47 protein-coding genes, 1 tRNA gene, 1 other RNA gene, 1 pseudogene and 1 riboswitch (1 of these 51 running past the window's edge) are annotated in these 57,671 nt (G+C 34.1%); of the genes and pseudogenes, 20 read left to right on the plus strand and 30 right to left on the minus strand.

The window, feature by feature from the left end; all coding sequences use genetic code 11:
- A partial coding sequence (locus A9G37_RS01545; protein ID WP_065574421.1) for a carbohydrate porin occupies positions 1 to 1,401 on the minus strand: 1,401 nt, incomplete at its 3' end.
- Positions 1,402 to 1,881: 480 nt separating this feature from the next.
- On the opposite strand from A9G37_RS01545, the pseudogene A9G37_RS01550 reads away from it, so the two are divergent.
- Positions 1,882 to 4,942 (plus strand): annotated as a pseudogene (locus tag A9G37_RS01550) (beta-galactosidase).
- 86 nt (positions 4,943 to 5,028) lie between these two features.
- On the opposite strand, the gene recB reads toward A9G37_RS01550, so the two are convergent.
- The 15 genes from recB to proQ form a co-directional block, all read right to left on the minus strand.
- Positions 5,029 to 8,505: an exodeoxyribonuclease V subunit beta gene (recB, locus tag A9G37_RS01555; RefSeq protein WP_065574422.1), complete on the minus strand. Its 3,477-nt coding sequence runs from the start codon at positions 8,503 to 8,505 to the stop codon at positions 5,029 to 5,031.
- Positions 8,484 to 8,942 carry a phosphohistidine phosphatase SixA gene (gene sixA / locus A9G37_RS01560; RefSeq protein ID WP_065574423.1) on the minus strand — a complete coding sequence of 153 codons (459 nt, stop codon included), beginning with the start codon at positions 8,940 to 8,942 and terminating at the stop codon, positions 8,484 to 8,486. The genes recB and sixA overlap by 22 nt, the downstream gene beginning before the upstream one ends.
- Before the next feature lie 10 nt (positions 8,943 to 8,952).
- A complete protein-coding gene (locus A9G37_RS01565) occupies positions 8,953 to 9,249 on the minus strand; it encodes a YfcZ/YiiS family protein (protein ID WP_065574424.1) in 297 nt (98 codons plus the stop codon).
- Positions 9,250 to 9,431: 182 nt separating this feature from the next.
- The gene (locus tag A9G37_RS01570) at positions 9,432 to 11,198 is read right to left on the minus strand and encodes a DEAD/DEAH family ATP-dependent RNA helicase (RefSeq protein WP_081297603.1); all 1,767 of its coding nucleotides are present in this window, start codon (positions 11,196 to 11,198) and stop codon (positions 9,432 to 9,434) included.
- A 340-nt stretch (positions 11,199 to 11,538) separates the two neighbouring features.
- Complete coding sequence (gene nlpI / locus A9G37_RS01575; RefSeq protein ID WP_034909673.1) at positions 11,539 to 12,399, minus strand: lipoprotein NlpI; 861 nt, start codon at positions 12,397 to 12,399, stop codon at positions 11,539 to 11,541.
- 25 nt (positions 12,400 to 12,424) lie between these two features.
- Positions 12,425 to 14,539, minus strand: a complete 2,115-nt coding sequence (gene pnp, locus A9G37_RS01580; protein WP_065574425.1) for a polyribonucleotide nucleotidyltransferase — start codon at positions 14,537 to 14,539, stop codon at positions 12,425 to 12,427.
- Positions 14,540 to 14,846: 307 nt separating this feature from the next.
- Positions 14,847 to 15,116 carry a 30S ribosomal protein S15 gene (gene rpsO / locus A9G37_RS01585; RefSeq protein WP_034909676.1) on the minus strand — a complete coding sequence of 90 codons (270 nt, stop codon included), beginning with the start codon at positions 15,114 to 15,116 and terminating at the stop codon, positions 14,847 to 14,849.
- Positions 15,117 to 15,265: 149 nt separating this feature from the next.
- Positions 15,266 to 16,189: a LysR family transcriptional regulator gene (locus A9G37_RS01590; protein ID WP_065574462.1), complete on the minus strand. Its 924-nt coding sequence runs from the start codon at positions 16,187 to 16,189 to the stop codon at positions 15,266 to 15,268.
- 241 nt (positions 16,190 to 16,430) lie between these two features.
- The gene (locus A9G37_RS01595) at positions 16,431 to 17,183 is read right to left on the minus strand and encodes a TSUP family transporter (RefSeq protein WP_065574426.1); all 753 of its coding nucleotides are present in this window, start codon (positions 17,181 to 17,183) and stop codon (positions 16,431 to 16,433) included.
- Positions 17,180 to 18,253 (minus strand): chorismate synthase, encoded by a 1,074-nt coding sequence (gene aroC, locus A9G37_RS01600; RefSeq protein ID WP_065574427.1) that lies wholly within the window; start codon positions 18,251 to 18,253, stop codon positions 17,180 to 17,182. The genes A9G37_RS01595 and aroC overlap by 4 nt, the downstream gene beginning before the upstream one ends.
- Positions 18,254 to 18,283: 30 nt before the next feature.
- Positions 18,284 to 19,177 (minus strand): 50S ribosomal protein L3 N(5)-glutamine methyltransferase, encoded by an 894-nt coding sequence (prmB, locus tag A9G37_RS01605; RefSeq protein ID WP_065574428.1) that lies wholly within the window; start codon positions 19,175 to 19,177, stop codon positions 18,284 to 18,286.
- Positions 19,178 to 19,318: 141 nt separating this feature from the next.
- A tRNA-Ser gene (locus tag A9G37_RS01610) sits at positions 19,319 to 19,406 on the minus strand.
- 68 nt (positions 19,407 to 19,474) lie between these two features.
- On the minus strand, positions 19,475 to 19,564 hold the full coding sequence (gene cydH / locus A9G37_RS12445) for a cytochrome bd-I oxidase subunit CydH (protein ID WP_141671006.1): 90 nt from the start codon (positions 19,562 to 19,564) through the stop codon (positions 19,475 to 19,477).
- Positions 19,565 to 19,578: 14 nt separating this feature from the next.
- Entirely contained in the window at positions 19,579 to 21,663 is a 2,085-nt protein-coding gene (gene prc / locus A9G37_RS01615) for a carboxy terminal-processing peptidase (protein WP_065574429.1), read from the minus strand.
- Positions 21,664 to 21,672: 9 nt separating this feature from the next.
- A complete protein-coding gene (proQ, locus tag A9G37_RS01620) occupies positions 21,673 to 22,221 on the minus strand; it encodes an RNA chaperone ProQ (RefSeq protein ID WP_065574430.1) in 549 nt (182 codons plus the stop codon).
- Between the two features lie 479 nt (positions 22,222 to 22,700).
- Between proQ and bamE the strand changes: the two genes are divergently transcribed.
- Positions 22,701 to 23,063 (plus strand): outer membrane protein assembly factor BamE domain-containing protein, encoded by a 363-nt coding sequence (gene bamE / locus A9G37_RS01625; RefSeq protein WP_065574431.1) that lies wholly within the window; start codon positions 22,701 to 22,703, stop codon positions 23,061 to 23,063.
- A gap of 162 nt (positions 23,064 to 23,225) precedes the next feature.
- An RNA gene (gene rnpB / locus A9G37_RS01630) (RNase P RNA component class A) lies at positions 23,226 to 23,608 on the plus strand.
- A gap of 1 nt (position 23,609) precedes the next feature.
- Here the strand turns inward: rnpB and A9G37_RS01635 are convergent.
- From A9G37_RS01635 to A9G37_RS01660, 6 genes are all read right to left on the minus strand, one after another.
- Entirely contained in the window at positions 23,610 to 24,305 is a 696-nt protein-coding gene (locus tag A9G37_RS01635; protein WP_034909688.1) for a DedA family protein, read from the minus strand.
- 30 nt (positions 24,306 to 24,335) lie between these two features.
- A complete protein-coding gene (gene tldD / locus A9G37_RS01640; RefSeq protein WP_065574432.1) occupies positions 24,336 to 25,793 on the minus strand; it encodes a metalloprotease TldD in 1,458 nt (485 codons plus the stop codon).
- Positions 25,794 to 25,931: 138 nt separating this feature from the next.
- Entirely contained in the window at positions 25,932 to 27,407 is a 1,476-nt protein-coding gene (gene rng, locus A9G37_RS01645) for a ribonuclease G (RefSeq protein WP_034909694.1), read from the minus strand.
- Between the two features lie 10 nt (positions 27,408 to 27,417).
- The gene (gene mreD, locus A9G37_RS01650; RefSeq protein WP_034909696.1) at positions 27,418 to 27,903 is read right to left on the minus strand and encodes a rod shape-determining protein MreD; all 486 of its coding nucleotides are present in this window, start codon (positions 27,901 to 27,903) and stop codon (positions 27,418 to 27,420) included.
- Positions 27,890 to 28,732, minus strand: a complete 843-nt coding sequence (mreC, locus tag A9G37_RS01655; protein ID WP_065574433.1) for a rod shape-determining protein MreC — start codon at positions 28,730 to 28,732, stop codon at positions 27,890 to 27,892. Before mreC ends, mreD begins: the two co-directional genes overlap by 14 nt.
- A 139-nt stretch (positions 28,733 to 28,871) precedes the next feature.
- A complete protein-coding gene (locus A9G37_RS01660) occupies positions 28,872 to 29,918 on the minus strand; it encodes a rod shape-determining protein (protein ID WP_065574434.1) in 1,047 nt (348 codons plus the stop codon).
- Between the two features lie 368 nt (positions 29,919 to 30,286).
- On the opposite strand from A9G37_RS01660, the gene accB reads away from it, so the two are divergent.
- The 3 genes from accB to A9G37_RS01675 all read left to right on the plus strand — a co-directional run bounded on the left by accB (position 30,287) and on the right by A9G37_RS01675 (position 32,835).
- A complete protein-coding gene (accB, locus tag A9G37_RS01665; RefSeq protein WP_065574435.1) occupies positions 30,287 to 30,742 on the plus strand; it encodes an acetyl-CoA carboxylase biotin carboxyl carrier protein in 456 nt (151 codons plus the stop codon).
- Between the two features lie 39 nt (positions 30,743 to 30,781).
- Positions 30,782 to 32,128 (plus strand): acetyl-CoA carboxylase biotin carboxylase subunit, encoded by a 1,347-nt coding sequence (gene accC, locus A9G37_RS01670; RefSeq protein WP_034909703.1) that lies wholly within the window; start codon positions 30,782 to 30,784, stop codon positions 32,126 to 32,128.
- Between the two features lie 68 nt (positions 32,129 to 32,196).
- Positions 32,197 to 32,835: a bifunctional 4-hydroxy-2-oxoglutarate aldolase/2-dehydro-3-deoxy-phosphogluconate aldolase gene (locus A9G37_RS01675; protein ID WP_034909704.1), complete on the plus strand. Its 639-nt coding sequence runs from the start codon at positions 32,197 to 32,199 to the stop codon at positions 32,833 to 32,835.
- Positions 32,836 to 32,892: 57 nt separating this feature from the next.
- Here the strand turns inward: A9G37_RS01675 and A9G37_RS01680 are convergent, their stop codons facing one another.
- On the minus strand, positions 32,893 to 33,663 hold the full coding sequence (locus A9G37_RS01680) for an ABC transporter permease (RefSeq protein WP_034909705.1): 771 nt from the start codon (positions 33,661 to 33,663) through the stop codon (positions 32,893 to 32,895).
- Complete coding sequence (locus tag A9G37_RS01685; RefSeq protein ID WP_065574436.1) at positions 33,656 to 34,600, minus strand: ABC transporter ATP-binding protein; 945 nt, start codon at positions 34,598 to 34,600, stop codon at positions 33,656 to 33,658. The genes A9G37_RS01680 and A9G37_RS01685 overlap by 8 nt, the downstream gene beginning before the upstream one ends.
- A gap of 226 nt (positions 34,601 to 34,826) precedes the next feature.
- Between A9G37_RS01685 and mog the strand changes: the two genes are divergently transcribed.
- The 5 genes from mog to cysS all read left to right on the plus strand — a co-directional run bounded on the left by mog (position 34,827) and on the right by cysS (position 39,916).
- Positions 34,827 to 35,405, plus strand: a complete 579-nt coding sequence (gene mog, locus A9G37_RS01690; protein ID WP_065574437.1) for a molybdopterin adenylyltransferase — start codon at positions 34,827 to 34,829, stop codon at positions 35,403 to 35,405.
- Between the two features lie 162 nt (positions 35,406 to 35,567).
- Entirely contained in the window at positions 35,568 to 36,026 is a 459-nt protein-coding gene (gene argR / locus A9G37_RS01695; protein ID WP_065560627.1) for a transcriptional regulator ArgR, read from the plus strand.
- Between the two features lie 108 nt (positions 36,027 to 36,134).
- A riboswitch (Lysine riboswitch) is annotated at positions 36,135 to 36,308 on the plus strand.
- 74 nt (positions 36,309 to 36,382) lie between these two features.
- Positions 36,383 to 37,747, plus strand: coding sequence for a lysine-sensitive aspartokinase 3 (lysC, locus tag A9G37_RS01700; protein ID WP_034909713.1), 1,365 nt, complete (start codon positions 36,383 to 36,385; stop codon positions 37,745 to 37,747).
- A 305-nt stretch (positions 37,748 to 38,052) separates the two neighbouring features.
- Positions 38,053 to 38,298: a GlsB/YeaQ/YmgE family stress response membrane protein gene (locus A9G37_RS01705; RefSeq protein WP_065574438.1), complete on the plus strand. Its 246-nt coding sequence runs from the start codon at positions 38,053 to 38,055 to the stop codon at positions 38,296 to 38,298.
- 220 nt (positions 38,299 to 38,518) lie between these two features.
- The gene (gene cysS / locus A9G37_RS01710) at positions 38,519 to 39,916 is read left to right on the plus strand and encodes a cysteine--tRNA ligase (RefSeq protein WP_065574439.1); all 1,398 of its coding nucleotides are present in this window, start codon (positions 38,519 to 38,521) and stop codon (positions 39,914 to 39,916) included.
- 101 nt (positions 39,917 to 40,017) lie between these two features.
- Here the strand turns inward: cysS and trmJ are convergent, their stop codons facing one another.
- Positions 40,018 to 40,707, minus strand: coding sequence for a tRNA (cytosine(32)/uridine(32)-2'-O)-methyltransferase TrmJ (gene trmJ / locus A9G37_RS01715; RefSeq protein WP_051634114.1), 690 nt, complete (start codon positions 40,705 to 40,707; stop codon positions 40,018 to 40,020).
- A 314-nt stretch (positions 40,708 to 41,021) separates the two neighbouring features.
- Between trmJ and raiA the strand changes: the two genes are divergently transcribed.
- From raiA to mutY, 3 genes are all read left to right on the plus strand, one after another.
- Entirely contained in the window at positions 41,022 to 41,354 is a 333-nt protein-coding gene (gene raiA, locus A9G37_RS01720) for a ribosome-associated translation inhibitor RaiA (protein WP_034909721.1), read from the plus strand.
- 101 nt (positions 41,355 to 41,455) lie between these two features.
- Positions 41,456 to 42,607, plus strand: coding sequence for a bifunctional chorismate mutase/prephenate dehydratase (gene pheA, locus A9G37_RS01725; protein ID WP_065574440.1), 1,152 nt, complete (start codon positions 41,456 to 41,458; stop codon positions 42,605 to 42,607).
- Positions 42,608 to 42,612: 5 nt separating this feature from the next.
- Entirely contained in the window at positions 42,613 to 43,653 is a 1,041-nt protein-coding gene (mutY, locus tag A9G37_RS01730) for an A/G-specific adenine glycosylase (RefSeq protein ID WP_065574441.1), read from the plus strand.
- Between the two features lie 246 nt (positions 43,654 to 43,899).
- Here mutY and A9G37_RS01735 read toward each other — a convergent pair whose 3' ends face one another.
- Positions 43,900 to 45,084 (minus strand): FAD-dependent monooxygenase, encoded by a 1,185-nt coding sequence (locus tag A9G37_RS01735; protein WP_065574463.1) that lies wholly within the window; start codon positions 45,082 to 45,084, stop codon positions 43,900 to 43,902.
- Positions 45,085 to 45,099: 15 nt separating this feature from the next.
- The gene (locus A9G37_RS01740; RefSeq protein WP_065574442.1) at positions 45,100 to 45,279 is read right to left on the minus strand and encodes a Sec-independent protein translocase subunit TatA; all 180 of its coding nucleotides are present in this window, start codon (positions 45,277 to 45,279) and stop codon (positions 45,100 to 45,102) included.
- A gap of 564 nt (positions 45,280 to 45,843) precedes the next feature.
- Between A9G37_RS01740 and A9G37_RS01745 the strand changes: the two genes are divergently transcribed.
- Together A9G37_RS01745 and A9G37_RS01750 are read left to right on the plus strand one after the other, a co-directional pair.
- Positions 45,844 to 46,533 (plus strand): LexA family transcriptional regulator, encoded by a 690-nt coding sequence (locus A9G37_RS01745; RefSeq protein WP_065574443.1) that lies wholly within the window; start codon positions 45,844 to 45,846, stop codon positions 46,531 to 46,533.
- Between the two features lie 240 nt (positions 46,534 to 46,773).
- Complete coding sequence (locus tag A9G37_RS01750) at positions 46,774 to 48,609, plus strand: ABC transporter ATP-binding protein (protein WP_065574444.1); 1,836 nt, start codon at positions 46,774 to 46,776, stop codon at positions 48,607 to 48,609.
- Between the two features lie 54 nt (positions 48,610 to 48,663).
- On the opposite strand, the gene dacB is transcribed toward A9G37_RS01750, so the two are convergent.
- Positions 48,664 to 50,100: a serine-type D-Ala-D-Ala carboxypeptidase gene (gene dacB / locus A9G37_RS01755; protein WP_034909731.1), complete on the minus strand. Its 1,437-nt coding sequence runs from the start codon at positions 50,098 to 50,100 to the stop codon at positions 48,664 to 48,666.
- 178 nt (positions 50,101 to 50,278) lie between these two features.
- Between dacB and A9G37_RS01760 the strand changes: the two genes are divergently transcribed.
- Entirely contained in the window at positions 50,279 to 51,292 is a 1,014-nt protein-coding gene (locus A9G37_RS01760) for a TerC/Alx family metal homeostasis membrane protein (RefSeq protein WP_034909732.1), read from the plus strand.
- A gap of 60 nt (positions 51,293 to 51,352) precedes the next feature.
- Here A9G37_RS01760 and cycA read toward each other — a convergent pair whose 3' ends face one another.
- A complete protein-coding gene (gene cycA / locus A9G37_RS01765; RefSeq protein WP_034909734.1) occupies positions 51,353 to 52,726 on the minus strand; it encodes a D-serine/D-alanine/glycine transporter in 1,374 nt (457 codons plus the stop codon).
- Positions 52,727 to 52,923: 197 nt separating this feature from the next.
- Between cycA and mltA the strand changes: the two genes are divergently transcribed.
- The 3 genes from mltA to asmA all read left to right on the plus strand — a co-directional run bounded on the left by mltA (position 52,924) and on the right by asmA (position 56,580).
- A complete protein-coding gene (gene mltA, locus A9G37_RS01770) occupies positions 52,924 to 54,015 on the plus strand; it encodes a murein transglycosylase A (RefSeq protein ID WP_051634111.1) in 1,092 nt (363 codons plus the stop codon).
- Positions 54,016 to 54,085: 70 nt separating this feature from the next.
- Positions 54,086 to 54,667, plus strand: a complete 582-nt coding sequence (dcd, locus tag A9G37_RS01775; RefSeq protein WP_034909736.1) for a dCTP deaminase — start codon at positions 54,086 to 54,088, stop codon at positions 54,665 to 54,667.
- Positions 54,668 to 54,699: 32 nt separating this feature from the next.
- Positions 54,700 to 56,580 carry an outer membrane assembly protein AsmA gene (asmA, locus tag A9G37_RS01780; protein WP_065574445.1) on the plus strand — a complete coding sequence of 627 codons (1,881 nt, stop codon included), beginning with the start codon at positions 54,700 to 54,702 and terminating at the stop codon, positions 56,578 to 56,580.
- 64 nt (positions 56,581 to 56,644) lie between these two features.
- On the opposite strand, the gene hslU is transcribed toward asmA, so the two are convergent.
- Positions 56,645 to 57,671, minus strand: the 3' portion of a protein-coding gene (hslU, locus tag A9G37_RS01785) for an HslU--HslV peptidase ATPase subunit (RefSeq protein ID WP_065574446.1). Its footprint extends 299 nt past the window's final position; only the last 1,027 of its 1,326 coding nucleotides appear in the window; its start codon lies off the right edge, out of view; it ends in the stop codon at positions 56,645 to 56,647.

Below are 57,671 nucleotides of genomic sequence, written 5' to 3' on the forward strand. Positions count from 1 at the left end.
GATATAAGCTGGTCTTATTGCTGATTTAAAACTTGTAAAATCGGTATGTGGAAGATTAAGATCATAAGAATAAACATCATTTCCTGAAGTTAAAGCCAAAGCATGGGCAACAATGATATTATCGCTTAAATAAGCTTCACCTTCCGATACAAAACGATAAGCTTTACCACCAGTATGTGTACCTATATAGTCATTATCCGAATTACTGGCAAACTCTGGGTTATTAGTATTAATGTTAGCCAACTGTGATGCAACAGAATTGGTTGCTGTCTGTAATGTAAACTGATTAAATCCGCCAAAAAATTCATTTTGACGCAAAACAAGGCTACCAAGCCAAGCATTTTTAACAGATATACTATTTTGAATTTTAGATTTATTTGGTGCTGAATAACGAGCATTTAAACCAAGCGTTGCATTTTGCCATAATGGGATATCACGATAGCGAATTTCTAGTTCGTTTAAATCAACTTCTTCCTTTTTGTATTGGTCAATTTTATTTACTTTACTATCATCAGTACTAATTATTTCTTTTTTATTTTTCACATTTACATCTGCTCTAACTAATGATAAATCAAGAGCACCGACACCGACTTTAAGATTTTCAATACCAATACCTCCACCTGCTGGCGTTTTTTGTGTTTTCCAATCAAGCATTTGTATTTCATTATAAGGCAAAGAATGTTTACCCACCCATAATTTCGCATCAGGGAAACGTGGCACAAATCCTTTTGTTTCTAAATATATATCTGAAAATTGCATAATATTGTCATCTTGCGTATTAAATAAACCCGCAGCTTTATTTGTTGCCACGTTTCCATCAATCATAACAATTGCATCAACTCGCCTTCCATCTTGATCATAGACTTTTTGCTTAAAGATAAGATCATACCAACCACCATATTCATTACCAAATCGACCTAATGCACCTTCAGCATAATTTTTAGGTTTACCATTGCTTGAAGTTGACCAACCACCACGGAAGTAACCATTATAAGAAAATCCTATTTCTTCTTTAATATAATCTTTAAATTCAGCTAAAGTAAATGAAGTCTTTTCTGGATGATTGCTGTCTTGCATAGTATCGGTTTTTGGTGTACTAACTAGTAAAATTTGATTATTATTTGCTTGTACAGGATTAACTGGAGGCTGTTGCTTTGTAATTGCTACATTTTGACTATTTTTAAGCGCTTTTTTCTGATTATTTATAATAATTTGTTGTTTTTGAAGATTATTATTTAATTTAGCAAATTGCTTATTAGAATCAATTACTTGCTTTTTCAAATCATTAGACTCTTGACTAAGAACTAATAACTTTTGCTCTAATAACGCAATTCTTGCTTCTAGCTCATCTTGAGTCGCTGCCATCGCATTGGGTAAATAACACAAACCTAGCATAGTCATTAAAACAACTCGTTTTGGTTTGATTTTATATACTATTTTTTTGAAAATTTCATTTCTTTTCCCCCCCTTAAACTTATTATTAAAAAATAATTAAAAATCTTTTAAATTTCAGACAAAAAAAAACCTAAAAAATAGTCATAACTATTTTTTAGGTTTTGCCCGCTATAAATCGGTAACAATCCAATACCTTTTACTAGGTAGTTTAAATATAACCAATAAAAGCGACTATTCAAAAACTAAACACTAATATTGTGATAGATATCACATTAAAAATTATCATTTTATATACAGCATTAGTAAATATATTTCCTCTCGACTCACAATTTTTAATTAACAAAAATCGATAAAACTAGATTTAATATTTTATGTATACGATTACATAAATGTTAACAAGATCACCGTATTTAATTACAGGCTCCCTATAATAATTAGTAAATAAATCGGTGATAGTAACAATAATCAGAGTAAAATGGAGAACATATGAATCCTTCTTTCAATGAAATTATAAGCCGGCACGATTGGAATAATTTATCTGTTTTAAGTATTAATAAACTCGATACCCCTCCAAAATTTCATAGTTGGCGAAATAAACAACAAGCTAAAAATAATAGTGATTCAGATTCTATAATATAGTTAATATGGTAATTGGTTTTTTAGTTATTTTACAAGTCCCAAGCAAGTTCCAGAGTTATGGTTACAAAAGGAACTTGATGCAACTACAATTGAGGTACCATCTAACTGGCTGTTGAAGGATATGATGTGCCAGTTTATACTAATATACGTTATCCTTTTCCATATAACCCGCCTTATGTACCAGATGAAAATCCAACAGGATGTTATTCACGATATTTTTCTGTGACTAAAGGTGATACACGGATTATATTTGATGGGGTTAGCTCTGCATTTCATCTTTGGTGTAATGGACAATGGGTTGATTATTCGCAAGATAGTAGAATTTCAGCAGAATTTGATCTAACGCCTTTTTTGAAAGTCGGTAAAAACCGCATAGCAGTATTAGTCTTAAAATGGTGTGATGGCAATTATCTTGAAGATCAAGATATGTGGCGATTGAGTGGTATTTTCCGAAATGTTTCCCTACTGAATAAACCTAAATCCCACTTAAGTGATATTCATATTGATACTTTACTTGACGATTGTTATCAAAATGCAACTTTATCTCTGCAGGCCGATATTCAGCATGATGGAAACATAGATTTATTGGATGTAGGTATTGAACTATGGCAACAAAATAAGTTAGTTGTCGAGCATATGCAATCAATCGGCTTACCTTTTGTTGACGAAAAAGGAGGATACACTGACCGTTTACGTTTTCAAATACCAGTTACTAAACCACAGTTATGGAGTGCTGAAACCCCAAACCTTTATCGAATTGTTGTTAGTTTATATCACAAAAAAACAGGATTAATTGAATCAGAAGCTTATAACGTTGGATTTAGGACTATTGAAATTAAACATGGACAACTATGCTTAAATGGTAAACCACTATTAATTAAAGGCACAAATCGCCATGAGTTCTATCCTGATTTGGGATATGCATTGACCGAAGAAGCAATGTTGCATGATATCAAATTGATTAAACAACATAATTTTAATGCTGTGAGGTGTAGTCATTATCCTAATGATCCTCGTTGGTATGATCTTTGTGATCTATATGGACTATATTTAGTTGATGAAGCCAATATCGAATCACATGGTATGTTTCCTATGTCTCGTTTGTCGGCCGATCCTAGATGGCTTGCAGCTTATAGTGAACGTGTAACGCGAATGGTTCAGCGCGATCGTAATCACCCTTCTATTATTATTTGGTCGTTAAGAAATGAATCGGGACATGGGTCGAACCATGATGCACTTTATGCTTGGATTAAAAGTAACGATCCAACTCGTCCTGTGCAATATGAAGGCGGTGGCGCAAACACTACTGCCACTGACATTATTTGTCCTATGTATGCCCGCGTTGAGCAAGATCAACCACACCCTAACGTTGCCAAATGGGCAATAAAAAAATGGATTTCATTACCAAATGAAAATCGCCCACTTATTTTGTGTGAATATGCCCATGCAATGGGTAATAGCCTAGGTGCATTTTATAAATACTGGCAAGCGTTCAGACAATATCCTAGGCTACAAGGTGGGTTTATTTGGGAATGGGCTGATCATGGGATACGCTGTTCTACACCTTCTGGCGATAATTATTGGGCTTTTGGTGAGGCTTATCATGATAGGCAATTTTGCTTGGATGGATTAGTCTTTCCTGATAGAACTTCTCACCCAAGTTTGATTGAAGCCAAAAAGGTACAACAGCCATTCCAATTTAAGCTAATTAGTCAAAGACCGTTGGTTATTGATATTACAAGCGAATATCTATTTCACCATGCAAATAATGAAACTTTATATTGGGAATTATTATTTAATGGAAAAAAATATCAAAAAGGAAAAATTAAGCTTAATATTAAACCCAATAGTTCATTACAAATAACTTTACTTAACGATATAGCAAATGATTTAAATTGTGAAGACTTACATTTATCAGTTCGTGTTATTCAAAACAAGGCTACACCATGGTCACAAGCTGGTTATATTGTTGCATGGGAACAATGGAAATTAGCTAATTCTTATATTCCTTCATTAGCTTTTTGCCAAGCAAAAAATAAACTAAAATGGACCGAAACTAAATATGATTACATTATTAATTACAAAAACCAAAGTTGGCTATTTAATAAAAAAACAGGGCTGCTTTACCAATGGACAAAAGGTAATAAACCATTATTAGCTTCACCTTTTGCTGATCAGTTTGTTCGTGCACCTATTGATAATGATATTGGTATTAGTGGCGATTTTGATAGTAATAATAATCCATTCGCTTGGGTTGAGCAGTGGAAAGCCTCTGGTTATTACGATCTAACCCACTAATGTTTAGGTATGCATCTTACACAATCAACAGATAAGATTGTGATCGAAGCACTGCATGGATATTTGTTCAAAAACAAAAAAGTAATTCAAACTAAATGGCAATACGAGTTCGATCAAGAAGGCAAATTCACTTTATCTGTGCAAGTTGATATTGCTAACGATATGCCCGCACCCGCGAGAGTCGGTTTATGTTATCATAATGAAACAGATTCCTAAAAAAGTAAAATGGCTTGGCTTAGGACCTCATGAAAATTATCCTGATCGAAAAACATCAGCTATTTTTGGTGATTGGTCGTTACCTTTTGCAGAACTTTATACACCTTATATTTATCCATGTGAAAATGGATTGCGTTGCGAGGTTAAAAGATTGCAACTTAATGAGATGATCATAACTGGACATCAGTTTAAATTTAACGTTAATCAATATGGGACAGAGCAATTAATAGAAAAAACTCATCGTCATTTATTAGAACCTAGGTCATGCGCTTATATAAGTATTGATGCTTATCATATGGGAATTGGTGGAGATGATTATTGGACACCAAATGTACATCATGAATTCTTACTGACAGATAAACACTATAGCTATCAGCTTATGTTTAAATGTTAAATAAGCCATCTAAAAATATGGCACCGTTTTGGGTGCCTTATTTTTATTCAATTGTATTTTTCGATATGGTTATTTCTTAATAATTGTTATATTCCATTTAACATTTCACCATCAAACAGCTTATCAAGTTCTTCGATAAATTCTTGCAGAGGTAGGTGATAAAAAATGCCTTGCTCGGGCATTCCTCGTAAAAAGAGATAGTATACCCCTCCAAAATGCGTTTGGTATTGGTAATTAGACAAACGTCCTTTTAAAAAACGATGCAATGCTAAACAGTAAAGTTGATATTGTAGGTCATAGCGATGATCGCACATCACTTTTTCAAGTGCTTCTTGGCTATAAGCATCAACACATTCACCTAACCAATTAGATTTATAATCAACCACATAATATTTCCCTTCAAATTTGAAGACTAAATCGATAAAGCCTCTTAGCATACCTTGTACCGACTCAAAATCTAATTCGGGACATAATCTTGATAAATGATCATATTGTTTACACAAACTATCTAATTGCTGACTAGTGACTGTTTTGCGTATAGGGAGATAGAATTGCAATTCGTTAATATGTTGCCCCATTAACACTTGCGATAATATTAAATTTGGATCATGCAGTTTTGTAGTCAATATCTGTTGCATCCAATTTGTTACTACGCTATTCCACTCTGTTTCTAAATTGAGCTTTTTTACCATCTGATTACATAATTCAACAAGATTATCTGATGTGATATCTTCCATAATGCTGTGCATTAATGTACCGACATATGCTCCTTTAGGAAAATGGTGGATATCATATTGTGTGTCGTTTGATTGTACTTTATCGGATTCGTATGGGGATTCGTCCCAGTCATTAATAAGATCAGGCTTATAAGCCAATACATTATGATTATGCTTTTGTAATTCAGTATAACTTGTGACCCGCCAACTGTCTGAGATATTACGCGAAAATACGTTAGCCGATAATGATTGATTTGGCAAAATTGGCGGAATATACTGTTCGCTCTCTATTGGTAATTGGATATCAATTAAATTAGCTATATTGGCAATTGATCTTAATTCACTTTTTAATAAATGATTAATAGCCGATTGGCTTTTTTTCAATGAAGCAAGTCCAATACTACAATGATAAACCGAGCGAGTCATTGCAACATATAATAGCCGCAAATCTTCAGCAAGTCGCTCTTTTTCTATCTGCTCTTTAATCTCATCAGACTGTAACCATGCATAAGTTGGCTGATAGTCATTATTTTTATCATGATAAAATTGGCTATCGGATGCACGATATATTGAAATAAATGGTAACCAAACAATCGGAAACTCTAATCCCTTTGATTTATGAATAGTAATAATCTTGACAAGGTTTTCATCACTTTCAAGGCGTTGCTGATGATTTTCTAAATTTGGATCTGGGTTAACAATTTGTTTTGTCAACCACCGAATTAAGGCGTGTGGACCATCTAACTCATTTGATGTTTCTTGAAGTAATTCACCTAAATGCATTAAGTTAGTTAATGTTCGTTCACCATCTTGGCGAACTAAGATGTTTTCAGCTAGATGCCGTTTTTTCATCATTCGGCGTAACATAACCAATACACCATAATATTGCCAAATTGCTTGATATTGTTTGAATTCTTCGATCAAACTTTCCCATTTATCTTGATCGTCAGTGATTTGTTCAAGGTCTGTCATGGTTTGACCTAATAGCGATGTCATTAATGCTAGCTTGAGCATTGTTTCGTTTTCTGGCATTAAAACAGCTTGCAATAGGCTCAATACATCTTTTGCTTCATTTGAAGAAAACACACTACTATTGTTTGACAAGTAGACACTTTTAACACCGCAATGAGTCAATTTTTGTTGGATAACTTCGGCTTCACACCCATTACGCACTAAGATTGCAATGTCAGCTGTAGTCACTGGACGTTGTTCGTTTTCGCTATCAATTAACATTGACGAATTAGACAGTAAAGTCACTATTTGGGTAGCACAACAACTAGCCATGTGTTCTTGATAATCAGAATTGGTTGCAATATCATCAGGCAGTAAGTAAGCAGCTAATGCCGATACTTTTTGGTTGTTAACTTGCAAAGACTTTTGCTGATTCCGTTTTGCCGCTTCCATGGGTAAAAAAGGAATATCATTAAATATAAATGGATTATCGCAATTAGAAAATAATTGGTTAACAGCTTTGACCATCGAAGCAGATGAACGATGGTTTACATCCATGGTAAAAGAATTTTCCCCTGTCGATTGTTTAGCTTTTAAGTAAGTGAATATATCTGCACCTCGAAAGCTGTAAATTGCTTGTTTTGGATCACCAATAAATAATAGACCTCGATCTAACTTTTTCCTGTCATAAATACGATCAAAAATTTGATACTGAGCAGGATCGGTATCCTGGAATTCATCAATTAAAGCAACACAATATTTTGAGGCTATACTTTGCGCCAATCGATCTCCTGCTTTTGCTTTTAGTGCACGATTTAGTTGCCAAATAAGATCGTCAAAGCTCATCTCGCCATTTTTGATTTTTTCGTTATAGAGCCATTTTTGAATTACACTGACGATATCCATTAAGATTTGGCTTCGTAGATCAAAAGGTTGTTTATATAGATCGTCAATTTGTTCAAAAAACGAATGATATGGAACACTTTTTCCTTCTTTCGTCTTTTCGATTAAAACTGATTGCTTAAATTTTTCAAGTTCGTTAGGTAATTCAAACGTTCGAGTTTCGCTGTTAGCCCATGCCGATACTTTAATTACCCAATTGGGTAGATTTCGACTACTATATGATTGTTTTCTGACACCTGATTGTATAATGATTTCAACTAATTTTTCAGACAAAGTTAACCAAGATTTTTTAATATTTTCAATTTTTTCATAACTTTGTTGGTAAAAAAACTTTATTGTTGTACTTATATCTAGGTTTACCTTGCCAGCATTGTTGAAATCTAACCCTAAATAAGGGGTGATGTCTTTTAGCAGTGCCGTTGGATCTTGCCATGTAGCAAGCACTAAATAAGCAAGTGGTTTATCAAGTGGTGTAAAATAGTGACGCCAAAAATCTTGGGTTACTCTTAATTTTAATTCATATTCATCAGAAATTAGCTTTTGCTCAAATAAAACACCCGATTCAAATGCATGGCTAGTTAGTATTCGTTGGCAAAAACTATGTATAGTATAAATAGCCGCATCATCCATTGACTGTTGAGCAATAGTAAGTTGCTGTACTGCAAATTTTCTATCATCAATTAATTCAATGAGTTGTTGATAAATAGGATCTTTATGATGTCCTTGTAATAGGCCTATTCGCAGTCCTTGAATATTTTGCCTTATCCTCGATCGAAGTTCTTTAGTTGCCGCTTTGGTAAAAGTCACAACCAGAATTTCGTTAACATTTAAAGGCCTTGGGTAACTATTTTGACCAATGCCCAATAATAATCTTAAGTAAATAAAGGCAAGAGAATAAGTTTTACCAGTTCCAGCCGATGCTTCAATTAAAGTTCGACCAGTTAGAGGTAAATCAAAAAGATTAAGTTTTTTTACTCCGCTTGATGATACCATTCAAAATTTCCTGCAGAGTTTGGTAATAAACTAATACAAGCTATTGAGGCAGTAGAAAACATAGGAGGAGCAACTTGCGGACATAGTTCATTAACTAAATATCCCACCAATGGCAAATGAGATACAATAATCACATTTTCAATCCCATCATTTAACAATATTGCTAATACGTCAGCAATATGAGATGGGCTACCACCAGGCACTAAAAATTGATTAGTTTCAACTTTTGCAACACTAACGTGTGATGATAATTCTGTTAATGTTTGTTGAGCTCGCAAATAAGGGCTAACCAAACCAATTTCAAATTGAAAATTTTGCTGTTTAAGCCATTTGCCAGCTTGATTTGACTGATTAATGCCATAATTTGTTAATGTTCTACTGGAATCCGATGAAGCAGAAAACCCTGCTTCACCATGTCTCATAATACAAACTTTCATCAATATTCAATTAACGTAATTTTAATTGGAAAATCATGCATTCTGCACCACAACAAAAGGTAAATTTTGCTGATAATTTAAAGCCATCGCTTATTTTATCAATATTGCTATTAATTTCACACGGATCTGTTGCGACATCATTTGCAGCTTGAGTCAAAGATGCTAACTTAGCTTGAGCTTCTGATTCTGTCGCAAAGATGTGTTCATATTCAGCGCTACAGTCTTCATTATCAATTATTGTACCAACATCCACACAACAACATGCTGGAGTTTCGTTTGCTTTGCATTTGTTTAAAGAATCTGCCATGCTTACCTCTAATTAACTGTTAATATTTGTAATAGTATACTCTTAATCATAACTTAGGGCAAAGCGCTAACTCTATTTTGTTATCTAGCTGAATATGATGCTGTATGTGACTACTAAACTATGTTGTTAGTTGAGATAAAAGGGATTAAAGATACCTCTGCCATTTGGCAGAGGTCAATACATTAGAATTTAGGCGCTGTTGGGCGACTACGCTTTTTTGAAAACGGTTTATCAGATGTATCTGATTTACTGTTTTTACGAGCTCGTTTAGTATCAGACGCTGCTCCACTGATTAAGCTCATTTTCATTGGTTGATTAAGTACTCTTACTTTTTCAAAATGTTTTAGTATGTCTTTTGGCATACCTTTTGGTAATTCAACTGTCGAATAAGTATCATAAAGCTTGATATTACCAATGTAACGACTGCTAATATCAGCTTCATTAGCAATTGCCCCCACAATATGACGAACTTCAATACCGTTCTCTTTACCAACTTCAATACGATACATATCCATATCACCAATATCCCGTCGTTCTCGACGTTTTGGGGATTCACGATTATCACCTCGTAAACGGCGTTCACCGCCACGATTATCCCGATCTCGCATTTCACGCGATGGTTGAAACACTGGATCTGGTGGCAAAATTAAAGGGCGTTCCCCTTGTGCTAATTTTAATAAAGCGGTTGCAATCGTTTCAAGATCGGCTCCACTATCAGCTTGTATTTGTGCTAATAACTTTTGGTACTCATCTAAATCACTACTCTCAAGCTGTTTCTGGACCTGCTCAGTAAATTTAGCTAAACGACGCTGTTCAAGTAGCTCTTTTGATGGCAACCCAACTTCTGGAATTGTTTTTTTGATAGTTTGCTCTATATTCTTAAGTAAACGACGTTCACGGCTATCAACAAATAAAATAGCACGACCAGCACGACCAGCGCGACCCGTTCGTCCAATACGATGAACATAAGATTCAGAATCTAACGTGATATCATAATTGATAACTAAGCTAATACGCTCAACATCCAAACCACGAGCAGCAACATCGGTTGCGATTAATATATCTAAACGACCATTACGTAAACGATCTAATGTTTGTTCACGCAATTGTTGTGTCATATCACCATTTAATGCAGCACAACTATAACCGTGCTTTTCAAGCACTTCCGCCACATCTAAAGTAGCTGATTTTGTTCGAACAAAAATAATAGCCGCATCAAAATCTTCTGCTTCTAGAAAGCGAACGATAGCTTCGTTTTTACGCATACCTCTAACAAGCCAATAACTTTGGTCAATATCAGGGGCAGTTTGATTGGTACCTTTGATCTGAACTTCTTTAGGATTTTGCATAAATCGTTTAGTAATACGACGAATTGGTGCTGGCATTGTTGCCGAAAATAAAGCTGTTTGATGATCATCTGGAATCGTTGTCATAATGCTTTCAACATCATCAATAAAGCCCATTCTTAACATTTCATCTGCTTCATCAAGTACTAATCCCTTAAGATTAGAGAGATCTAAGGTTTTACGATTTAAGTGATCAAGCAAACGTCCTGGTGTACCAACTACAATTTGAGGACCTTGTTTTAAAGCACGTAATTGAACGTCATAGCGTTGTCCACCATATAAAGCGAGTACTTTAACCCCTTTCATATATTTTGAATATTCAGAGCAAGCATCAGCAACTTGTATAGCCAATTCACGTGTAGGAGCTAATACTAAAAGTTGTGGTGCTTTTAAGTTTGCGTCAATATTCATTAAGAAAGGGATTGAAAACGCAGCAGTTTTGCCGCTACCTGTCTGTGCCATACCCAATACATCATTCCCCTCTAATAATAGAGGAATACATTCAGATTGGATTGGTGATGGTTTGCTAAAACCAAGATCATTTAATGCGTTAAGAATATCCTCGGATAAACCAAGATCAATAAAAGAAACTTCTTTTGTCATGTAAACTCGCTTATAAATTTTGAATATATAAATTCACTTATTTAGTAAAAATCCTGATAATTATTAACTAATATCATATAAGTTTTATCTTATTTTTTTAAACCAAATAAAGAAAGCAGATATAAATTTATGCCAGCTCACTAAATTGAAAATTTACAACTCACCCCAATAACTAACTGCCTATGTTAACTCAACAAATCGAATCTAAAAAATACACTAAGATTAATTAATATATCTAAGATAAAGCTAACCATATTATCTAATGTTGAGAACATATTATTTGGCAAATCAGAACTACGCTATAACAATATTTTCACTTTTAAAACTGGCATGACCCTTGTTACTCTTCTTTTTCTTCAAGTAACTTCATTTCATAAAGTGCCTGTTGATGTTCAACATAGTTATAAATATTATTGGCTAAAGCATATTTAAATAACATTTTGGCACGTTCGTTGTCACCTTTACTTTGATAATATTTACCTAAGTAAAAGTAGGCTTCACAAAGACGTTCGGCTAATTGTCGATTATTCTCTACACCTTGTTGAAGGTTCTGCATTAATTTAGATTCGTTAATTTTACCTAAATAAAATGCAATTATATTGCCACTATAACTCGTTTTATCATTAATCAGATCATAACGTTTTTGTAGCTCAATTTTGGCGGCTTTATTATCATTTTCTTTTTCAATCAAATAAAGCCATAGAATTCTAATAGGTTCATTCACATCATACTGATAAAATCGTAATGCATCACGCTCTGCGGCTTGATAATGGCCTGTACGATACAACGTAATAGCACGATTCAAATACGCATAAGTATAAGCGGGATCAAGCTCTAATGTAGTATTAAATGACATCAAAGCTGTATCAAAATCACCATCTCTTAATGCATAAGTTCCTAGAAAGTTGTAAATGTCAGGAACTTCAGGATTTAAGCTCAACAAATAGGAAAAATCGCTTTGAGCAAAGGCTTTAAAACCCAATGAATCATAGGCAATACCTCGCTCAAATATGAGTTGCATTCGCGTTCCAGTATCAAGGCCTTTTTGTGATAGCTGTTGGCTGAGCTGAGCAATTTTTAACTCATCATCATATGAAACTTGCTCAGGAACAGCTAACAAAGGTTGAGAATTAGAACAACCTGACAAAAGAATAACAGCTAGCAAAATGCAGCATACAGTTCTCAGGTTGAATAATCCCATTTTTATCCCCTAATGAATAATAATTTTATTCTGCTGTTGAAGTAACGTCTGCTGTAGGTTCGACAGCATCTTTCATACTCAAACGGATTCTACCTTGGCGATCAATTTCTAGTACTTTAACATTTACTTCTTGACCTACTTTTAGATAATCAGCCACTTTTTCTACTCGATGATCGGCAATTTGAGATACATGAACAAGTCCTTCTTTACCACCAATAACCGATACGAAAGCACCAAAATCAACGATTCTTGTCACTTTACCTGTATAAATTTTACCAATTTCGACATCAGCAACTAAGTTAGTAATACGTGCCATGGCATCTTTGGCTTTATTACCATCTGAAGCTGCAATCTTAACGGTACCATCATCAGTAATTTCAATAGTTGTTCCTGTTTCTTCAGTTAAAGCCCGAATTGTTGCGCCACCTTTACCGATAATATCGCGAATTTTGTCAGGATTTACATTCATTGTATAAATACGTGGTGCAAATTCTGAAATTTCTTGGCGAGGCTTATTAATTGCTTGTTCCATTACACTTAAAATATGTAAACGAGCACCTTTAGCTTGATTAAGTGCTACTTGCATAATTTCTTTGGTGATACCTTCAATTTTGATATCCATTTGCAATGCACTTACACCTTCGCGTGTACCTGCTACTTTAAAGTCCATATCACCAAGGTGGTCTTCGTCACCAAGAATATCTGACAATACGACAAACTGATCACCTTCTTTTACTAATCCCATTGCAATACCTGCAACTGATGATTTGATTGGTACTCCTGCATCCATAAGAGCAAGTGAAGCACCACAAACAGAAGCCATTGAAGATGAACCATTTGACTCAGTAATTTCAGACACAACTCGGACAGTATAGGGAAATTCTTCACGACTTGGCATTACCGCCGCAACACCTCGTTTAGCTAGGCGACCATGACCAATTTCTCGGCGTTTTGGTGAGCCAACCATGCCTGTTTCGCCAACAGAGTATGGAGGAAAATTGTAATGAAGTAAGAACCGTTCAGTATATTCACCAGTTAACTCATCAATGATTTGTGCGTCTCGCTCTGTACCTAATGTTGCAGTAACTAGTGCCTGAGTTTCACCACGTGTAAACAATGCACTACCATGAGTTCTTGGTAAGACATTAGTACGGATATCAAGTGCACGAATCATATCTTTTTCACGACCATCAATACGCGGTTCACCAGCAATAACACGCTTACGAACAATTTGACTTTCCAACTCAACAATAATATTAATCACTTCGTTTTCATCGAGTTCGTCATTTTGCTCTTTTAGTACAGCTAAAACTTCTTCTTTAATTAAATCAATTTGAGCATAACGTGCTTGTTTTTCAGTAATACGATAAGCTTCGCCCAAACGATCTTTAGCTAATTCAACAATGGCGTTATATAGCACTTCATTTTTAGCCGGTGCTACCCAATCCCATTTTTCACAATTGGCTTTTTCTACAAATTCGTTAATATTATTAATAACAACTTGTTGTTGTTCATGGCCAAATACCACCGCTGCTAACATTTGATCTTCAGTGAGTAAATCAGCTTCAGATTCAACCATTAATACTGCACTTTTTGTGCCCGCAACAACTAAGTCTAGACGACTGGCTGTAAGCTCTTTTACTGATGGATTTAATACAAATTCATTATTAATAAAGCCAACACGTGCAGCACCAATAGGGCCGTGGAATGGAACACCTGATAAGCAAAGTGCAGCAGAAGCACCAATCATTGCAACTAGGTCAGGACTCACTTCGGGATTAACTGAAACAACGGTTGCAATAATTTGGATTTCATTAACAAATCCTTCAGGAAATAATGGACGAAGCGGACGATCGATTAAACGTGCAATTAGAGTTTCACCTTCACTTGGACGACCTTCACGTTTAAAGAATCCACCAGGAATACGCCCTGCAGCATAAGTACGTTCTTGGTAATTAACTGTTAATGGGAAGAAATCTTGACCTTCTTTTACTTTTTTATTTGCAACAACCGTGACAAATACAGCGGTATCATCCATATTAACCATAACAGCTGCGGTTGCTTGACGAGCCATAATACCAGTTTCTAAAGTCACAGTATGACGACCATATTGAAATTTTTGACATGTCGGATTAAACAAAATAATGTCCTCTTGTTATCTGTTATGTTGAAGTTTGATATTTCGACAGGACGCAACATTACGCTACGCTTATTGATACTCTCTTCAACAATGTGGGGATATATACAACAAAAAGATTATTTCACTGTCACGACTAATGACAAATCTATAAATTATAGAGCTCTCATTAGTCGCGCGAAACATGAGATATAATCTTTACTTTGTTGGCTTACTTAAAATAATAACTTTTAATGCTCAATATTATATCAGAGCATCGATTTTTCACAACGAAAAAGAGGCCTAAGCCTCTTTTCAAGTAGATTGTCAATTAGCGACGTAAACCTAGTTTTTTAATCAATTGGTTATAACGTTCAATATCTTTACGACGTAAATAATCTAATAATTTACGACGGCTAGACACCATACGTAATAGACCGCGACGGCTATGGTGATCTTTTTTATGCTCAGAAAAATGACCTTGTAAATCATTAATACGTGCAGTTAAAAGAGCAACTTGAACCTCTGTTGAACCAGTGTCGTTAGTGCCACGACCATATTCGGCAACGATTTTCGCTTTAGCTTCTACAGTTAGAGACATAATAAACCTCTTAAAATAAATATAAAAAATGGAATGACCGATCTCTAATTCAGACATTCCTCGGTATCCATATAGTGAACATATGAGTTATGTAATTATACTTAAATTTATAAAAATAGCAATTTGATTTATTTAGTTAACAGCAGTATTTACTTAAGCTCAAAACCATACTCTTCTTGAATTAGTTTTTTTAGTGCCTCAATATAATTTTGAGCTGATAAGCTTAGTTGAGCCTTTTGTGATGTAATCCAACCTATTAGAATTTTTTCTTCTACATCTAACGGTATTGATAAAATATCAGATCCGTTTAAGTCTGCACTTAAAACCCCTGTGCTAATGGTATAACCATTAAGTCCATGCAATAAGTTAAATAAGGTTGCTCTATCACTGACGTGTATACTCTTTTTATGATAAACCGTACTTAAAATTTCTTCGGAAAAATAAAATGAGTTATATTCGCCCTGCTCAAAAGAGAGATAAGGGTAATCCTCTAAATCATCTAAAGTTAATAACTTCATGGATGATAATGGATGATGAGTACTAATAAATACATGAGGATTAGCTTCAAAAAGTGGATTAAAGGTTAATCTATGTTCTTTCAGTAACCGTAAAATCACTTTTTGATTAAAATCATTCAAATACAAGATACCAACTTCACTACGTAAATTAGCAACATCGGTGATGATATCATGTGTTTTAGTTTCCCGAAGCGTAAACTCATACTCATCTGTTTGATTATTTTTAATTAAATTAACAAAAGCATTAACTGCAAAAGCGTAATGCTGAGTAGATATACTACATAACTGCTTAGAGGGTTCTTTTTTTGAGTAGTGCTGTTCCAATAGCTCAGCTTGATCTAGAACTTGTTTGGCATAACCTAAAAACTCAACGCCATCAGGTGAAAGTGAAACTCCTTTAGAACTGCGCACAAAAATCTCAATACCAAATTCAGCTTCTAGATCTTTCACCGATGTTGATAAGCTTGGCTGAGTAATATATAAATTCTTAGCGGCTTCATTTATTGAGCCAGAACGTGCTATTTCTAAAATATAGCGTAATTGTTGAAGTTTCATAATATTTGGACGTGTTAACACAAACTATCTTATATAACACAAATATATACTAAATAATATTTAAGTGAAATAAATACTTGTTGCTATTTTATACTCAAACATATAGTTACCTGAAAGTTTTTGACAAAAAATTTAATATAAATGAATTATGAAAAGTACAAATGAGAAGCAGTAGGATTGATAATAAAATTACTTTAGATATTTTAGGTAAAAAAATGTGAATTATTTGGCTTATAAGTATCTAAAAAAAGTTTTCGTAAATTAATTTTATACTCATAAGGGTCGAAACAGTAATTAACATTGGTCGAATTAATTGACGACCTTTGGCGATGACCATTTTAGCTCCAAGCCTTGCTCCTATAAATTGACCAACTAGCATAACCAATCCAATTGACCATATTACTTCTCCTCCTATAATAAAAAACAACAAACCGGCCAAATTTGAGGTGAAGTTTAGAACTTTGGTATGTGCAGTCGCTTTGGTTAAATTAAAACCAGCTAACGTGATATAAGCTAATGCATAAAGTGAACCAGCACCAGGGCCAAAAAAGCCATCATAAAAACCTATACCAAAGGCGGGAATTAATGCAAATTGAATAAGTGAAAAGCGACTGTTACGGTCGTTTTCTCCAATAGTTGGAGAAAGTAAAAAATAGAGTCCAACACTAATAGTTAAAATAGGTAATAATAATTTTAAAAAATCAGCTTGGATACACATCACAGATAATGTACCAATTGCTGAACCAGCAAAAGCAAAAGCGATTGCCCATTTCTGTTGTTTCAAATCCACCATATGCTGTCGAATAAAATATAGGCTAGCAGAAAACGAACCACCGCAACTTTGCAATTTATTGGTTGCCAATGCACTAGCTGGTGGTAGTCCAACAGCAAGCAATGCAGGGACAGTCAATAAACCACCTCCGCCAGCAATGGAGTCAATAAAACCAGCCAAAGCAGCAATCAGAAAAAGTAAAATAAGCAGATCATAACTCATAATTTATTGACATCACCACATTGAGCCCGATAACGAAGGTAGTGATCCATCAGCACAATAGCAACCATTGCTTCAGCAATTGGTACAGCTCGAATGCCAACACATGGATCATGTCGACCATGTGTAGATACTTCAACGCTTTCACCCAAAATATTAACTGATTGACCAGGAATTTCTATACTAGGTGTGGGTTTAAGTGCTATGCTGGCTGATATGGTTTGTCCTGAACTAATACCACCTAAAATCCCACCAGCATGATTGGATAAAAAGCCCTTAGGTGTTATTTCATCACGATTTTCGCTACCACGTTTATTAACCACAGCAAAACCATCACCAATTTCTACACCTTTCACAGCATTAATACTCATTAGTGCATGCGCAAGATCAGCATCTAGTTTATCAAATACAGGTTCGCCAAGTCCTACTGGAATATTCTCAGCAACAATGCAAACTTTCGCACCTATTGAGTCACTCTCTTTTTTTAGTGACCGAAGCAACTGTTCAAGTGCATCTAATTTACTTTCATCTGCACAAAAAAATGGATTGCGTTCAACTTGTTGCCAGTCTTTCAATTCACAATTTACATCGCCCATTTGAGCTAAATAACCACGAATAGTAATGCCAAGCTTTTCATGTAGATATTTTTTTGCAATAGCGCCGGCAGCAACTCTCATAGCCGTTTCACGAGCAGAGGAGCGACCGCCACCACGATAATCTCGTATACCATATTTATTTTGATAAGTGTAATCTGCATGGCTTGGTCTGAAGATATCTTTAATTTTACTATAATCTTGAGAACGTTGATCGGTATTTTCAATAAGTAAACCAATACTCGTCCCTGTTGTAACTCCTTCAAATACGCCTGACAAAATTTTAACTTGATCAACTTCTCGGCGTTGAGTTGTATAACGAGATGAGCCAGGTCTACGACGATCAAGATCAATTTGCATGTCTGATTCTGTTAACGCAAGTCCAGGAGGAACACCATCGACAACACACCCTAATGCTACACCGTGTGATTCACCAAATGTGGTTACTTTGAATAATTTTCCGATTGAGTTTCCAGCCATAATAAATTTATTCCAATGATTAAAAACAGCTTATTTAAAACAATAATGATATTGGATCAATTCTTCACGTGTGATAGAAAACACACCCAACCCACCACGTTCAAATTCTATCCAATTAAAAGGGACATCGAAATATTGTTGTTGTAAGCTAACCCAACTATTACCAACTTCACAAACTAATACTCCTTCTGGTGTTAAATAATTTATCGCATCTCGTAAAATTTTTTTTACCAGATCTAAACCATCAAAGCCTGCTTCTAATGCTAATTTAGGTTCATATAAAAACTCGTCTGGCAAATCACTCATATCTTCACTATCAACATAAGGCGGATTAGTGACAATCAGATCGTATTGTTTTTCTGGCACATCATCAAATAGATCTGACAAAATAGGAGTAACTTGAAAATCCATTTCGTGCATTTCAATATTTGTTTTGGCGATATCTAATGCTTCTAAGGAAATATCAGTTATATCAACTTGAGCATCAGCAAACTCATAAGCACAAGCAATCCCTATACAGCCACTACCAGTACATAGATCTAAAATATTTTTAGGTTCAGTTAATATTATTTGCTCAAAATGGTTATCAATTAGTTCACCAATAGGAGAACGAGGAATTAATACACGTTCATCAACATAAAAAGCATGTCCACAAAACCAAGCTTGGTTAGTTAAATAAGGGGTTGGTACACGATCTTTTATTCGCTTTTGAATAATATCAATAATTTGATTTTTTTCATCATTAGTTAGATTTGCGGAATAAAATTCTTCAGGAATAAACAACGATAATCCTAACGTTTCTAAAACTAATTGTTTAGACTCATCAATAGGATTATCTGTACCATGACCTAAAAAGACATCTGATAGACTAAGTTGTGATGCTGTCCAGCGTATAAAGTCTTGAACTGTGCGTAAGTTTTCCATAATAACTCCAAATGATTTAGGAGAGGAAGGTATTGTTTGTCATTTTAAATAACAACTATAAATTACGAACTATTAAAATAATCTAGATAGCTAGTTTTATAGCGTTATGAACTAATGGTCCCATCTTTTAATGACTCAATATGGCGGTGAGGAAGGGATTCGAACCCTTGATACGTTGCCGTATACACACTTTCCAGGCGTGCTCCTTCAACCACTCGGACACCTCACCTCATTAGAACCCACTTTCCAAAAGTAGGTTGCATACTATAATGATCACCAACTAATTAATCAAGCTTTTTAATTCACACAAACAATAAAACCAAATGTTGCCAAAACAGCTAACACAGCAATAGTTGTGATTAAAGCATATTTTAAATTTGAATCCATTATGTTATCTCCAATTATTTATTAGCTTTCTCGATTGGTAAATCAAACGTAATAACCTCTTTAATAGGGTTATTGCCTTTGATTTTGGGATAATTAGGTGCAAAATCAAGAAGTATCTCGATAGATTCATCTAAGTAAGCATCAGGTTTTTTATAATTTTTTGGTAAATTATCTAATTTAGTAATTGATGGTAAACCTACCTTATTTAAACGTGCATTAGTTCTTTTTAAATCACGTTCCTCATTATTTTTTTGTTCTGATTCTCGTTTTTTCTTATTAAGTGAAACAATGTATTGACGATCTTTTTTATCATTAAATCGTTTAATATCTTCATCAATATACATAAATTCAGGATTATGTGAAATTCTAGACAAATGTTGTGATTCTAAGTCAGGCAACAATGGCTTAATATTGGCAAGAGTCAAATAATCGGCGGACGGTATTTTATCCCACGGTAATGCGTTATCTAAAAAACGCTCTCCCGTTTCATCAACATACTTAACTTTATTCATTTCAATATCTGGCTCAACGCCTTTTAATTGTGTGCTACCACCATTGATACGATAAAACTTCTGAATAGTATATTGAGCTCCGCCAAGTTCAGGCCAACTTGGATGTAGTCTTGCATCAACTGGATAAGAGATGTTACGAGAAGTTTGTACTGTTCCCTTACCATAAGTGGTTTCACCAACTATTAATGCTCGCCCATAATCTTGCATAGCCGCAGAAAATATTTCTGATGCGGATGCACTATAACGATTAATCATAACAACAAGTGGCCCGGTGTATTCGATACCTTTATTCTTATCATTGTAAGTGATGACTTTTTGTAAATTATCACGTACCTGAACAACTGGTCCAGTATCAATGAATAAGCCAGTTAAATTGATAACTTCGGTTAATGAACCACCACCATTATCACGTAAATCAATAACTAAACCTTGCAAATTTTCTTTATTTGCTTTTGATAAGAGTCCTTCAACTTTTTCCGTTAATCCCATATAGAAACTTGGTATTTCAATAACGCCAACTTTACCACGTGGATTATCAATAATATTTAATTTCGCTTCTCTATCTTCAAAATGAATCTTATCACGAGTGAGCTCAATTACTTTTGCCTTACTATTATTACCAGCAGGTAAAATTTCCAATCTTACAACAGTACCTTTAGGTCCACGAATTTTATCGACAATATCATCCAAGCGCCACCCAATAACATCTTCAATTCCAGAATTACTTTGACCTACTCCAATAATCCTATCCCCGATGGTAAGTAACTTACTCTTTTCAGCAGGTCCGCCTGTTACAAAAGACATAATCACAGTATAGTCATCTTGCTGGCTTAATGTTGCACCAATGCCTTCAAATGATAAACTCATTTCGGAATCAAAATCTCGTTTTTTACGTGGTGCCAAATAACTAGTGTGAGGATCAATTTCTCTGGCAAATGCATTCATAAATACTTGAAAGGCATCTTCATTATTTGATTGCATTATCGTTTTCAAAACGCGATTGTAACGTTTACTTAAAACTTTACGGATCTCTTTTTCATTTTTTCCTGATAAGGATAAACTCAATTCATCATATTTAACACGCTTATCCCAATAAACATTAAGTTCGTTTTCTGATGTCGGCCAAGCAATTTCTTCACGATTAAAATCAATTTCATCATTGGCAGAAAAATCCATAGGCCGTTGTAAAACTTCAAGAGCATATTGATAACGGTCATAACGTTTTTTCAAAAAAAGATTGTAAATATCATAAGCCGTCTTTAAATTACCATCGATTAATTCTTGACCTAAAGACTCTTGTCTATTTCGAAAACCATCAACATCACTTTGAATAAAAATGGATTTACTGCCATCCAATAATTTGAAATAGCGATCAAAAATCTGAGCTGAAAAAGCACCATCCAAGGAAAAATTACGATAATGTGATTGAGTAAAAAAACTCGTTACACGCTTAGCAACAACTTGGTGGATATCATCTTGCTTTAGAACTGGTATTTGTTCATTAGCTTGCGGTTTTGCCTGAACATTTTGGCTAAAAATACCAAAAATAAGGCTAAGTGTAATAATACCATTGAGTAATTTATTCATTCAAACTCTCTACCTATTGATAATATGTTCAGGTTTGACCGTTAACTCCATACCTGCACCAACCTTTACCTTAATATGCTCTTTTTCAATATTAATGACTTGTACTTTTATAGGTTTATTACCTACTATGACTTTAACAAAATCACCAATTTTTAAAGCCTTAGCTTTTTTAGGAAGCATCCGAGTAGCTTTACGTTTTTCTTTTTCACGTTCTTTAAAACGCTCTTTAGCTTTTTCTTTGCTCTCTTTCAACTGTTGTTGCGCATGATCTATCTGTTCTTGGCTAATAACCTCAGTAGGATTACCATCTAAATCAACACGATTGGCTCCTTCTTTTATAGTATATAAGTAACGCCAACTCATTGTGTATGAGCGCAGTGCGGCACGAAGTTTAGTTTTACTAAGTTCGTCATTACCATATAAACGAGAAATAATATCTTGAAAAATTCCAATCTTTAATGGCTTTGCCTCACCTTCAAGGGTAAAACAATTTGGGAATTGTTGAGCTAAATAAGCAATAATCTCTTTACTATTTGTTAATTGAAACTGTTTTTCCATTGGTTATTCCATAGCAACTAAATTTTACTAGCGTTAAAGTATATCGCAGCTTATATAATAACACTAACTATCTTTTTCGGTTTATTAATAAATTGTTATAAAATCTTTAATATCTGTATGTATTTGGCATAAAAGCCAAACAGCTTATTCATTAGTTGATAGTTAATTAAATGCTACCACTCAAAATCGATTAAAATAAATACTAAAAACGAATTAAACTATCAAATTCTCTCTTGTATTGGGTAGAAAAGAATAACATAGATACTTATGGTTATAAACTAAGATAAGTTAAAAAAAGGAAATAAAATTTAGTGAATGGTATAGAGAAGATGTAACTATCTCCTAAAAAAGTACAGCACTAAAGAATTAAATTTTTTAATTATACCTTCAGTTGCCCTATCTTGAACGTTATAAAACATATGCTATTATCAATTCACATTTCATATAAACTACAAATTAACACAATAGGCAACTATATCATGAAAAATATTAAGAAATTTCTGCTCATCCTTTGTTCTATACTTGCTTTATCAGCATGTACACAAAAAAATCTTGTTGAGCAAGGCACACCGCTTAATAACGCAAAAGTAAGCAAAATTGTTGAAGGGTCATCAACTGAAGCTCAGATTTTGTCCTTATTTGGTGAGCCAACAACAAAAACCACTATCAATAGCAACGAAACACAGTGGACATATCAATACACTAAAAAGAGCTCAACAAGTCATATGTTAATTGGCGAAACGCAATACAATATTATTGAAGGAAAGCTTGATATTATTATGTCTAAAGGGGTAGTAACATGGTTCAATTATAATGAAAACCAACGACAGAAAAAATGGTAATAAATTATCTTGTTTTATAGCACATCACCAAGATGTGCTAAGAATTTGTTATTTAAATCCTTTGGAATTACATTACTTTACTCATGTTTAAATTTCAGGCATCTATTTCCTAAAGAAAAGACATCTCTGGACAATATTGCGCTTTAGGTTATACTCATCAACGAAATTAACCAGACAATCGCTGCTTTGTTGTTTTTATAAAGAAATAAACAAAGGGGAGGAAAGTCCGGGCTCCATAGGGCAGAGTGCCAGGTAACGCCTGGGGGATTTTTGCGAGAGTGAAAATTCACGACAAGTGCAACAGAGAGTAAACCGCCGATGGCTTATTTTATAAGATCAGGTAAGGGTGAAAGGGTGTGGTAAGAGCACACCGCGCAACTGGTAACAGTTGTGGCACGGTAAACTCCACTCGGAGCAAGGTCAAATAGGGATTCATTGGCGTGGCCCGCGTTGAATCCGGGTAGACTGCTTGAGCTAATGCGTGAGTATTAGCCTAGAGGAATGATTGTCCACGACAGAACCCGGCTTATCGGTTAATTTCACCTTCTACTTCTTGTTATCATTTAATCCAATTTTAGATTGCTTTTTATTGCTTAAAGAGCGCTTAACAGCAAGAAAAATTGAAAAAATTAACCCTAACACCAATAACAAAACAGGTATTAGCATTAATAAAGACATGATCTGCTTTTCATACTCTTTGAAAACTGGTGATAATCCAAATAGGTAACCTAATGTCACAATCAAGAAAATCCATAATGTAGCACTGATTATATTATAAATATGGAATTTTCGACTATGTAGTCCTGATAATCCAGCCATCATCGGTAATAATGTACGTACAAAAGCAATAAATCGCCCAATAAATAGCGCTTGTAATCCATACTTATGGAATAATACTTCAGATTTATGATGATATTTTTCAGGTATATGTGCCATCCAACCTTGGACAAGCTTAGTATTGCCAAGCCAAAGTCCTTGAGCATAACCTAACCAAGTACCTAAAGCAGCGCCAGCAATTAAAATAAAATTAATTAAACCAAAATGGAATACATTTTGGCTAATTAACACACCAGTTAAGAATAATAGACTGTCTCCAGGTAAAAAAGCCGCTGGTAAAACGCCATTTTCTAAAAGAATAATGACAAACAACATCCCATATAGTGTCCATAGCACATTAGGGTTTGAAAGCGTTGCAATATCCAAATTAACAAACGCATGATAAAGTGTAATTATTGTTTCCATCTATTTTTAAATCCCATTGATGTATTATTATTAGTGGTTAATGGTACCACCAACGGTTAAATTATCCACTTTTAAAGTGGGTTGCCCAACCCCAACAGGTACGCTCTGCCCTGCTTTACCACAAACACCCACACCAGAATCTAATGCTAAATCATTACCTACCATAGATATTTGCTGCATAGTTTCTATACCTGAACCAATTAATGTTGCACCTTTAACTGGAGTTGTTATTTTTCCCTTTTCAATCAAGTAAGCTTCTGAAGTTGAAAACACAAACTTACCAGAGGTGATATCTACTTGTCCACCAGCAAAATTAGGGGCATAAAGACCATAATCAACGCTACTAATAATATCGTCAAAAGAAGACTTTCCTGCCAACATATAGGTATTAGTCATTCTTGGCATAGGTAAGTAAGCATATCCTTCGCGACGACCATTACCAGTTGAACATGTATTCATCAATTTTGCGTTGAGCTTATCAAACATATAACCTTTTAAAATACCATTTTCAATAAGCACTGTTTTTTGGCTTGGAGTACCTTCGTCATCAATAGATAGTGAGCCTCGACGGTTTTCAATTGTACCATCATCAACAATAGTGCAAACTTCTGAGGTGACTTGTTCACCAATTTTCCCAGAAAAAACTGAACTATTTTTACGATTGAAATCGCCTTCTAAGCCATGGCCTACAGCCTCATGTAACAAAACCCCAGGCCAACCAGCACCTAAAACAACAGGCATTGTTCCTGCTGGCGCAGCTTTAGCAGAAAGAGAAACGAGTGCTTGACGCACGGCTTCTCGGGCATAGCTGTCAGCATAACTTTCTGATGTTTTTGGGTTGATTGTTAAAAAATATTCATACCCAAATCGACCACCGCCTCCACTACTTCCTCGCTCACGTCTACCCTCTTTTTCAACCAAAACTGAAACGGATAAACGCACCAAAGGACGGATGTCAGCTTTTAATGTACCATCAGTTGCGGCTATTAAAATATCTTCATAACTTCCAGTCAAACTAGCTGAAACTTCAATAACTCTAGGATCGATTGAACGTGCTAAGTAATCAATTTGTTGCAACAATTCAATTTTCTGTTCTTTAGAAAAAGAATTGATCGGGTTGATTGACGAGTATATAGATACTGTTTGAGCAGATTTAAATGGCGTCACTTTGATAGGTGTTTGTATTTTAGTGATTGAATTTGCTGCGAATATACTTTGTTCTAACCGTGCTAATGAAAGCTGATCAGTATAAGCAAACCCTGTTTTTTCGCCAACAACGGCTCTAACACCAACTCCTTGGTCACGATGAAATGAGGCATTTTTTATAATACCATCTTCAAGTAACCAGTTTTCATAATAACCAGATAGAAAATACAAATCACCAAAATCAATTTTCCTTGAGCTCAACATATCAAGCAAATGCGAAAGATCTTGTTGGTTTAGATTATTTGGGTTGAGCAGTCGTTCACTCACTTGAGTTACTATCATAAATTCCTTAAATTCTAATTGTTAACAGAAGTTTTTTGATAATCGATTATAACTAGTTGATCATAATAATTATTTAACTTTCATCATTTTTATACTGAAACGTATAGTTACCTGAAACTTTTTTACAAGATATTGCTTCTACATTAATACAACATCATATTGTTCTTGAATATAAAGTGGTTCAACTTTTACTTCAACACGTTTACCCACAAACACCTCAACTTCAGCTAAAGCATGGGACTCATCATTAGTTAAAGCATTAGCCACCGCAGCCGAAGCATAGACCAAAAAGTATTCTGAATGATGCGCTTTATAAACACGAACTATATCACGTAAAATTTCGTTACAAACAGTTTCCACCGATTTGACCATACCACGACCTTTACATGCTGGACATTCTTCACACAGAATATGCCCTATACTTTCACGTGTTCGCTTACGGGTCATTTCGACTAAACCTAAACTCGAAAATAAATTAACAGTTGTTCTAGCTCTATCTTTAGATAAAGAATCATGGAGCGATTGTAACACCCGTTCACGATGCAAATCTTCTTGCATATCAATAAAATCAATAATAATAATGCCCCCCAAATTACGCAAACGTAATTGACGGGCAATCGCTATTGTTGCCTCAATATTAGTATTAAAAATCGTTTCTTCTAAATTTCGATGACCTACAAATGCACCAGTATTGATATCAATAGTAGTCATGGCTTCGGTTTGATCAATAATTAAATACCCACCAGACTTTAATTTAACTTTACGATCTAATGCCCTTTGAATCTCATTTTCGGTATCATAAAGATCGAAAATAGGAATATTACCACGATAAAGAGATAATTTATTGGTTACTTCAGGCATAAATTCTTTTGTAAATTCAACCAATAAATCATAAGTTAATTTTGAATCTACTAAAATTCGTTCAATTGGATCACCAACAAAATCGCGCAATACACGTTGGGATAATGCCAATTCCCCATAAACTAGATTCTTACTTACTGGGCGAGCCATGCGTTCTTGAATTTTAGTCCAAAGTCGTTTTAAAAAATTGGCATCTTGTTCTAACTCATGCGCACTTGCCCCTTCTGCGGCCGTTCTAACAATGAAACCAGCTTCTGTTGTCACATATTGCTCAACAATGTTTTTTAACCTTTCACGTTCTTGTTCACTTTCTATGCGTTGTGATGTGGCTACATGTGCAGAATTTGAGCCAGGCATTAATACCAAATAACGTGATGGCAAAGTAATATCGGTTGTAAGCCTAGCTCCTTTAGTTCCCAATGGATCTTTAACCACTTGTACCATTAAGTCCTGTCCTTGGCGAACAAGTTCAGAGATATCTTTTACTTGAAATTGTTCTTGCTCTGTATCTGATACGCACTCAGTATGAGGCATAATATCTGATGCATGCAAAAAAGCAGCTTTATCAAGACCAATATCGACAAAAGCGGCTTGCATGCCAGGCAAAATACGAATTATCTTACCTTTATAAATATTTCCAACAATACCGCGTCTAGACTCACGATCAACATGGATTTCTTGCAATACACCATCTTCGATATAAGCAACTCGAGTTTCAGATGGCGTTACATTCATTAATAATTCAACAGACATAGATTTCCTTTTAATTGATAGCAAAGCTTCGTCTTATTAGTCGTAAAAATAAATAGATACCAATCCATAATAGACTATCTATACAGCTTGATATAAAAATCAATGGCGATATTGTTATAGTATGATAAATACAGACTTGAAATAAAAATACCAGTAAATTATAACATATCGATATCCCAAAGATGATAAACGACTGTTGCCATAACGCTAAATTACGTATCAATTGGAATTTAAAAACAAATAAATAAGCAATAAATGAATAAATAAAGGCATGGATTCCTAAAATAGAACCAGTACATAGATCCATTATAGTTCCAAAAACAAAAGCAGTACCAATCCCAACTCGATGAGGAAGCGCTATCAACCAATAAGCAAAAATTAAGATCAGTATATGTGGTTTAAATATACTATATGATGGAGACCATGGAATGATTTGTAAACATAAGCCTATTAATAGCGTTATCCAAATAATTATTATTCGATTACGACCCCTCATGTTTTACTCCTTGATTTCCCCACAATAACAATAAATAACGTAAACGCTTCAAATCCGCTGTCGGTGTTGCTGAAATAATTGGGGTTGAATCTGTAATATCAAGTTTTACTGAACTAACTACGGCTACCGGATATCCTTCAGGAAAACGACCATCAAGCCCTGAAGTAACTAAAATATCACCGACTTTTATATCAACGTTATTAGGCATAAATTCTAATGTTAAATCATTACTACACCCGTTTCCCACAGCAACCATGCCAATATCGTTTCTTAATACTTGTACTGGTATCGCATGTTGATAATCGCACAATAAAATTGCACGACTAGTTGATTGAGCTGTTTCATAAATTTGCCCTACAATCCCTTTTTCATCAACGACAGGTTGCCCAACATAAACACCATCTTGTTTACCTTTATTTACAACAAATTGATAAACATAAGGATCAGTGTCTATAAGCAATACTTGTGCTGCCATCTTCTGTTCATCATGCCTTAAAGGAGAACCTAACAATTCACGAAGTCTATCATTTTCATGTTTTAAATGCTCAAGTAACAATAAATCATTTTTGTGTTGTAATAAGTCTGCATGCAAATTTGCATTTTCATTTATTAATGTTTCTCGTGTTTTGGACATCTCGTAAAGAGAATCAAACGACGACTTTGGTGCATTGGAAACATAATATAGAGGAGAAATAAGGGTATCTAAATAATAACGAATTTCTTTAAATGGATGATAATTGATATCTAATACAATTAGAACCAAGGCTAACGCCAGAGAAGTAAATAATTGTACACTAAGAGGGGAGCGTTTAGAAAAAAGTAATTTCATTGCCGGTACTTACCTGTTTAAAGCTCAAGATCTAATTATTTCAAAATATGACTCCGCCGACACGATTGTCGGCGGGGAAAATATGATATGCATGCTTATTGTCTTATCAAAATAAAACTAATCAACAATAACTTATTAATTACTCTTCACTAAATAGATCACCACCATGCATATCAACCATATCTAACGCCTTACCGCCACCTCTGGCAACGCACGTTAATGGATCTTCAGCCACTACTACATGAATACCTGTTTCAGCCGATAATAACTTATCAATATTACGTAATAGAGCACCACCACCGGTTAAAACCATACCATGTTCTGAAATATCAGAAGCAAGCTCAGGAGGGCACTGCTCTAATGCAACTTTTACCGCACTAACAATACCGCTTAATGGCTCTTGTAATGCTTCTAAAATTTCATTAGAGTTTAAAGTAAAGCTACGCGGCACACCTTCAGCAAGATTTCGTCCACGCACTTCAATTTCGAGAACTTCATCACCAGGATAAGCACTACCAATAAAATGTTTGATTTTTTCGGCTGTTGCCTCGCCAATTAAAGCGCCATAATTGCGACGAACGTAGTTAATAATCGCTTCATCAAATCGGTCACCACCAATACGAGCAGATGCAGAATAAACAACACCATTTAGTGAAATGACAGCTACTTCGGTAGTTCCACCACCAATATCAACAACCATTGAACCAGTAGGCGCAGATACAGGTAAATCAGCACCTATAGCAGCTGCCATTGGCTCTTCAATTAAATACACTTCACGAGCACCTGCGCCTAAGGCTGACTCTCGGATAGCTCGACGTTCAACTTGTGTAGCACCTACAGGAACACAAACAAGTACGCGAGGACTTGGTCTTAAAAAACTATGGCTATGAACTTGACGGATAAAGTGCTGCAACATTTCTTCAGTAACAGAAAAATCAGCAATAACGCCATCTTTCATCGGTCTAATGGCTGCTATATTACCTGGTGTTCGCCCTAACATTAGTTTCGCAGCATGCCCAACAGCAGCAACACTTTTTCGAGTACCTGTGCGATGATCTTGGCGAATCGCTACAACAGAAGGTTCGTTTAATACTATACCTTGCCCTTTTACATAAATAAGTGTATTTGCTGTACCTAAATCGATTGATAAATCATTTGAAAACAAGCCACGAACTTTTTTGAACATAATAAAAACTCTTCCTAGAATTAATCTTGTTTAAGTATATTTCAGTATTAAAAACCACCATGGAATCAAAAAATAAATATTTCAAATTTATCAAGGCTAAATGGAGTATTATTTAATCCTTTCAAACCATAGCAAATCTCAATAGTAATTAACGGTCGATATTGTATCGCAATTATAAAATAATACCTAGAAAATAGTATAACAAGTGATTGTAAAGGAGATATATAATGACAAAATCTGTTTTACAGTGTATTCTTCCGCGTTAATGTTGAGTTACAACTTTATTACCGACTAAAAAACAGCTTTAGTCGATAATAAGGATGCATTTAAATAATTGTTACTTATATCAAATAAACACGGTGTAATTCATGGATATACGCAAAATTAAAAAGTTAATTGAATTAGTTGAAGAGTCAGGTATTTCAGAGCTTGAAATTTCTGAAGGTGAGGAATCAGTTCGAATTAGTCGAGCAGCTCCTACTACAAACTATTCTGCGCCAGTACAAAATATTCAAATTCCTCAACCAGCTCCTGTTGTAGTTGCTCCAACCGTTCAAACAGAAGTTGTAACTGATAATATGGTAACTGATGGTACAACAATTAAATCCCCAATGGTTGGAACTTTTTATCGTACACCTAGCCCAGAATCAAAAGCTTTTGTTGAAATTGGCCAAACAGTAAATGTTGGCGATGTGCTTTGCATCGTTGAAGCGATGAAAATGATGAACCAAATTGAATCAGAAAAAGCTGGTACAATAAAAGCCATATTGGTTGAAAATGGTCAACCAGTTGAATTTGATCAGCCACTATTCATTATTGAATAATCTGAATTTATTATTGACAATACGATTAAGAGATTGAATATGCTTGATAAAATTCTTATTGCGAATCGTGGAGAAATAGCTCTACGTATCTTACGAGCATGTAAAGAACTTGGAATAAAAACTGTCGCCGTTCACTCTACGGCAGATAAAGACTTAAAACATGTATTACTTGCAGATGAAACCGTCTGTATTGGCTCAGCAGCTTCGGTAAAAAGTTACCTTAATGTTCCTGCATTAATTTCAGCTGCGGAAGTAACCGGATCAGCTGCTATTCATCCAGGTTATGGTTTCTTATCTGAAAATGCAGATTTTGCTGAGCAAGTTGAACGATCTGGATTTATTTTTGTTGGTCCTAAACCTGATACTATTCGCCTTATGGGAGATAAAGTATCAGCAATTCACGCCATGAAAAAAGCAGGGGTTCCTTGTGTACCTGGTTCAGATGGCCCTCTAAGTAGTGATATTGAAATTAATAAACAAATTGCCAAGCAAATCGGCTATCCTGTTATTATTAAAGCTTCTGGTGGCGGTGGCGGACGAGGCATGCGTATTGTTCGTGAAGAAAATGATCTTGAACAATCTATCAAAATGACCAAGTTAGAGGCCAAAACTGCTTTCAACAATGATATGGTTTACATGGAAAAATTCCTTGAAAATCCACGTCATATTGAAATCCAAGTACTTTCTGATGGTCAAGGAAATGCAGTTTATTTAGGTGAACGAGACTGCTCAATGCAAAGACGACATCAGAAAGTTGTTGAAGAAGCACCTGCTGTTGGTATTACACCTAAAATGCGTAAATTCATCGGTGAGCGTTGCGTTAATGCATGTATCGAGATTGGCTACCGAGGAGCTGGCACATTCGAATTTTTATTTGAAAATGGCGAATTTTATTTCATTGAAATGAATACCCGTATTCAAGTAGAACATCCTGTTACTGAAATGATAACCGGAGTTGATCTAATTAGAGAACAAATTTTAATTGCAGCCGGCAAACCACTTTCAATTAAACAAAGTGATATTGAAATTAAAGGTCATGCGATTGAATGTAGAATTAATGCTGAAGATCCCAAATCTTTTATGCCATCACCAGGAAAAATCACTCGCTTCCATGCACCAGGTGGCTTCGGCATTCGTTGGGAATCGCATATTTATGCTGGTTATAGTGTCCCACCTTACTATGACTCAATGATTGGTAAATTAATTGCTTATGGTGAAACACGTGAAGTCGCCATAGCACGTATGAAAAATGCGTTAGCCGAACTGGTTATTGATGGGATCAAAACCAATATTGATCTTCATATTGATATTATGAACGATAAAGGTTTCCAAAAAGGCGGCACAAATATTCATTATTTAGAAAAGAAATTAGGTATTTATGAATAACAAAATAATCCCTATTTATTAGGGATTATTGCTTTATTTAAGTATCAATAAGGTATGGGTAGAAACAAATGAAACAATGGAAACGAAGTGCTGAAGAAATTTTAACTATGGGACCAGTGGTTCCAGTTATCGTTATTGAACGAATTGAGGATGCTGTACCACTAGCTAGAGCTCTCATTGCTGGCGGGGTGAAGGTACTGGAAGTAACGTTAAGAACAGCTTGTGCGATTGAAGCAATTAAGAAAATCATCAAAGAAGTTCCTGAAGCAATTGTAGGAGCAGGAACAGTAACTAGTGTTGAACAACTAAAACAGGTTACTGAAGCTGGTGTAGAGTTTGTTATTACACCAGGAATTACCGATGCTATTTTAGAAGCGGCAGTTGCAGGCCCTATCCCTGTTATTCCTGGTATTGCAACTATTTCTGAATTATTAAAAGCCCAAGAATATGGTTTAACGGCATTAAAATTCTTCCCAGCTGAAATCAATGGCGGAGTTGCAGCATTAAAGGCATTTTCTGGACCTTGCGGATACATGAAGTTTTGCCCTACAGGCGGTGTGAATCCTAAAAACTACCGTGATTATTTGGCACTTAATAATGTACTATGTGTTGGTGGAACTTGGTTTATTCCAACGGATGCCATAGCAAAAGGTGATTTTTCTAAAATCACTGAAATGGCTAAGGAAGCTGTTGCTGGTGCACAGTAGCTAATATTATTCCGCCGATACAATAATCGGCGGTTAATTACTGTTTCCTAACTTTAATTAACTTCTCAATCCTAGCCCTCTATCAATCAGTCGCCATGCAATTACATAAAGTACAGTCACAAATAAAATTAGCATTGAAAAAGTGATCCATAACGGCACGTCTGACACGCCCAAAAATCCATAACGAAAACCGTTAATCATATAAACGATGGGATTAATTTTCGATACCCATTGCCAAAAAGTTGGTAACATAGTAATTGAGTAAAAAACACCACCAAGATAAGTTAATGGTGTTAACACAAATGTTGGAATAATACTTATATCATCAAACGTTTTGGCAAATACTGCATTGAGTAGACCTGCTAATGAAAATAAAATCGAGGTCAATAGCAATGTAAAAATAACAAACAACCAAGAATGTACATCAAAGCGAACAAAAAATAGCGATACGATAGTAACCAAAATACCCGTTAAAATACCGCGCATCACACCGCCACCGACATATCCTAGAATAAGAATATTTGTTGGTACTGGTGCCACCAATATTTCTTCAATATTACGTTGAAATTTAGCACTAAAAAAGGATGAACAAACATTGGTATAGGAATTAGTAATTACTGACATCATTATTAAGCCTGGCACAATAAATTCCATATAGCTAAAACCACCCATGTCACCAACACGAGAGCCAATTAAATTACCAAAGATAATAAAATAAAGCGACATGGTAATAACAGGTGGAATTAAGGTCTGGATCCAAATTCTTAAAAATCGGGTTACTTCTTTACGCCAAATACTTTTTAAGGCAATCCAATATAAATTATTCATTAATGCCACCTTTTTGTTTAGTATCACTATGCAACAGCTCAACAAATAACTCTTCTAATCGATTCGCTTTATTTCGTACGCTGATTACTTTAATATTTTGTTTATTTAATTGTTCAAATAATTGATTTAATCCATTTTGTTTATCTACTTTCACTTCCAACATACCAGGCTCAACATCGGAATAATTATAGCCATTTAACTCAATCTGCTTAGGCGTCGCCACATAATCAATAACAATTATTTCAGATTGGCTTTTAGCCAATAGCTCACGCATTGATGAGTTTGCTATCAATCTGCCGCTCTGAATAATACCAATATTTCTACAGAGCATTTCTGCCTCTTCTAAATAATGTGTGGTTAAAATAATTGTGATACCTTGACGATTGATTTCACGTAAAAAATCCCACATAGAACGGCGTAATTCAATATCAACGCCTGCTGTCGGCTCATCAAGAATTAATAATTTAGGTTCATGCACGAGGGCTCTGGCTATCATTAATCGCCTTTTCATTCCACCTGATAGCATATTAGCTCGACTATGGCGTTTATCCCACAAATCTAAAACTCGCAAATATTTTTCGGCTCGCTCTAATGCGATTTTTCGGGGCAATCCATAATAACCACCTTGATTAGTGACTATTTGTAACACTTCTTCAAATTGATTAAAATTGAATTCTTGCGGTACAATTCCTAATTGTCTTTTGGCATTTACAATATCGGTATCTAAGTCGTAGCCAAAGATTTTTACTTGCCCACAAGTTTTAGTCACTAATGAACTAATAATACCTATAGTTGTTGATTTACCAGCACCATTTGGTCCTAGCAAAGCATAAAAATCACCAGCTTGTACAGTTAAATCGATACCTTTTAATGCTTCTATACCATTTTTATAAATTTTTTTGAGTGAGATTAACTCAAGTGCAGGAATTGATGGCATGAATATATCCTAAGTGAATCAATTGTTATTTTAATAATATGATATCATGTTTAATGAATCGACAATATAATCAATCATTGTAAAAACCTTTTTAGTTTAATTTTATTTATATCAATATAAATAAAATTATAATTTCTAAAATAGAACACATATTATTAATTAAATACTAATAACGTATCTTTAATTATCAATCTGCGTCTAAGTTATTGCTTAAGGAATAAGTATCATGTTTAAGATTGGATTAGTTTCAGTATCAGATAGAGCATCAAGTGGTATTTACCAAGATGAGGGTATACCATCATTAATATCATGGTTACAAACAGCACTGAAAACACCATTTACAACCGAAAACCATATTATTCCAGATGAGCAAGTTGTTATTGAAAAAACATTATGCGAACTTGTTGATAATCAACATTGCCATTTAATTTTAACTACTGGTGGTACAGGCCCTGCGCCTAGAGACGTAACCCCAGATGCAACATTAGCAATCGCTGATCGTGTAATGCCTGGTTACGGCGAACAGATGCGTCAGATCAGTTTACATTTTGTACCAACTGCTATTTTATCTAGGCAAGTTGGTGTTATTCGCAAAAAATGTCTAATCATCAACCTACCTGGAAGGCCAAAATCAATTAAAGAAACACTTGAGGGTGTTAAAGATGATCAAGGTAATGTTATTGTGAGTGGCATATTTGCTAGTATCCCTTATTGTATACAACTACTAGAAGGACCTTATATTGAAACCTATGACCAAATAGTGAAATCTTATAGACCGAAGGATGCTATTAAATCAACACTTTAATTTTATGCTATTTTACGCATAATTATGTATATAATAATTGCTACTGATACATTAAAATTGGTAGTAGTTATTTTGGTTTAAATATCAATTAAACTTTATTATGAGTCTTATAACAACATTTATTAGTAGTAAAGAGTAACAAATTAGAAGCCAAGGAACATTATGAAACAAGCTAATCTCACAAAAACATTTAAAGAGATGCTTCGTCAAGAGAAGTTTAGTTCACAAGTAGAAATCGTACAAGCGTTACAAGAACAAGGATTTGATAACATTAATCAATCAAAAGTTTCACGTATGCTAACAAAATTTGGTGCGGTAAGAACCAGAAATGCAAAATCCGAAATGGTCTATTGTTTACCTGCAGAAATAAGCGTACCAACAACTAGTAGCCCATTGAAAAATTTAGTGATTGATATTGATTTCAATAGCTCAATGGTGGTAATACGTACTAGCCCAGGCGCAGCTCAACTCATTGCTCGATTACTAGACTCAATTGGTAAATCGGAAGGTATTTTAGGTTCAATTGCTGGTGATGATACAATCTTTAGTACACCAACTAAAGAATGTACAGTAAAAAAATTATATCAGACCATTATTGAATTGTTTGAACGAGAGCTATAAATCTTTCAATTTCACTTTATTACAACCAAATAATTTTTAACTTTTAACCTATTGACACAATTAATAAAATCGTTAATCCTATATAGTGCTGATTTCGTAACAGAAGTTGCAAAACGAAGAGGCGCATTACTCAGGTAAGTCATTTTAGGGACTGGAACCACTAATAAATGATCGAGGGGACGTAATGCCGAGGTTTGATTACCCATCCAGAAGTAATTAAATCGACTGCAAGGGCTGAATCCCTTGGGTTGTCACCTTAACAGGTGGAGCGCTTCATGGTTTGTACTTTTTAATTGTAAATAGAACATGCCAGCTCTAACTCTGTTAAAAATAAAAATTTTTAATATGAGGAATCCATGGAAACATCATTTGTAATAGCTAAATTTGGTGGTACTAGTGTTGCCGATTATCTAGCAATGGTTAATAGTGCCAATATTGTAATAGCTAACCCTAACGTAAAGGTTGTTGTATTATCAGCCTCCGCTGGTGTAACAAATTTGTTAGTTGCATTAGCAGAAGGACGTGACGCTGAAGTAAGATCTCAACATATTGCGAAAATTCAATCGATTCAATACAACATTCTAGAACAATTACCTGAAAATCCCAAACTACACGCAGAAATAGACCAAATCATTACCAATATAGCCTCATTGTCAGAAGCGGCAAGCTTAGCAACATCACCTGCGTTAACCGATGAGCTTGTTAGTCACGGTGAAATTATGTCTTCAAAACTGTTTGTCGAAATACTAAAAGAAAAACAGAAAAAAGCCATGTGGTTTGACGTACGAAAAGTTATGCGCACCAACGATAACTTTGGTAAAGCAACACCTAAAATTGAAGATATTAAACAGCTTTGTTGTGCCCATTTAAAGTCATTAGACAATAGTTGTGTCATTGTGACACAAGGATTTATTGGTAGTGAAAGTTCTGGAAAAACCACTACTTTAGGACGAGGTGGAAGTGACTATACAGCAGCTTTATTAGGTGAAGCATTGGGTGCAACTCAAATTGATATTTGGACTGATGTTGCTGGAATTTATACTAACGATCCTCGCATTACTCCAGCAGCTAAACGCATTGATGAAATATCTTTTGCGGAGGCGGCCGAAATGGCAACGTTTGGAGCAAAAGTACTACACCCAGCAACGCTAGTCCCAGCTGTACGTAGCAATATTCCAGTCTTTGTTGGTTCAAGTAAAGAACCACAAGATGGAGGAACTATTGTTTATAGTACTAATAGCATCACATCTAAATTACCTGTCTTCAGAGCATTAGCGTTACGTCGTAAACAAACCTTACTAACTTTAACCAGTTTAAATATGCTACATGCACAAGGCTTTCTTGCAAATGTGTTTACGATATTAGCCAAGTATAACATTTCGGTTGATTTAGTAACCACATCAGAAGTAAGTATTGCACTAACCATCGACACTACTGGTACAAACACCAACGGAAACAGTTTATTAACGAAAGAATTATTTGATGAATTATCAAATGTTTGTCATGTCGATATAGAAGAAGATTTAGCACTCATTGCTATTATTGGTAATAACCTAACCTCAACCAGAGGTATTGCAAAAGAAGTGTTTGGTGTATTAGATGAATTTATTATTAGGCTTTGCTGTTATGGGGCAAGTACACACAATCTTTGCTTATTAGCAAAAAGCAATGATGCCGAATCAATTATCAAAATTCTACATAAAACAATTTTCGAACAATAATATATTAAGGGAGATTAAACCTCCCTTTTAATTACGTTTAGTTATCTTCCTATATTCATCAAGTATATGTCCAGAGTTGGAAACATGGTCAAATACTTTAATTTTAATTAAAAAAATCATAAGTTAACAAATTACCAACAACATTTACCCACAAAACCATAAATCATTGATTATTAAAAAATTTACCGTCATCTATTATTTTTAATCAATTGATTAAAACTATTACATTGAGCATCAACATCTGTTAGATTTTTTAATTTATTTGAGTAAACTAAAATTAATTTCAATAAAAGAAGGAAATTATCATGGCTATTATAAGTTGGGTTATTTTAGGATTAATTGCCGGCTGGATTGCAAAGTTTTTCATGCCACTAGGGCGTGTAGGGGTTATTAAAACTATTTTATTAGGCATAGCAGGAGCCTTAGTGGGTGGGTATATTAGCACCTTCTTTGGTTGGGGTAGTGTAACTGGATTTAATTTCCCTAGTTTGTTAATTTCAGTACTTGGGTCGATTATACTCATTTATATCTATCGCCATTTAAGACAATAAGTTATTTTAATTTAAATTGGCGGGTAAACCGCCAATTTAAATAAGATTATAGTACATCATATTTCTCATCATTAACACAAACTCAACAAATCTAATTCAGTTATATTGGTATATGCATTTTCTCAATTTTGCTTACAAAGTTCTTAATAAGTAATTTCGTCATATGCAGAATTTTGTTATATTATCTAACAAATCCATCAATTTTACCCTGTAAATTATAATGTTAAAAATATTCAATACATTAACGCGCGAAAAAGAAATATTTCAACCAATTACCCCTAATAGAGTTGGACTCTATGTTTGTGGAGTGACAATTTACGATCTTTGTCATATTGGTCACGGACGTACTTTCGTAGCTTTCGATGTTGTCGCACGTTATTTACGTTTTTTAGGTTACGATTTAACTTATGTTCGTAATATTACTGATGTTGATGACAAAATAATTAGACGTGCGTTCGAAAATGGTGAAACCTGTGATCAACTTACAGATAGAATGCTACAAGAAATGTATGCCGATTTTGATGCACTAAATATTCGTCGACCTGATATAGAGCCTCGTGCAACTCATCATATGCCACAAATTATCAAATTAGTTGAAGAGCTTCTCGAAAAAAAACATGCATATATTGCTAATAATGGTGATGTCATGTTTTCGGTAGACAGCGATCCGAATTACGGTATTTTATCTCGCCAAAATTTAGAACAATTACAAGCTGGTGCTCGAGTTGAAGTTGTTGATGTTAAACAAAATCCAATGGATTTTGTATTATGGAAAATGTCAAAACCTAACGAACCAAGTTGGGATTCACCATGGGGTAAAGGTCGCCCTGGTTGGCACATTGAATGTTCAGCAATGAACAGCTATCAATTAGGCAATCACTTTGATATTCACGGTGGCGGTTCAGATTTAATGTTTCCACATCATGAAAACGAAATTACCCAATCAACTTGTGCGCATAACGGTCAATATGTAAATTACTGGATGCACTCAGGTATGGTGATGGTCGACCAAGAAAAAATGTCAAAATCACTCAATAATTTTTTCACTATTCGCGATGTATTAAAGCATTATGATCCTGAAACAGTACGTTATTTTTTACTATCTGGTCATTATCGTAGTCAGTTAAATTATAGTGAAGATAATTTAAAACAAGCAAGAATGGCACTTGAGCGACTATATACAGCCTTGCGAGATACTGATGCGAATCATCCACATACGACACCTGATAGTAATTATTATCGCCAGTTTTGTAACGCAATGGATGATGACTTTAATACACCAGAAGCTTATTCAACGCTTTTTGATCTGGCTCGTGAAATAAACAAAGCCAAAGCCGATAATAATATGCAACTCGCTAATGAATTAGCAGCTGAGTTACGTTATTTATCAGCAGTTCTTGGATTATTAGAACAAGATCCTGTTAAATTTTTACAAGGTGATAAGCAAGATGATGTTGATGTGGCATTAGTTGAAGCATTAATAAAACAACGTAACGAAGCAAGAGCAAGCAAAAATTGGTCTCAGGCCGATGAAGCACGTGACAAACTAAATGCAATGAATATTGTTCTTGAAGATAGTGCAAATGGCACAACATGGCGCAAAAAAGCTAAAAGCTAACATACTTAGAATTGATATTTTGATTAATAGATAAGATACTACATTAAACAGTATCAACCTTAAAATAGCACCCACAAATCTGTGGGTGTTTCTATTTGTCATCAATGTAAAATTTTATTAATCGAAGTTAAAATGCCACGCAAAATATTTAGTTCCTGTTGTTCAATACGTGCACGTGTAAATAATCGACGCAAACGCCCCATAATTTGTCCTGGATGATTGGCATTAATAAAGCCTGTCTGTAATAAAGTTTGTTCTAAATGCTGGTAAAAGCGCTCTATATCAGCATCTATAGGAAACTCAGTTTCAGCCATATTCTCATTCTCCTTTTCAGATTGCTGATCTTCAAGATTGAGCATTGACATGCGAATTTCATAACACAAAACCTGTACCGACATAGCAAGATTTAAAGAACTATAACTAGGGTTAGCTGGAATTCCAACATGATAATGGCACTTTTGCAATTCTTCATTAGTTAAACCAACACGCTCACGCCCAAATACCAAAGCGACTTGAGTATGGAGATTTGAGGCTTCTTGAATAATCTTATCGCCACACTTTTTGGGAGTTAAATATGGCCACTGTAAACTACGAGAACGCGCACTAGTACCAATCACTAAAGTACAATCAGCAATGGCTTGTTCAAGTGAAGAAAAGATTTGTGCATTTTTTATAATATCACTGGCACCTGCAGCTAACGAAATCGATTGAGAATCAGGCTTTATGATCGGATTAACTAAACAAAGGTTAGTTAATCCCATGGTTTTCATTGCTCTCGCAGCAGAGCCCATATTGCCTGTATGAGATGTTTCAACCAAAACAATCTTCACATTATCTAAATAATTCACATTGTCCCCATTATTAAATAATTACTATAACACAGGATAAACTAAATAATTATTAATACAGTATATATTAAAACCATGGTAAAATCAGTTTCATCTGGTCCACATGTTATGCAATATTTAGTCAATGAAATCTATTTTAAAATTAAACTAATAAAAATCAGGCAAAAACAAAAATCTTATTAAAGAGACTAAAATAATTTGCCAATATAGTAACAACATTAAAATTAACTTTGTTGATAAAAAAGAGGAGGTCAATTATGAGTTTAAGTATTACCAGTAAACAAATGGATGTTACCCCTGCAATTCGTAGCTACCTAGAAGATAAGTTTTCGAAGTTAGATAAATGGAGAGCACTGCTAATCAACCCTCATTTTATTTTATCTAAAGAACCAGATGGATTTATTGTTGATGCAACAATTGCCACCAAAGGAACCTCATTAGTTGCTTCTGCCAAACATATTGATATGTATGCTGCAATAAATGACCTTATTGATAAGCTTGAAAAACAACTTAATAAGCTACAACACAAAAACGAATCTCGACGTACAGTTAACAGCATAAAAGACGCAGTATTAGAAGAAGAAATTTAATTTGTCAATTTTCTTGATTGAATAAAAAGGCACTTTGATGGTGCCTTTATTTTTTTGCTTGTTATAATATAAACTATCTTTTTTTAAATAATTAATAAAAAATGGCTACAAATCCTTTATTATCCTTGCGAGATAAAATTAATAAATTAGATAAAGCATTGTTAGAGCTTATTGCCCAGAGGCGCCAACTTTCAACACAAGTAATTCATACAAAAATTGAAGCAAATATTCCTGTGCGTGATATTGATCGTGAGCGTTCACTTATCAGAACTTTAATCAATGAAGGCAAAGACTATCATCTTGATGATATTTTCATTAAACGCTTATATCAATTAATTATTGAAGATTCTGTACTATTACAACAAAAAATCTTGCAAGAAAAACTTAATCTCAGCACAATCACCACAGCCAAAGTTGCCTTTTTAGGCCCCAAAGGATCTTATTCGCATTCTGCTGCGCGCCGCTATGCTAGCGCTCACTTAGATGAAATGATTGAATTAAGCTGTTCAACCTTTAAAGAGATTTTTAAACAAGTCGAAAATGGTGCCGTAGATTATGGAATCTTACCAATAGAAAATTCAAGTTCTGGCTCAATTAATGAAGTTTATGATTTATTGCAAAAAACTAATCTACATATTATTGGTGAGCTCTTCTTACCTATTGATCATTGTGTTCTTGCTATACAAAATTCACAGCTAGAGCAAATCGATACTATTTATAGCCATCCACAACCATTCCAGCAATGTAGTAACTTCTTAGAGAACTATCCTCATTGGAAAATCATATACTGTGATAGTACTTCATCAGCAATGGAAACTGTAACTAAATTGAATCAACCTAATGTTGCAGCTATGGGTAATAAAGATGGTGGTGAATTATATGGGCTACAAGTCCTTGAACGTAATTTTGCTAATCAAAAAGAAAACATTACTCGTTTTATTGTGTTAGCTCGTCAGCCAATAGAAGTATCTGCTCAAATCTCGGCTAAAACCACAATTCTTATGAAAACAGGTCAGCAAGCTGGTGCTTTAGTTGATGCGCTATCGGTATTACGTAACCATAACATTGTTATGACTAAACTTGAATCACGCCCAATTCATGGTACGCCTTGGGAAGAGATGTTTTATATTGATTTGCAAGGTAACATTCATTCTTATGAAATGCAAACAGCTCTCAAAGAATTGGCATCAATGACTTTATATACTAAGGTACTAGGGTGCTATCCTAGTGATTCTATTGTTGCTGCAATGTAATAACTATGACAATACAACACTTTTCACAAGCTGTCCTGACGTGGTATGAACAATATGGCAGAAAATCGCTACCATGGCAGGTCGAAAAAAGCTCTTATCATGTTTGGTTGTCTGAAGTGATGCTACAGCAAACCCAAGTTGCAACAGTTATTCCTTACTTTAATCGTTTTATTGAGCATTTCCCACAAATAACAGATTTAGCAAAAGCGCCAATTGATGATGTATTGCATCTTTGGACAGGACTTGGTTATTATGCAAGAGCACGTAATTTACATAACGCTGCACAATTAATTGTTAATAAATTTAATGGTATGTTCCCTACAAAGTTCAATGATGTCATTGCACTTCCAGGTATAGGACGCTCAACAGCTGGAGCAATTTTATCTCTTGCACAAAATCAACATTACCCAATTTTAGATGGAAATGTAAAACGCGTTTTAACCCGATATTTTGCTGTTGAAGGTTGGCCTGGTATTAAAACTGTCGAAAATAAACTTTGGCAATTAAGTGAACAAGTCACACCAAAACATAAGGTAGCAAAATTTAATCAAGCTATGATGGATATTGGGGCGATGGTTTGTACACGCACTAAACCTAAATGCTCCTTATGCCCATTGCAAAACCATTGTATAGCATATAAAACTGAAAGCTGGCAACTCTATCCCACAAAAAAAACTAAAAATGCCATTCCCCAAAAGACAGCCTATTTTTTAATGCTAGAATATGATCATACAATTTGGCTTGAAAAAAGGCCTCCGTCTGGTATTTGGGGAGGATTATATTGTTTTCCTCAATTTTCAAGTAAACAAGCAATAACTGACTGGTTAAAAAAACAAGGTATCGAAACAACAGCACCAAAGCAACTTGTTGCATTTCGCCACACATTTAGTCATTTTCACTTAGATATTTTTCCTATTTATTGTGTCATTACCAAGTATACAAAATGTTTTAATGAACATAGTGGCTATTGGTATAAACTAAAATCTAACAACGCAAAAATAGGTCTTGCTACCCCTGTTTATAACTTATTAAAACAAACAGTTTAATCACGATTTATTATCAATATTGGTGCACTTTTTAGTGCATCATTATTATTCTTGTTTAACTATAATTTGCTAAGCGCATTAGATCATGCGGCTTTAGTTCAGTTCAGTTTACTTATTTTATGGTTGGATTGTTATTTCTGGAATAGATTCTTAATCTATTAAGTATCATAATTGATTTTTATACTGAAACACATACTTACCTGAAAGTTTTTGACAGACACAATAATAACTAGATATAAGTTTAAATTAAATATGCATAGCATATTTAATCAGTTGCTTTTTTAATAGCTGACTATTATCAATAACATTCATACCAATTGTTCTTAACGTCTTTTTCAACAAATTATCACCATTAAACATATCTTGAATAGTTTGCATGGCCGTGAGCATAACTAACGCATCTTGGCGACGATTAAACTCAAATGATTTTAAATTTTTTACAAGCCCAATATCTTTATTAGTTTCGATTAATTGTTTAATGGTTGAAACTAATAAAGCAGAATCTTGAAAACCTAAATTTACCCCTTGTCCTGCTAAAGGGTGAATAGTATGAGCAGCATCGCCAATAAGTACTAACCGATGCTTAATAAATTGTTTAGCAAATCGCGCTTTTAATGGGAATACCATTCTAGGGTTAATTAACTGGCATTTACCAACTTTATCACCAGTCAACCGAAATAATTCGTTCGAAAATTCTGATTCAGAAAGTGAAGTTAAAGTAGACGCATTATCTGGTTTTGTCGACCAAACTAAACAACTTTTATTTACATTCCAAAGAGGAAGAAAAGCAATAATTCCATTGGGATAAAACACTTGTCTAGCACAGGATTGATGAGGATATTCAGTTTGAACAGTTGTAATCACAGCATGATGAAGATAATCACGCTCAAGAACAGAAATATTTTCACTCCTACGCACCCAAGAATGAGCACCATCAGCCCCTATCATTAATTTAGCTTGTAAAACAGCTTTATTTGCAAGTGTCAAAAAGACAAAATCATCATTAAATGTACAATCAACTGCTTCATGGCTATAAATTTTAATATTCGAACAGTTTAAGGCAAACTGGTAAAGATAATGAGAAATGACATTATTTTCAATTATGTATCCAAGATTAGAATAACCGTAATCTTTGGCTTGGGCAGACAAATGAGCTTGACCATTTTTTTCCCATACACCTATCTCAGTAAATTCCTGTACACGCTTGCTATTGCATAAATCATCCCATATACCAATTTTTGAAAAGTAGCGCTGGCTAGCGCCATTAATAGCAGAAGCTCTAATACTTATTTCAGCATGAGGCAAGAATTCATGCTGACAAAGTTTAGTATCTATAATCGCAATGTTTAAATCACATTGGCTAAGTGCACAAGCAGTGGCTAAACCAACTAATCCACCACCAACAATTACTAAGTCAAATTGTAAATTCATACTAAATAAATGCAACTATTTATTATCATCTAACTTATTATCACTTTTTGATTCAACTTCGTTATCATTCATCGCTTTTTTAAAGCCTTTCAACGCTAAACCAAGATCCGAACCTAAATTACGTAACTTCTTAGTGCCAAATAATAAAATCACCACGGCAAGAAACACTAAAAGATGTGGAATGCTAAAAGACATAATCAGATCCTCTCAATAAATACAACGCTCTGTTAGGATAAGCTTTAAAACAGATTCTATAGGAAACTGATTATACTCTTTTTGTGAAGGGATTTCATGAATAGTTCAAAAATAAAAAAAGACCTGTATAAAACTATACAGGCCAACATGAAATATAAGGAATATAAGGAAAGAAAACAATGAAAAATCCTTACCCTGCTTATTATCCATTTTTTTTCGCTTTCGTCAACGTTTTTTATTTGTTTTTTCAATTTAAATTATTTCTATATGAAAAATATAAATCAAATAAACAATAAAAAAACTTTAATTAACACAGCAATAAATATTTTTACACAAAAATACGCATTCCTGAGCAGAAAAAACAATAAATAACTTTTTTTCCCAAAAAATCAACAGTCATAAAAAAATGAAAAAACAAGATAAAAAAACAAGATATAAAATAAAAAAACAAATTAGCATAGGAATAAAGCAAAACTAATAGATTTTCAATGTTATTAACGTATACAAAAACACAAAAAAATACATTATAATTAATAAACTTATGCAAGAAATAATGGTTCAAAGATGAATACAATTAAAAATAATAATATTAAAACTTTTAAAGATAGACTATATAGCTCAATGCAAGGGTTATCTGTATCAGCCTTCGCTAAAAAATGTGATATGTCAGAAACAGTAATCCGAGATTATTTATCAGGTAAAACATATCCATCACTTACACGTTTAGAAGTCATTGCTGAAAAATGTAATGTTTCCTTTAATTGGCTTGCCACTGGACATAAATTAGAAGTATTAGATCCTAAAAACAGTGAAGAAGTCTATAACGAAAATATTTATCGTATCCCTGTATATAAAAAACAGTTACCAACAAAAGAAGAAGCACAAAAAGAGCGTTTTGTTAGAGAAACGCCTCCAGTAATGAATTATCCTATTGTTGAAGGTTGGGTTAAGCATCGAGGTTTGGATGCTAAAAAATTAATTATATACTGGGCTAAAGGCGATTTAATGTCGCCAGAAATCAAAAATAATAACGGATTAATTCTTAATACAGAAATAAATGAGATTATTGATGGTGCAATCTATTTAATTGAATATGAAGATATTACCTTTTTGAGAAAGATTCGTTTAACTCTCAATGGATGGCTGTTAATCTGCAATAATAGCCAATATCCGACTATTGAAGTACCTAAAGTAGACTTTCATAAATATCATATTGTTGGACGCGTTGTACTTATTATAAAAGATATATTTTAAGACCATTAGTATAGTAGCTATATATTGACGTTCAAGATATAATCATAATATGAGGAAATATAAAACATCATATTTCCTCATCAGCTTTTTAATATTTATAATATTATAAATCGCAGATATATCTAAAATTTCATGTAACAATTTAATGCATATATAATTTACATATATTTGCGCTATCCTCGTTTTTTATATCATTGATTGTATTATCAATGGAAAACTCTATTATTTGTCAGGCCTAATATGTATCGATTTTTTGAAAAATTAGTATCACCTTATCCAAAAGTTGAATATGAATGTATGCCTAAAAATTTTTTTAATTTCATATGGCAATCAACTAAAGGAACTCGCTTATTTCTACTATTATTAATTATTCTTAGTGCATTCGCTGGCGCTTTTGAAGCCTTTTTATATGCAGCTCTTGGTAGGGTTATTGATTGGCTTGCAGCTGTTGAACCTAGCAAATTTTGGCAACAAGAAAAAACAACATTAGTAATATTAGCCTTAATCATCATAGCAAGTACAATTATTATTGGATTACAAACTATTATAAAACATCAATGCCTGGCTGGTAATTTTCCAATGAGAATGCGTTGGAACCTTCATCGGTTGGTACTCAATCAAAGTATGCGTTTTTTCCAAGATGAATTTGCCGGTAGAATATCAGCCAAAGTCATGCAAACAGCGCTTGCAGTTCGTGATACTTGCTTTTTAGTGACGGAGATTTTTATCTATGTCTTTATTTCGTTTATTACTATGGCAACAATCATCGGGCAATTAGATCTTTGGCTATTAATTCCATTTATAGGTTGGTGTCTAATTTATGGTATTGCTATGTATTATTTTATTCCTCGTCTAAGTAAAATTGCTAGTTTGCAGGCTGATGCTCGTTCTACGATGACAGGACGAGTAACCGATGCCTATACCAACATCATGACAGTAAAACTTTTTTCTCATGCTGGCAATGAAGCAAAATATGCTAAAGAATCAATGGATGAATTTTTAGTCTCTGTCAATCAACAAATGCGCTTAGTCAGTAGCTTTGAAATTGTTAATCATTTAATGTCTATTTTGTTGATACTAAGCACGACAGGTATTGCCTTATGGCTATGGAGCAATCAATTAATTGGTGTTGGTGCAATTGCAACAACAACCGCTGTAGCGCTTCGATTAAACGGTTTTTCACATTGGATCATGTGGGAATTGGCAGCTTTATTTGAGAATATTGGCATAGTTAAAGATGGGATTAATACTTTTTCAGCCACTAAAACAGTTATTGATCAACCTAATGCAACATCACTTCATGTTACCCAAGGGAAAATCGAATTTAAGCACATCCATTTTGCTTATGATAAAAAACAACACAACTCAATTATTGAAGATTTAAATTTAACAATCAAACCTGGTGAAAAGATTGGTTTGGTCGGTCGTTCTGGAGCTGGAAAATCAACGCTTATTAATTTATTACTTCGTTTTTACGATTTACAAAGTGGTAATATTTTTATTGATGGTCAAGATATTACTGCCGTTAATCAAGAAAGCTTACGTTCTAAAATCGGTATGGTGACACAAGATACTTCGTTATTGCATCGCTCAGTACGAGAAAACTTACTTTACGGTAACAAAAATGCTTCTGAAGAGGAAATGATAGAAGCCGCCAAAAAGGCTCATGCAGATAAATTTATTCAAACACTCGTTGATACAAGAGGTAAAACAGGATACGACGCATTTGTTGGTGAACGGGGCATCAAATTATCAGGAGGACAAAGGCAACGTATTGCCATTGCTCGCGTCATTTTAAAAAATGCCCCTATTTTATTATTAGATGAAGCAACAAGTGCATTAGACTCTGAAATTGAGCAAGCAATTCAAGAAAGTCTATACACTTTAATGGAAGGCAAAACCGTTATTGCTATTGCCCATCGATTATCTACAATTGCGGCAATGGATAGACTAATCGTACTTGATCAAGGTAAAATCATCGAACAAGGAACCCATCAAGAGTTATTAAACAAGAATGGTTTATACGCACAGCTTTGGAAACATCAGAGCTGTGGTTTTTTAGCCGATAACATTTAATTTACAAAGAAGGTCAGGACTTATACTAAATATATGTGTCCTGACTACACTTTATTAATTAATAAAATTTTTATAGAATTCCGATTCAAATCGCATGACTGCACTATTTTTGGGTTCTCCTTTATTATCAGCTTGGTATCCTGATAATAGCTGCACAAATGCAACATATTCCCCTTCAGACTTTTGGATAAATCCAGCTAAGTTATAGCAACCTTGAATATAACCTGTTTTGGCTCGTATTGTTTCTTTAAAAGGTGCTTGATTAAGACTTTTTCGATTCTGCAAAGTACCATCAACTCCAGCAATTGGTAACATTTCAATAATTCTTAATTTTGTATTATTAGCTGCAATATATTGTAGAATTTCCATTAACTTATCGGCGCTAACCAAGTTTAATCTAGATAATCCAGAACCATCAGCAATAACTAAATTTTCTAGATTTATACCCGCTTTTTTACGTAAAATTTGCTTAACAGCATCACCGCCATTACGCCATGTACCTTGAACATTATAATAATGGGCACCTAAAGTCCTAAATATAGCATCTGCATACAAATTATTTGATTTTTTAAGCATAACTGTCAACAATTCAGAAAGTTGAGCTGATTGGCTAGAGGCTAATAATGACAACTGAGCATTAGTCCTTTGATTACGTTCAATAATAGTTCCTGTATACGTTATTTTTTTTTGTTTAAGCTCATTTTTTAAAATTTTCGAAAAATATTCAATACTATCAATTACTGCAAATTTTAACGGTATTTTATCTGAACTTACAGCAATGCATCCTGATAAATGGTAATGGTTTTTATCTGAGTAGTTTACATCTAATTCACAATATTTATCATTTAAATCCTTACTATTAGCAGCAATAGTTCTGACATCACCAGTAAGAATAATAGGAGTATTGGAAGATACCGAAACAGAGGCTTTGGAACCGACCTTACCCGGAATAATGGTTGCATTAAAACAGTTATTATCAATAATAGCTGCAGATGGCGGAGCACTATAACATGCAGTTAAGTTATTCCAGGACCAGCCCGATGCTTTATCATGACTTGTAAAGATTGAAGTATCCAAAATCACATTTCCTGAAATTTTCTCAATGCCTTTTTGGCTCAGTGTTGCAATCATACTTTTTAATCGATCACGAGTAAAAGTTGGATCTCCACTTAATTGAATAATAAGATCACCATTTAACTGTTTATTACTTATTGAACCATTGGTTTGTATACGAGTTATAAAACGGAAATCATTACCCAGTTCAAGCTGAGCAGCTAACGCAGTTATCACTTTTTGAGTGCTTGCTGGTTGTTTGAATTGATTACTTTTATATTTTGCTAATGTTTTAGGATTACGCCCAACAGATTGAACCAGAATGGATAAATCACTTCCTTTAGGTAAAGAAGATATATATGGCTCTACTGGTTGTGCATATAATAACCCCGAAATAAAAGGAAGAAGAGTGAGAATAATTATCCTAAATTTTGTCATAAATACTGGCTCAAAATATTATTAAATTAAAACAGTTAAATAAGAATTGCAAATATAACTTTTTTTGATTTAGCTAGCAATATATACTCTATCACTTTTATAATTATATATTACGGTTAAATTAGATAAACCAACTATTCAAATTATCTAAAAACAATTAAAACTAGGTAATATAAATATGATGCAAAGTTCATTAGGATTTCCAATAGATACCATGTTGGTATTTGTTGTGCTAGTCTTGGCTGCAATTATTGTTGATTTATATGCTCACCATAACGATAAACCTATCAGTTTGAAAAATGCCATTATATGGTCACTTTTTTGGATAATTGTTGCACTGGGGTTTGCACTATTTTTATACATTCATCATGGGAGTACTACTGCTAGCTTATTTATTGCTGGTTACGTCCTTGAAAAAGCACTATCTGTCGATAATTTGTTTGTCATTATGGCTATTTTTTCTTGGTTTTCAGTACCTAATAATTATCGACATCGCTTACTTTATTGGGGAGTTATTGGCGCTATTATATTCCGCGCCATATTTGTTGTAATTGGAACAGGTTTGTTATATTTAAGTCCTTGGATGGAATTAGCTTTTTCAATATTAGTAGCTTGCACTGGAATAATAATGCTAAAAAATCAAGATAATGGCCAAGACTTAAAGGATTATTCAAATCACTTAACTTTTCGCATCGCCAAACGTATTTTTCCATCTTACCCCAAAATTGTCGGTCATCACATTTTATTAACAAAAAAACAACTTGATATAGAACTTGCAAAACCTGAGAATAGTAATTTAGTTGGTAAAATACCTAAAAGTATTTTTTATGCTACACCGCTGTTTTCATGTATTGTTGTAATTGAGTTAAGTGACGTTATCTTTGCGTTTGATTCTGTTCCTGCCGTGATTGCTGTAAGCCAAGAACCGTTAATTGTCTATAGCTCGATGATTTTTGCTATTTTGGGGCTTAGAACTATGTATTTTATTTTGCAAGCCATGAAACAGTATTTAGCTCATCTTGATAAGGCAATTATCTGTTTACTCTTTTTTATTGCCGGAAAATTGGCATTAAATGCAAGTAATCATCTATTTGGATACGGTATTGATATAGATCCAATTACCAGTCTTTATATCGTTTTAGGCACACTAGCTTTAGGAATTATTGCTAGCATCATCTGTCCGAAAAAATAAAGTGCGATAATTAGAGTAAAAATATTGGCAGGTTTTCCTGCCAATATTTTTAGTATAAATTTATTGACGTTTTAAAGATCGAATAAAATAACTTATACCTAAAATAACAAACCAAATAGGAGTTGCCACTAATGCTTGGCGAGTATCAATCTCAAAAGTAAGTAATACAATCACGAAGGCAAAAAAAGCCAAACAAACTAAGCACATAAAAATGCCTCCAGGCATTTTAAATTGAGATTGTTCATGTGAGTTATTTCTTTTACGACGATAAGCAATATAAGAAATAAGAATCATCGACCAAATAAACATAAATAAAATAGCCGAAATTGTAGTTACTATAGTAAAGGCTTCCATGACATTAGGCACTAAATAAATCAAAACAACTCCACCAAACAAACATGTGCACGAGAATAATAGCCCATTAGCCGGTACAGAGCGACTCGATAATTTCCCAAAAGGTTCAGGAGCATCTTGTTTTTTAGCAAGCCCAAACAGCATTCTGCTTGTTGAGTAAATACCACTATTAGCAGATGATGCTGCTGAAGTTAATACTACAAAATTAATAATACTTGCAGCAGCAGGCAAGCCAATTAGAGTGAATAATTCTACAAAAGGACTTTTGTTTGGAGAAATAAACTCCCATGGAGTTACACTCATAATAATGATTAAAGCAAAAACATAGAAAAAGATGATACGCGCAGGCACTGAATTAATTGCACGAGGCAAATTTTTGCACGGATCAACGGTTTCAGCTGCAGTTGTGCCAACTAACTCAATCCCAACAAAAGCAAAAATAGCAATTTGAAATCCAGCAAAAAAACCCATACTACCATGAGGGAAAAAGCCCCCGTATTCCCACAAATTCGAAAATGCAGCTGTGGTACCCGTTTGTTCGGAATGAAAAGCAGTCAAAATGAGTACAAGCCCAATTCCTATCAATGCAAAAATTGCAATAATCTTAATCATTGAAAACCAAAATTCTGTTTCACCAAACATTTTTACCGTTAATAAGTTTAGTGTTAAAAGTAAAGCAACTGTTAATAACATTGGTATCCATGACTGCAGTTCAGGAAACCAATGTTGCGCATATCCAGCAATTGCAATAACGTCGGCAATCCCTGTAATTACCCAACAAAACCAATATGTCCAACCAGTAAAAAATCCAGCCCAAGGACCCAAAAGGTCATTGGCAAAATCACTAAAAGATTTGTACTTTAAATTAGAAAGAAGGATTTCCCCCATCGCTCGCATAACAAAAAAAAGGATAAAACCAATAATCATATAAACAAAAATAATAGAAGGCCCTGCAAGACTAATTGTCTTACCCGAGCCCATAAATAAGCCTGTTCCGATTGCACCACTAATTGCAATTAATTGAATATGACGGTTAGAAAGATTTCGCTTCAGATCATTTTTTGAGGATGTAATGCTCATCGCTATTATTTCCTTTTATTTTCTATATTTCTCGACTTACTAAGAGTCTAGGACTATAAAGTCTATAGAATAAAATCGCAAGTTGAATTGTTATGAAAACTTTTTATGGATTCATAATAATTATCTGTAGTTTCTTATAATAGAATTGTGTAGCATAACTAACCATATTGCTTAACTTATTATAATTATTTTTCAAGATGAAAGAAAAAGATCGTTATTATTATTTTTATTTTTTAAGTATTTTACTTGTTTTATCTATTTTTATTGGTAGCCAATACTATTCAAATAAACCAACTAATCAAGGCCAACAATATAAAGATGGGAAATTATCTTTACCACTTAACATTAATCATCCTCAATTAAGTATTCCTGTCAACATATCAGACTACATTATTCAAATAGCTAAAATTAAATCGTCATCGCCTTCTTTATATAAAAAAAATGAACATATTTATAAAGCAATAAATGAGTGGATTAGCCGTTCTTTAACGGTTGATGAATTTTACAAGGTGGGACTTAACAGTTACGAAATGGTTGGACAAGATGGGTATGGCAATATACATTTAACAGGCTACTACACTCCGATAATCAAAGCAAGGCATCAACCAACAGCAGAATTTAAATACCCTATTTATAAGATGCCAGTTGTTAGTGATGAAGAACAACTACCAAATCGTGAACAAATTTATAATGGAGCTCTTTCTGATAGAGATCTTGAAATTGCATACAGTAATTCCTTAATGGATAACTTTATTATGGAAGTACAAGGTAGTGCCTATATTGATTTTGAAGATGGTTCACCTTTAGTCTTCTTCAGCTATGGAGGTAAAAATAATTATGGCTATTCTAGTATAGGAAGATTATTAGTAGAACAAGGCGAAATAGAAAAAGAAAAAATTTCTATACAATCAATTAAAGATTGGGCAAAAAACAAACCAGAAAATAAAATTAAAGCTTTACTAATTCAAAACCGTTCATTTGTTTTTTTTAATCCACAATATAATGCTGAAGTTACGGGTGCTGCTGAAATACCTTTGGTTGCAAATGCATCAGTTGCATCGGATAAATCAGTCATTCCTTTAGGATCTGTAGTATTAGTTGATGTGCCGCTTCTTGAAGACGATGGGCAATATCGAGGTAGACGAGAAACTCGACTTATGGTTGCACTTGATGTTGGTGGTGCTATAAAAGGTCAACATTTTGACCTTTATCTAGGAATAGGAGATAAAGCAGGAAAATTAGCCGGATACTATAACCATTATGGACGCGCATGGGTACTACAGCCTTAAACTACTAACGTCGACGCCATCAAAAGAACCTGTTAGAATAAAGTAATACAAGCTGAATTAAGGATAACTCATGAGATTATGTGACAGAGATATCGAAGCATATTTAAAAAATGGTAAATTAAAAATAACACCGCAGCCTGCAGCAAGCTGTATTAATGGTGCGACTGTTGATGTTAGATTAGGTAATCAATTTCGAACTTTTCGAGAACATACTACACCTTATATAGATTTAAGTGGCCCAAAAGAAGAAGTATCTGCAGTCTTGGAACGAGTGATGAGTGAAGAAATAGTATTACCTGAAGGTGACGCCTTTTACTTACATCCTGGCGAGTTAGCATTAGCTGTAACTTTAGAATCAGTCACTATTCCTGACGATTTAGTTGGCTGGTTAGATGGCCGTTCATCACTTGCTAGATTAGGTCTAATGGTTCACGTTACAGCTCATCGTATCGACCCCGGCTGGCAAGGACAAATTGTATTAGAATTTTATAATTCAGGAAAAATTCCATTAGCACTTAGGCCTGGAATGACAATCGGCGCGCTCAGTTTTGAAACGCTAACTGGTCCTGCTACAAGACCATACAATCGGAGGTTAGATGCAAAATATAAAGACCAGTATGGTGCTGTTGCCAGTCGTATTGATAAAGACTGAATAATCGATAACCATAACGAAGGAACATTAATATGATCAAAAAAATATTGGTTATTCTATTTGCTTTAATTTTAGTCATAACAATTAGTGTTGTTTCATTGATTGTTTTTGTTGATCCCAACAACTTTCGTGGGTTTATTTCTGATACAGTTAAAGATAAAACAGGATATGAATTATCCATCGATGGAAATTTACGTTGGCATATATGGCCGCAAGTGAGTATTTTAACTGATTCAATTAAGCTAACTGATGCAGGAGCTTCAAAACCCCTTCTAACTGCAGATAATATGAGATTAGACGTTGAGTTACTACCTCTATTCTCCAAAAAATTATCTGTCAAAAATGTTTTTATAAAATCAGCAGTTATCAGTATCACCAATGAAAGTAAAGGTAATATTGCAAAAAATGGTACAAAAACATCATCTAATACAACTACGAATAAACCAACTGATTCTAAAGATCAAAAAATTTCATCTAATTGGAAATTTAGCTTAAATAAATTTGAAGTTAGTGATAGTACTGTGACATTACAACATAATAATGATTTAATTAACTTTAGAAATATTAATCTAGTGTTAGAACAAAATAGTGAAAAAAATATTTCTATCGATTTAAAAGGTAATATAGATAAAAATCAACAAGATCTATCTTATTTGATACATGCATATGTCGATTTAAATCAATTTCCAGAACAAGCGTTAATCGATTTAAAGAAATTAGATTTCATTTATAAAGGTGTCGACAATTCAACAAAAGAGCTAAAAGGTAACATTAGCGGTGTATTTAACTACCAACATCCACAAATGTTACTTAAAAGCCAAAATTTAGCTTTTTCAATTAATGAAAATCATTTTACTGCTACAATAAATGCTGATTTAGCAAATAAACCATATATAAATTTGCAGTTAAATTCAGATAAAATCGATCTCACTTCGTTCTTGAAAACAAGTCAAAATTCAAATAAAGAAGCAAATCCTCAACAAACTTCACCAGTGGTGTCGAATGTCACAAAAACCAATAATGAATTAAACTTTCTGAATAATTTTAATGCTAAAGCTAAATTAAATATTAAACAGATTAATGCTAACAAAGTAACATTAAATAATATTGACATTGATATGATCAATGAGGAAGGTATTGCAATATTTAAAAAGATTAACTTTGATATTGCTAATGGCCATATAGCTGCAACTGGTTTAGCAAATGGCAAACAAAAAAGTACACTAATGAAGCTTAATACCAAAATATCAAATGTTGATTTAAATACATTTTTTAATCAATTAAATATAGCACATGATTTAGAGGGTTTATTTAACGCTACTGGAGATTTAGAAAGCAACAGCTTATCTGGTTCAAAAATCTTAGCCAACTTGCAAGGAAATTTGAATATAGTAGTGACTAATGCAAGGCTAAATAATTTAAATATTCAAAGAATCATCCAAAATACAGCAACTCAATATTCAAAGGACATCATGACTCCTGAAAATCAAAAAAAATATACTGAATTCCATAAAATTTCAGCTATTGGTAACTTAAGGCAAGGTAATTTGCAATTGTCGACATTAAATGCCAATTCTGAAACTCTTGATGTCATTGATGGCTCAGGGCGAGTTGGTTTTTTAAAACAAGATTTGGATGTTAATTTGAATTTAAAAATATTAGGTGGCTGGAACGGTAAAAGTGAAACAATTAGTAAACTGCAAAAGTTAACAATACCACTACGTATTTATGGGCAATTTGCTAATCTTCATTATCAAATAGATATGAGTAAATTAATTACCGATGCACTAAGCGATAAATTACAAGAACGTTTAGACAAACTCCGCGAAAAATTAAAAACTCATGACTCTAAAGATAATTCAAAATCTAAATCAAAAGCTGCAGATATCTTAGGCGAGCTAATAAGAAAGTAACAAGAAAAAAAGGTGAAGTTGAGCAAATTTATCTTCACCTTTTTATGTTTAGAAGTTAAACTTTTTATAAAATAAACTTACTTAGATCTTCATCTGCAACAAGCTTATCTAAATGATCGCTTACATATTTAGCATCAATAGTTACAGTTTCTCCACCGAGTTCACTAGCTTCGAATGAAACATCTTCCATCAAGCGTTCCAAAACAGTATGCAACCTGCGGGCACCAATATTTTCATTTTGCTCATTTACTTGCCATGCTGATTCCGCAATTTTACGAATACCATCCGAGGTAAAATCGATGTTAACTCCTTCAGTTGCCATTAGAGCTTTATACTGAACAGTAAGTGAAGCATTTGGTTCGGTTAAAATACGTTCAAAATCTTCACTTGTTAGAGCTTGTAATTCAACCCTAATTGGTAATCTGCCTTGTAATTCAGGAATTAAATCAGATGGATTTGCTGTTTGGAAAGCACCTGATGCAATGAACAAAATATGATCCGTTTTAACAGATCCATGTTTAGTCGACACTGTACAACCTTCAACCAATGGTAAAAGATCTCGTTGTACTCCCTCACGTGAAACATCTGGGCCTGAAGAATTACCACGTTTACAAACTTTATCTATTTCATCAATAAAAACAATTCCATTTTGTTCTACTGCTTCAATCGCCTCATGTTTAAGATCATCAGGATTAACCAATTTAGCAGCTTCTTCTTCAATGAGTTGTTTGAGCGCATCTTTAATCTTCATTTTACGTGGTTTTGTTTTTTGTCCACCTAAATTTTGAAACATTGACTGTAATTGATTGGTCATCTCTTCCATACCTGGAGGAGCCATAATTTCAACACCAATATTAACACCAGCTAATTCGATTTCTATCTCTTTGTCATCAAGTGAACCTTCACGTAATTGTTTGCGGAAAGCTTGTCTTGCTGTTGTATTATTATCTTCAACTTGTCCCCACCCATCTTTAGCTGGTGGTACAAGTACATCCAAAATGCGCTCTTCAGCTAATTCTTCCGCTCGATTACGATTGCGTTCAATCGCCTCTTGACGGATCATTTTTACTGCAGAATCAGTTAAATCCCGA

It is taken from the genome of Gilliamella sp. GillExp13, from assembly GCF_001690815.1.
GTDB lineage: Bacteria > Pseudomonadota > Gammaproteobacteria > Enterobacterales > Orbaceae > Gilliamella > Gilliamella bombi.

What these genes read in the sequence shown, in the direction of transcription:
- recB (WP_065574422.1), bottom strand. Translation starts at nt 8,505, where the DNA reads ATGGTATCATCAAGCGGAGTAAAAAAACTTAATCTTTTTGATTTACCT.
- sixA (WP_065574423.1), bottom strand. Translation starts at nt 8,942, where the DNA reads ATGAAAGTTTGTATTATGAGACATGGTGAAGCAGGGTTTTCTGCTTCA.
- A9G37_RS01565 (WP_065574424.1), bottom strand. Translation starts at nt 9,249, where the DNA reads ATGGCAGATTCTTTAAACAAATGCAAAGCAAACGAAACTCCAGCATGT.
- A9G37_RS01570 (WP_081297603.1), bottom strand. Translation starts at nt 11,198, where the DNA reads ATGACAAAAGAAGTTTCTTTTATTGATCTTGGTTTATCCGAGGATATT.
- nlpI (WP_034909673.1), bottom strand. Translation starts at nt 12,399, where the DNA reads ATGGGATTATTCAACCTGAGAACTGTATGCTGCATTTTGCTAGCTGTT.
- rpsO (WP_034909676.1), bottom strand. Translation starts at nt 15,116, where the DNA reads ATGTCTCTAACTGTAGAAGCTAAAGCGAAAATCGTTGCCGAATATGGT.
- A9G37_RS01590 (WP_065574462.1), bottom strand. Translation starts at nt 16,189, where the DNA reads ATGAAACTTCAACAATTACGCTATATTTTAGAAATAGCACGTTCTGGC.
- A9G37_RS01595 (WP_065574426.1), bottom strand. Translation starts at nt 17,183, where the DNA reads ATGAGTTATGATCTGCTTATTTTACTTTTTCTGATTGCTGCTTTGGCT.
- aroC (WP_065574427.1), bottom strand. Translation starts at nt 18,253, where the DNA reads ATGGCTGGAAACTCAATCGGAAAATTATTCAAAGTAACCACATTTGGT.
- prmB (WP_065574428.1), bottom strand. Translation starts at nt 19,177, where the DNA reads ATGGAAAACTTACGCACAGTTCAAGACTTTATACGCTGGACAGCATCA.
- cydH (WP_141671006.1), bottom strand. Translation starts at nt 19,564, where the DNA reads ATGGATTCAAATTTAAAATATGCTTTAATCACAACTATTGCTGTGTTA.
- prc (WP_065574429.1), bottom strand. Translation starts at nt 21,663, where the DNA reads ATGAATAAATTACTCAATGGTATTATTACACTTAGCCTTATTTTTGGT.
- proQ (WP_065574430.1), bottom strand. Translation starts at nt 22,221, where the DNA reads ATGGAAAAACAGTTTCAATTAACAAATAGTAAAGAGATTATTGCTTAT.
- bamE (WP_065574431.1), top strand. Translation starts at nt 22,701, where the DNA reads ATGAAAAATATTAAGAAATTTCTGCTCATCCTTTGTTCTATACTTGCT.
- A9G37_RS01635 (WP_034909688.1), bottom strand. Translation starts at nt 24,305, where the DNA reads ATGGAAACAATAATTACACTTTATCATGCGTTTGTTAATTTGGATATT.
- tldD (WP_065574432.1), bottom strand. Translation starts at nt 25,793, where the DNA reads ATGATAGTAACTCAAGTGAGTGAACGACTGCTCAACCCAAATAATCTA.
- rng (WP_034909694.1), bottom strand. Translation starts at nt 27,407, where the DNA reads ATGTCTGTTGAATTATTAATGAATGTAACGCCATCTGAAACTCGAGTT.
- mreD (WP_034909696.1), bottom strand. Translation starts at nt 27,903, where the DNA reads ATGAGGGGTCGTAATCGAATAATAATTATTTGGATAACGCTATTAATA.
- mreC (WP_065574433.1), bottom strand. Translation starts at nt 28,732, where the DNA reads ATGAAATTACTTTTTTCTAAACGCTCCCCTCTTAGTGTACAATTATTT.
- A9G37_RS01660 (WP_065574434.1), bottom strand. Translation starts at nt 29,918, where the DNA reads ATGTTCAAAAAAGTTCGTGGCTTGTTTTCAAATGATTTATCAATCGAT.
- accB (WP_065574435.1), top strand. Translation starts at nt 30,287, where the DNA reads ATGGATATACGCAAAATTAAAAAGTTAATTGAATTAGTTGAAGAGTCA.
- accC (WP_034909703.1), top strand. Translation starts at nt 30,782, where the DNA reads ATGCTTGATAAAATTCTTATTGCGAATCGTGGAGAAATAGCTCTACGT.
- A9G37_RS01675 (WP_034909704.1), top strand. Translation starts at nt 32,197, where the DNA reads ATGAAACAATGGAAACGAAGTGCTGAAGAAATTTTAACTATGGGACCA.
- A9G37_RS01680 (WP_034909705.1), bottom strand. Translation starts at nt 33,663, where the DNA reads ATGAATAATTTATATTGGATTGCCTTAAAAAGTATTTGGCGTAAAGAA.
- A9G37_RS01685 (WP_065574436.1), bottom strand. Translation starts at nt 34,600, where the DNA reads ATGCCATCAATTCCTGCACTTGAGTTAATCTCACTCAAAAAAATTTAT.
- mog (WP_065574437.1), top strand. Translation starts at nt 34,827, where the DNA reads ATGTTTAAGATTGGATTAGTTTCAGTATCAGATAGAGCATCAAGTGGT.
- argR (WP_065560627.1), top strand. Translation starts at nt 35,568, where the DNA reads ATGAAACAAGCTAATCTCACAAAAACATTTAAAGAGATGCTTCGTCAA.
- lysC (WP_034909713.1), top strand. Translation starts at nt 36,383, where the DNA reads ATGGAAACATCATTTGTAATAGCTAAATTTGGTGGTACTAGTGTTGCC.
- A9G37_RS01705 (WP_065574438.1), top strand. Translation starts at nt 38,053, where the DNA reads ATGGCTATTATAAGTTGGGTTATTTTAGGATTAATTGCCGGCTGGATT.
- cysS (WP_065574439.1), top strand. Translation starts at nt 38,519, where the DNA reads ATGTTAAAAATATTCAATACATTAACGCGCGAAAAAGAAATATTTCAA.
- trmJ (WP_051634114.1), bottom strand. Translation starts at nt 40,707, where the DNA reads ATGGGCTCTGCTGCGAGAGCAATGAAAACCATGGGATTAACTAACCTT.
- raiA (WP_034909721.1), top strand. Translation starts at nt 41,022, where the DNA reads ATGAGTTTAAGTATTACCAGTAAACAAATGGATGTTACCCCTGCAATT.
- pheA (WP_065574440.1), top strand. Translation starts at nt 41,456, where the DNA reads ATGGCTACAAATCCTTTATTATCCTTGCGAGATAAAATTAATAAATTA.
- mutY (WP_065574441.1), top strand. Translation starts at nt 42,613, where the DNA reads ATGACAATACAACACTTTTCACAAGCTGTCCTGACGTGGTATGAACAA.
- A9G37_RS01735 (WP_065574463.1), bottom strand. Translation starts at nt 45,084, where the DNA reads ATGAATTTACAATTTGACTTAGTAATTGTTGGTGGTGGATTAGTTGGT.
- A9G37_RS01740 (WP_065574442.1), bottom strand. Translation starts at nt 45,279, where the DNA reads ATGTCTTTTAGCATTCCACATCTTTTAGTGTTTCTTGCCGTGGTGATT.
- A9G37_RS01745 (WP_065574443.1), top strand. Translation starts at nt 45,844, where the DNA reads ATGAATACAATTAAAAATAATAATATTAAAACTTTTAAAGATAGACTA.
- A9G37_RS01750 (WP_065574444.1), top strand. Translation starts at nt 46,774, where the DNA reads ATGTATCGATTTTTTGAAAAATTAGTATCACCTTATCCAAAAGTTGAA.
- dacB (WP_034909731.1), bottom strand. Translation starts at nt 50,100, where the DNA reads ATGACAAAATTTAGGATAATTATTCTCACTCTTCTTCCTTTTATTTCG.
- A9G37_RS01760 (WP_034909732.1), top strand. Translation starts at nt 50,279, where the DNA reads ATGATGCAAAGTTCATTAGGATTTCCAATAGATACCATGTTGGTATTT.
- cycA (WP_034909734.1), bottom strand. Translation starts at nt 52,726, where the DNA reads ATGAGCATTACATCCTCAAAAAATGATCTGAAGCGAAATCTTTCTAAC.
- mltA (WP_051634111.1), top strand. Translation starts at nt 52,924, where the DNA reads ATGAAAGAAAAAGATCGTTATTATTATTTTTATTTTTTAAGTATTTTA.
- dcd (WP_034909736.1), top strand. Translation starts at nt 54,086, where the DNA reads ATGAGATTATGTGACAGAGATATCGAAGCATATTTAAAAAATGGTAAA.
- asmA (WP_065574445.1), top strand. Translation starts at nt 54,700, where the DNA reads ATGATCAAAAAAATATTGGTTATTCTATTTGCTTTAATTTTAGTCATA.